The following is a 54162-nucleotide window of genomic DNA, read 5'->3' as shown; positions in this document are numbered from 1 at the left end:
CGCCGGCCAGGGGCGTGACGGCACCGACGCGCATGTTGAAGCCGCTCACCCCACCGGCCGGGCCGGTCTGCCCGCTGATTCCGACCTTCCAGCCGGCTGGAGTTCCGGAGCCGGCTGCGCTGCCCGCCGGCACGGTGATGACCAGCGCGCCCGTGGCGGCGTCATAGCTGGTGATGGGGCCGGTGATGCTATTGGCGGCGTTGGCGGCGTCGGTGGCAACCACCCACTGGCCAGGGGTAAAGCCCTTGCCCGGCTGGATCACCAGCGTCTTGGCACCGGTGCCGATGCTGACGTCGCTGGTGGCGGAGGTGGCGACCAGCGAGGCGCCGACCGCCGTCGCGCGCAACCCCATCTCGGCCAAGACATCGTCCCAGAATTGGTCCCAAATCTTGACGTACTCGAAGGGCTTGAAGTTGGCGAGCGTCCAGGACCGGCCGTTGAAGATGGCCATCAGATCAGCTCCTCGGCGTTGATCGCCCAGCCATAGCGGCGGGGCATGGTGGCGGTGGTGGTGGTGATGCCCACGGTCTCGGTCAGGGCGGCGTAGATCGTGCGCCGGAAGCGAACAGACGGGTCGTCGTCGGGGTCGTAGACCAGCAAGAAGTCGCCGCTCTTGCCGAGCTGGCGGTCGATCTCGAAGCCGGTCGCCATGGCGGCGGCCTCGGTCAGATGCTCGAAGGTCATCGACATCTCGCGGTAGCCCGGCAGCTTCCGGACGATTCGCCGGCCGCCGCGCGTGCGGCGCGCCGTGCTGGGATCGACCGGGCGGACCTTCACGCCGAATGCCATCGACAGCGTTGCCGCCTCGCCGGCCAGAAAGCGGCCAGCCTGGAAGTAGCCGGCCGGGTTCGTGGTGTCCGAGATGTACGTGAAGAGGTATTGGCCGTAGACGGTGGAGGGCGCGACGTGCAGGTCGACCGTCCCCGCCGGATACGCCGCGGTGTCGATGCCGTCGAAGGGGAAGGCGCCGAACGGCTGGGTGCCCCACACCTCGGTCGGCGTCCACATCGATTCCAGCCCCGTGTCATAGACCGGAGTGCCGGCGTTGTCCGGGTCGTTGGTGACGACGTGCCGGCGCTGGGCGATGGTGCTGCCGCTGTGATTGAGGATCGCGAACATGGAGAGCGGCACCAACCGGCCGAAGTCGAACCGCCACCACGTCGCCGCCTCGGCCGTGCTGGTCGAGCGGGCCAGCTCCATGACGTCCTGCGTCTGGAGGTTGGACAGAGCCAGACCGCCCGTGCCGACCCAGGACCCGCCGGAGACGGTTCCTACGTCGCTGGGCTTCTTCCAGAGGATATGCAGCGGCTTCATGCGGGTCCCATCACCGTCAGCTTGTGGGTTTCGTCATCGGCGTTGCGCTCGGCCTCCAGGACGAGGCCGCGCCAGCCGGCAGCCAGGCCGTAGCGGGCATCGGTCAGGCGCACGGTATGGCCGACTTCCAGGCCGGGCGTGAGGGGGACGAGCGCGTCGAACGCCTTGACCTTGGCGCCGTAAAGGGCCTGCCGGCGGTCGCGCTCGGTGACGGCGTCGGCCTCGCTGTCGAAGAGCGTCTTGGCCTCGTCCTCTGTCGCCAGGAGCGAAGCGGCAGCAGCCGCCGCATTGGTGCCGACGGTGGTCCAGCGGTATTCGGCCTGGAACGCCTCCCGGTCGGCCGCCGTGGTGGCGTTGTCCAACTCCTGTTCGGAGAAGGTGACGCTGAACGGCCGATAGCCGAGCTTGAGCGTCTTCTGGCGGCGCTCGACCGACCTGGGTGTCAAGTCGATGAGGTCGCGCTCCGGAAACTCGAAATCGGCGGTCGCGGCCGGGCCGTCGTAGCGCCCGAGCCCGAGCAGCCGATCCTCGCCGAATCCCCAGTAGGCGCCGACGCTTTCGGCCAACTCGTCGACGACGTCGCGCACCTGGGGGACGTTGGAGCCATCACACCAGTAGCCGAGGACGGCCGGTTGCAGGGTGTTCATCGCCGCGAAGGAGGAGCCGTCCAGGTCCGCATCCTCCAGCGTCGTCATGCTGGTGACGAGGTGTCGCACGAGGTCCGCGAAGCGATAGACCCAGGCGCCGGCAACCTTGATGCCCTCGGCATCGATGGTGAAGCGGCCGTTGGGCTTCGCGCCGAGCCGGATCAGCCCGACGGCCTTGGCCGTCGCCACCTGGGAGCCGGTCAGCGACACGGCGGCCAAGGCCGCGTAGGAGGCGTAATCCCCGACCGGAGCGCCGAAGGCGACGCCCTGGTCCCGCGCGGCGAGGAGGGCGCTGTAGCCCAGCGGATCGATCATGTAGATGTTGAGCACGGCGTTGATCAGAACCGGTTCGAACTGGCGGCGCCGGCCGATCAGCCAGGGCTTTTCCCGACCCTTCAGCGCGGCGGTGCCATCGATCCCGCCGGTCCCGCCGAACTGGCCACGCGACGCAGGGACGTCGAGCAGCACCAGCAGGTCGCGCAGCTCGATCTCCAGCACGTCGCCCGGCACCAGTTGCTCGGCCGCGCCGCTGAACAGCAGCACGAAGTCGGCCAGGGTTGGCCGCTCGACGGTGGTGTACAGGATCTCGATCCGCCGCCCGTCCCACTCCAGATCGGACAGCCAGTCGAGCCCACCGTCGTCGTTGGCCAGCGTCGCGTGACCGAAGCTGGTCTCGCTGTACCCGCCGATGGCCGCGCCCGAGAACAGGCTGCGCTTGACCGTCAACGGGGTCTCGATCCGCCGGACCCAATAGGTGTTCGATGGGCTGTCCGTCGGCTCGGTCGTGAAGCCGACGTCGGAGAAGTAGAGGGGCCGCACGGCGCCGAGGCTGGCGTCATACGGCTCCGCGCGGAGCAGGTAGGGCACGGCGTCACCCGTTGACGGTGCGGCGGCGGGAGCCGACCGGGTCGGCGGCGCGGCCGGTCTGGCGGGCCAAGGTGGTGATGGCGGCGGCAACCTCGCCGGTCGCGGCGACGTTGTCAGCGTCGCCGCTCTCGATGGCGGAGGCGATGCGCTCCAGGATCGCGACGGCCCGGTCGAAGCGCTGCTCCAGGCTGGCCGTGCTGCCGCCCCCGCTGGCGCGCAAGGCGGTGACGTTGCCGCTCCACCGGTCATTGGCAGGCCAGCGGCCGGCATTGAGCGCGGCCAGCCCGTCGGCGCCGAGCACGCCCATGCCGCGCAGGTTGACGACGCCCTCGCCGGGCATGCCGATCAGCGGCACGGAGTCGACTCCGGGGATTGAGACGCCGGGGATGTGCGGGATGATGCCGCCCAGCGCGAAGGTGGGCACCCCCTTGTCGTGCGCCACCTGACGCAGCCACGCCGCCGTCTTGCCCTGGTCGGAGCCCGCAGACGCCGCACCGATGACGGCGTTCCAGAGAGCCGGGTCGAGCGATAGGGCGTTGGCGTAATCCACCTTGGATTGGAGCAACGCCGAGCCGCGCGCGTTGAGTTCCGCCGCCGACAACTGGCCAGCGTTGTTCTGCGCCACCAAGACGTCATACTGCGCAAACCACTGGCGCATCCACTCGGCCGCCTGTTGCGTGGCCGTCGTGCCGCCCTTGTCCGGGGCGACCGGCTGTGTCGGCGCGATGATCGACGACAGGCCCGTCAAGGCCTTCAGGTTGTTGTCGTTCGCCTCGATCATCGTGGCGTGGAGCTGGTCCAGACTGAAAAGCTGCTTCTGCCCGAGGTTCTGGGCGGCGGTGCGTGCAGCCTGCAACTCCTTGAGTTGGGCATCGGCGATCTTCACGGTCTGCTCGGCACTGTCCAGTTGCTCGCCGGCCGTCAGCCCCAGAGCTTCGAGTTTCCGCTGGCTGTCCCAGAAATCGGTGTTGTCCGTGCTCTCGAAGAAACCACGAGCGATCTCGTCGCGGCTGTTGAGCAGCCCGATGATCCGCGACCGTGCGTCCTCGTCGCCGCCTACGGCCTTCGCATAGACGTCCTCGACCTGCCGCCGGGCCTCCTCCAGCCGCTCCCGAGCCGACAACGGGCTGATGCTGTCGTTCAGCAGGCGATCCTGGAGGGCGTCCCGAACCGACTTGACGAACTGACCGGTGGCGCTGACGACGTCGCGCGCCGATTGCGTGTTGTCGTTGATCGCCTGGATCTGACGATCCACCTCGGCCGTGTACGCCTGCTTGGCGGTGTCGAGGATGGTCTGGGCGCGCTCGGCGGCGAGCACCGTGTCCAGGTTGGTCAAGTCCTGGCCGCGCAGCCCATTGTTCCACGCGTCCTGGCGCTGCCGGGCGGCGTCTTGGTCAAAGCGCAGGGTGGCGGCCCAGACCGAATTGCCCGACGCCGAGACGGCGCGGGTGAAGATGTCGGCACGGGCATTGTCGGCCTGCGCCGCCCGCTCGGTCGCCCTCGTGACCGCCTCGATCCCCTGAACCCACTGTAGCCCGGCAATGTAGGCGTCGCTCATGCCGTCGGTGACGGCCTGGGCGACGTCCCGCTGGTCGGCGAGCGCCTGGGCGTAGCTGTCGGCCGCACCGCCCTCACCCAGCGCCCGCAGCGCGCGCACAGTGAGGTCGGCGGTAGCGGCAGCCTGACCGGCCTGCCGCATGTTCTCGGCCAGCGTACCGATTTCCCCGCCGAGCGTCCGGGTGACGTCGGCGAGCTGCCCGAGGTTGAGCCCCGACAGTGCGCTGGTGAGCTGGGCCGTCACCAGCGTGTCAGCCTTGCCGGCGGCGTCGCCCACGCCGACAGCGGCGAGGTTGCGCCGGACCGTGTCGCGGCTGCTGTTGATGGTGCTCAGGTTGGTCAGGTAGGAGCGGCCCTGCGCGTCGTAGAGGCTGGCCGTGTACTCGGCCACGGCCTGCGCCCGCAGCTTTTCGGCCTTCGCCGCAGCGTCCGCCCTGATCTCGGCTTCACTGATGCCGACGTTCCAGCGGGCAACCGCCTCGATCCAGGCATCGGTTTGCCCATTGAGCTGCGCCATGGCCGTTTCGAGCGGCGTCCAGCTCTGCGCCGCGCCCTCGAAGGTGCTGCGGATCGAATCCTCCAGGCTGTCGCGATACCCCGCCCCAAGGCCGATGGTGTCGGCGGTCTTGATCTCATCATCGACAGCCTTGAAGCCGTCCGCCGCCGCCGCCTTGGCGCTCGCCCGCACCTGATCGAGCGTGGTGGACAGGCTGGCAAAGGCGGCGGTGGCGTTGTCGATCTTGGCGGCGACGTCGAGATACTTCTGGATCTCCTCCAGGTCGCCGGACGCGCGCACGGTCGAGTTGGCGAGCGCCTTGGCGACGGCGCTGTTCGGGTCGCTAGCCGTCGCGTCGGCGAGGATTTGCCGCACCAGCTCCTTCGGGTCGTTGTGGACGCCGTTGCCGGTTGCCTTGTCGGTGCCGCCCTCCCAATACCCATAGTTCTGCGCCTTCAGCGTCAGGCCGTAGGTATCGGCCAAGGCGTTGAAGCCCTGCGCGACGGCACCGGTTACCGTCTTGACGTTGCTGGGGTCGCCCCCGTTGTCCGCCGCGCTCGGGCCTTGGACGTAACGCCCGTCCTGATAGACGACGTTGCCCTGTGCATTCGGGCCGACCGATGGCTTCTGGCTGCCCAGCGCCGCCATCACCGCAGCGATCACGGCGGCGGCGGCGATGCCCCACGGACCGCCCGCCGCCCCGGCGCCGAGAATGGCCTCGGCCGCAAACGCTGACCCCGCGCCGAGCGCCGCGCCAGACGCAGCCCCGGCGATCTTGCTGCCGCCGAAGAACTGGTTGGAAATGAGCGACCCACCGAAGCCGCCGATCATGCCGTAGGGCGCCGCCGCGCCGATGGTGCCGGCGGCGCCGACAAAGCTGTTGCCGGCACCCGTCAGCATCATGTCGCCGGCCACGACGGCTTCGGGGATGACGCCGACAGCCGATTGCGACAGGCCGAGCGCCGAGCCGAAGCCCGAAGTCGCGAAGCTACCCGCCGTCTGCGTCGCCGCCAGCCCCGCCCCGCCATTGAAGATCGACCAGCCGTTCCTGGCCAGACTGGCCGCGTTCGTGGCGGTGCCGAGGAGGCCACCGCCGCTGGCCTGCGCCCCTGAACCCACCGAACCGCCAGATGGCGTCGAGAGCCCGAACAAGCCGGGGGCCGCCCCAACCACTTGGGTGACGATGGGCAGAACGACCTGGGTTTCCAGAGCGGCGACCGCGATACGCTTGAAGATGGACCTGAAGACGTCCACCACGCTTGTCGCCTTGGACGGGTCCATCAGCCGGTCGTACAGCGCCTCCGAAATGTCGCCGGAAATCTCCTTGGCCGTGGCCTGAACCGACTTCAGGTAATCGATCATCGCCCGCTTGTCGGCGATCTGCTCCTGCCATTCGAGCCACTGGCGGGCTCCGTCCTCGCCCAGTTCTGCGACCTTGCGGGCCGCCTCCTGCTGGTTGCGCAGGGTGGTCAGCGCGCGCTCGCGCACCGGCTCGGCCTGCCCCATAAGCTCAAGCTCGCGCTCGGCGAGCGCCAGATTGTCGTTGGCGCTCTGCCGGGCCTGCTCCAGCCGGTTGTTGTCGTTGGCCGCCCGATTCTTCCGGTAGGCGTCCAGCGCATCGTTGAGGGCCTGCTGCGCCTTGGTCCCGGCGACCGTCGCGTCGGCGCCCAGCTTGCGGGTGAGGGTGAGCTTGTACTCCTCCTCCTGCGCGATGCGGACCGCCTCGCCCCCGGCCGCCATGGCGAGCGTCAGCGCGTTGGTGTTGGCCGTCTCCAGCTCCAGCCCGCGCACCGTCTCGTTGCGGATGGCGACGAGCGCCGCCGCCTCTTCCCGCAGGTTCGCGGCCTGCACCGCCGCGACGTTGCCGCCGGCCTTCGCCGCCTCCTGCGCCAGCTTGGTCGCCTGGGTCGCCGCCCTGGTCGCGGCCTCGCCCAGGCCGGCGGCCTGCGCCATCACCATCTGCGCGTCGGCCGCCAACAGGATCTCCTTGGCCGCCTGCCCGGCGGCGGCCCCGGCCCCGGCGATGGCGACGGCGTAATCCTGCGCGGCGTTCTTCTCCGCGACCTTCCGGTCGACGCCGCGCGCGACCAGCTCCTCCACCGCCTTTTGACGGGTCAGCTCGGCGGCCAGCGTGGCGTTGCCGGCGGCCTGGGCCCTGGTGATCCGCGTGTCGAGGTCGAGCACCTTGGCGCGGGCATCGGTCGCCGCCTGGACGCGGGCGGTTTCCAGTTCCCGCGCCTTGTCGAGCATCTGGAGGTATTCGGGACTGACGGTGGTGAGCAGGGGTTCGCCCTTCTCCGCGCGCGCCTTGTTGACGCTTTGCAGCATGGTGAGCGCCGTCCGCGCGGCCCCCTCCGCCGAGCCAAGCTGCGCAATCTCACGGTTCATGTCGGCCACCGCCGACGCAACCGGGTCGATCTTCAGCTTCAGCGCCGCCATGATGCCGGCAACTTGATCGGCGTTCGTGCCATAGGTCCGCAGGAACCCGGCCCCGGCCTGGAGCGCCTGCCCAAGGGCCGTCACCGACTTCTCGGTCTGGGCCTGCTCGTTGGTCATCAGCCGGCCCGACTGCACCAGCAACCCGGCCTGCTTCATGGCGTCGCCGACCGCGATGTTCAGCGTGTTGAACGCGCTCGACCCGCGCGACAGCTTGTTGGCCAGCTCCAGCCCGACCGCGTCGCCGGTCTTCTGCCCGACGGATTGGAGCCCATCGAGCGCGGCGGCGGTTGCGGCCACCTCCTTGCGCGCGGCGGCGAGCTGCGCTTCGAGGCGCGCGACGCCACCGTCGCCGCCGGTGCCGAACAGGGACGCGAACAGACCGGCGGTGCCGCCGGAGTTGCTGTCCTCCCGCGCCTCCGCGACCAAGCTCTGTAGGGTGGCGACCCGCGCGGCGGCGGCGTCCGCGGCGGCCTGGGCGGCGGCCACCTCGTTGCGCTGCTTCTCCAACAGGGCGTTGGCCTGCTCCCGCGTCGCCGACGTCATTTCCTGCACGCGCTGCCGTCCCTCCGAGACGACGCGGTTGTAGCGCTCCTGCGCCTTCTCCGCCTCGCTGGTGCGGGTGGCAAGGTAATAGACCGCCGCTCCACCGATCAGCATGGCAGCGTTCCAAGGGCCACCGACCAGAGCCAGCAGCCCGGCCCCGACCGACTTCGCCGCGCCCCAGGCGACCGACAGCAGGGAGGCGCGCTGCGCCAGGGCGACGGACGCCGCCTGCGCGCCGGCCGATGCGGCGGTCAGATGCGCATCGGCCACGGCGACCGCCTCCCCCGAAGCGGCAGCGGCGAGCTGGGCTGCGCGCAGCCGGGCGAGCGAGGCGATCTTTTCCGTGTCGGCGACGATCGAGGCTTCGCGCGCCATGATGACGGCGGCCTCGGCATCGCGCTCCGCCGCCAGGGCGCGGTTGAGCACATAGATGTTGGTGGTGAGCTGCGTCTTGGCCTTGGCCTGGAGCAGCGACGCCTCGGCCACCGCGATGTTGCTGGCCGTTGTGCCGGCCATCGCCGCCTTGGCCGCATACTCCGCCTCGGCCGCGCGCAGGGTGGCGGCGGTGGTCGCCTGGGCGCGCTGGGTCGAGATCAACGTCTGCGCAGCGGCCAGCTGCTCGGCGTTGGCGGCCTCCGCCGTGGCGACGGCCTTGGCGTAGAGCGCTACCTTCTGGTCGTCGATGGCGCGGGTGAGTGCGGCCATGCCGGACGGCACCATGCGCACGACGGCGATGCCGCCCAGCGCCAGGGCGACCTGCGTCGCGACGGAGACGACGGAGTCGAGGTTGTTGCCCAGCGTGGTCAGGCCGCGCGCCAGGGCGGTCGTGGCTCCGGCCGCCTCGTTGGCTTCGCCGATCAGCTTGCCCATCGCGTTGTCGAGCGTGGTCAGCGCCCGGCCGATGGTTGGGACGGCGGTTTCGAACTCGGCCTGGATTTTCGGGATCTGCCCGAGGAAGGCGTCAAAGAACTGTTTGTTGGAGACCTTGCCGTCGTTGATCAGCTGCTTCAGGCGCGAGACTGAGCCACCGGCCTCGGTCAGCCCGTCGGCGACGGCCTTGGCGATGCGCGGGGCGCCGTCCAGCACCGAGTTGTATTCTTCGGCCTGGACGCGCGCCGAGCCGAGCAACTGCCCAAGTTGCTGCATGGCCCCGGCCGCCGCGTCGGCGCTGGTGCCGGAGACGGCGAGCGCCTGGGCCACACCGCCGGCAAAGCGGGTGAGCTGCTGCTGACTGGCCCCCAGCTCGCCCGCCGACTGCGCCGCGCGGCTGTAGACGTCCACCACCGACACCATGGCAACGCCAGCCTTCTGGGACGCCTGGAACAGCTGCCCCTGCGTTTCCTTCAGCTCGGCGGCGTCGCCGGCCACCAGCCGCAGCCGGTTGCCGACCTGCGTCCACGCCTCGGCGTAGTCGACGGTCTTGGCGGCCAGGGCGCCGACCCCAGCGATGCCGGCGACCGCGGCGAACTGACCGAGCCGCTGGGCGACGACGGCGACCGACCGGTCGAGCCGGCTCATCGCCTGATCCATGCGCCCGAGCGAGGTCGAGACGGCGCGCTCGGCCCGGTTCACCGACTGCTCGGCCGAGCGCATGCCCCGGTCGAGCCCGCTGGCATCGGCACCGAGCGTGACGTAAAGACCTTCGAGTTCCGCCATGGATCAGGCTCCGGGCAGGATCACGACTCAGGCTTCCGATAGCGCGGACTGCTGCGCAGGATGGCCAAGAGCCGATCGGCCGCTTCTTCCTCGGACTCGGCGGAAGGGGTCTCCTCCTTCTCCGCGCCCCAGGGATTGGTCTTCTCCAGGAAATCGATCTTGGCGTCCAGCGCCGCCTCGATGTGGAAGATGGACGCCCGGAGTGCGACTCCAGGCGTCCATCCAAGCCAACCGGTGGCGTAGCCGAACAGCAGATCCCCGTACTCAGCCAGCGTCAGGCGCCGGCCAGCAGAGGGTTTTCCTCGCCTTCGTCACCCTCCTGATCGGCAGACAGGTCGGCCGCCACATCTTCCGCGGATTGCTCGGCCAACACCTCTTCGGCCGACTTGCCGCCGTTGAAGAGGCGGAACACGTAGTTGCTGACCGGCTCGATCAGCGACGGCACCCCGCTGGCGAACATCATCTGCGGCAGCTTCTTGGCCTGCTGGTCGTTGAAGCCCAACCCCTGGCGCAGCACCGTGGTGAGTGTGGGGACGTCCCCCGCGAAGATTTTGCCCAACAGGGCACTGTGGTTGCCGTAGCGGCTGCCCAGCACACTGAACGCCTGGAGCGTCGGCTTCAGGGTGTAATCGGTGCCGGCGAGGGTGATGGTGACTTCGCCCTTGGTGAGCTTGGACATGGTCGGGGATCCTTGAGATTTGGAGGGGATTGCCGGGGTGTCGGGAAAAAGGGTGGGCGCCGCCCCGACAGCAGCGCCCGCCCACTCTCGGCCGAGAGAGCCGGTCAGCTGCCCGTGACGCGGGCGCCTTCGATGATGAAGCCGTCGATGCCGATGTTGATGTTCGCCTTCACGACTTGGTTGGCGTCGCCGAACTGGTTCTTGTAGCTGAAGATTTTCGCCGGAAAGTAGAAGCGGGTCGGCTTGGCGCCGACACCGGTCGGCTTGTCGTTCAGCTCGACCTTGATGTTCACGTTCTCGTAGCTGTCCAGCCCTTCGAGCATATCGGCCTGCCCAACATCTTCCGGGACGCGAGCCGTGGAGAGCGAGAACGTGCCGTTGTCGAGCGCGCCCTTCAGGCGGCGGACGACGCCTTCGTCGATAGTGGTGTAGGTGACTTCCTGGTACTGCGCGCCGAACTCGCCGACGTCCAGCAGCATGCCGACGCGCACGTAGGTCAGCGCATCGTATTCGGACAGCGTGTCGCACTCGGTGCCCGCCTCGACGTACACCTTCATCTTGGCGGTGGAAATGGCCTTGGCCATGGGGACGCTCCTTTCAGGCATGAAAAAAGCCGCCCCATGGGGCGGCTGAACTCCGGCAGCGGGGGCCGAAGAGGGTCAGGCGCTCGGCAGCAGCAGAGCGCGGAAGCGGAGGACGCCGTGACGGGTCAGGCCGTCCGGCTCCAGGAAGAGGGTTTCGAAGGCGAAGCGCAGCAGCACGAGATCATGGCCGACGACCGGAAGTGGCTGGTCGTGCAGGGCAGCCTTGATGGCGCCCATCAGCTTCTTGGCCTCCTTGCGGCCGGCGTAACGGCTCCAGACATGGAGCGTCGCGTCGATCTCCTCGGCGTCGGCGTCGACCAGCGGGCCGGGGGTCGTCACGTCCTCGCCGATGACGACGTAGGGGAAGGCCCGCCCCTGCGGCACGTCGTCAAGCACAGCGACCGGGGCGAGCGCCGGCCGCAGCGCCGCCAGGATCGCGACTTGCAGGGGCCAGGAGGCGCCGGTCATTTCCCACCCCGCTGGGCGGCACGGGCCAGGGCGTCGCGCACGGCCGCGCGAATCCGCTTGAGGCTGGCGGCGCGATGCCGGCGGTAGGCCGGGAAGAGGAAGGGCTGGGCCGGCGCGCCGGGGTGATGGATCACCCCGCCCTCGGGCATGACGATGTCGTGCGGCGCCGCGCCGAACTCGACCAGATGGACGTGACGGATCCGGCGCTTGCCCCAGGAGCCGACGCGGGCCTGGAGGCCGTCCCGGCTGATCAGGAGGCGCAGCTTCCGCTTGAGCTTGCCGGTGGCGTAGGGATGCTCGGCGCCGGGGGCGGCGGCCACGGCCTCGGCGTGGATCGCCGCACCGGCCGTCGCGACGGCCTGGGCGACGTCGGCCTTGATGTCGATCGGCAGCTTGCGCAGCGCGGCGCGCAGCGAGCGGGCGCCCGAGACGGTGCTCTTGGCCATCAGAGGGCGACTCCCGCTTCGGCATCGATGGTGAGGAAGGGGACGCGCGGGCCGGCATCAGCGACGAACCGGATGTTGTGGGCCCGGCCCTGCCAGACGATGCGCATGCCGGCGTCGAGACCGGCCCGGCGGCGGACCTTGAAGCGCATCATGGTGGTGGCCTCGACCTGCTGCGCCTCGGCGCGCTCGCGGCCGGAGACCGGCCAGACCTGCGCCCAGACGGTGGCGACCAGCGCCCAGCCTTCCGCCGCGCCGCCGCCCTCGTCTTCAACGCGGGTCTTGGCCTCGATGCGGATCCGCTGATCCAGGTCGCCCGCGCCGGCGGTCTTCATGCGAAGGTGATCCGGCGGTACGGGTCGAGCAACCACGCGACGGTGGAGTTCTTGACGTGGGTGGCGCCGATGATGGCGGCCTCGCGGTTGGCGTAGAGGTCGCCGAGCACCAGCAGGATCGCCAGCTTCACCGGGTCGGGCACCGGCACCTCGGCGCCCTCGCCGTCCTGCCAGGGCAGCGGCCGGTCGAGGTGCTGCGCGACGGCGCCCTCCGCCGCCGACAGCTTCAGCGTGATGTCGGCGTCATCGGCGTCGCCATCGACGCGGAGGTGCGCCTTGGCCTCGTCCAGGGTCACGACGGTCATGCGGGACGCTCCGGAGCGAGGGGGCGCCACAGCGGGCGCCCCGTCAGGGTCAGGCCGGCGGGTTGCTGGTCGGGAACATCGCCGGGTGGCCGAGCAACGCCACCGCCGAGACGAAGCTGTTCCCGGTGTTGTTGGCCGGCGTCACGGTCAGCCGGACATACCGCTTGATGCCGACGTAGCCGATCTTGAACACCTTGTCGTCGTCCGCGAAGGTGAAGCTCGCCAGGGCCTCGGTGCCGAGCAAATCCACATCCGGCACCGCGGCGGCGTCGGACAGGTTGGCGGCGTTGCCGTGCTCGACCAGCACGGTGAAGGTGGCGTCGGCATCGGCCAGGGCGCCGGTGAGGATCAGGAACGTCAGGCTGCCATAGCCCAGCATGTCGATGATCTGGGAGACGATGGGCGTGTTGTCGGTGACGGCAGCCGCCGGGGAGATCGCCCGCTTCGGGGCGATGCTGTTCATCAGGTCGCGCATGGAAGGCCCTCCTTCAGGCCTGGAAAAGGGGATGCGGCGGCCCGAAGGCCGCCGAGGATCAGGCGGCGATCTTCAGCAGCTTGAACGCCTCGAAGTTCTGCACCCCGCCGCCGGTGCGCTTGGTGGTGTAGAAGAGGATGTTCGGCTTGCTGGTGAACGGGTCGCGCAGCACCCGCACGCCGACCCGGTCCAGGATCAGGTAGCCGCGCTTGAAGTCGCCGAAGGCGATCGGGAAGGCGCCAGCCGCGACGTCGGGCATGTTGTCGTCGTCCACCAGCGGGTAGCCCATGAAGGAGGCGGGCTCGCCGGCCAGCACCGACGGTTGCCACAGGTAGTTGCCCTGACCGTCCTTGAACTTGCGGATCTTGCCCACCGTGGCGTCGTTCATCAGCCAGGAGGCGTTCTGACGGTAGCCCCGCTTCAGGGCGTAGATCAGATCGAGGAAGGCATCCGACGGGCTGGAGGCGGCGAAGCCCGCCGCGCCGCCGGAGACGACGAAGCCCAGCTTGCCCCAGGCGTGATCGGCGTTCGCCACCTTGTCGTAGGACAGCAGGCCGCGCGGCTCGTCCACGCCGTTGCCGCTGATGTGGGCGGCGCCCTCCTGCTCGGCGAACTCGATCGACACCTCGTCGGCGAGCCACTGCTCGATGTTCATGGAGGCGTCGTCGAGCATGGTCTGGGTCGCGGCCGGCTGGGCGTACAGCTCCTTCATGCCGAACTCCAGGCCGATCAGCCGGGGCGTGGCGGTTTCGGGCCGGCCGCTGTTCTCGCCCACCCAGCCGCTGGTGGCGCCGCCGACGTTCACCAGCTTCTTGTAGGCGGCGGCGCCGATCGAGCGCACGGTGGCGACGGAGCGCATCGACGACATGGTGCCGAGCACGCGGTCGATTCCGGACTCCATCTCCACCGGCACGACATAGCCGCCGTCCGGATCGCTCTGGGTGTTGAGCTTCGCCTTCACCTCCAGGTCGCGCAGGTTGGCGTCGACGCCCTTGCGGAAGAACTGGCCGAACGCCTTGGCGTGCTCGGCGCGCGCCGGGTCGTTGTCGCCGCCGCCGGTGCCGTTCAGCTTCAGGGCGGCCAGCTGGGCGTTCGTCTGGTCGAGAGCCTTCTGCATGTCGGTGACGGCGGCGTTGATGCGGTCGACCTTCTCCACCTTCACGACGTCGTCGAAGCCCTTCTTCATCTCCTTGATCTGTTCGCCGTGCTCCGTCCTGAACTCGGAGAATGCCTTCTGTAGGTTGGCCAGGATGGTGTTGGCATCGGTGGTCGCGTCCGCGCGCACCGATGCGATCCCGCGCTTGCGGGTGGTCAGCATCTTCATGTCGTCCTTTCAGGATCGAATGGTTTCGAGAAGCCGCAGGGCTGCGGCGGGATCGAAGCCAGCGCGGAGCGTGGCGGGGGGCTCGGCAGCGCTGGACGTGCCGAGGGCTTCGCGCATCAGGCGGCGCCGCTCGGAGCGCGGCAGGCCGTCCTTGGCGAGAAGGGCGTCGAGACGGCGCCGGGCGGACAGCTCGGCCCGCGCGGTGGCGCCGTCGGAAGAGGGGGCGGGGTCGTTGAAGGTGGCGTCGGCGAAGCCCTTGTCGACGGCCTCCGACGCCCGCATGAAGGTCTCGGCGTCCATCAGCTGGGCGACGGCCTTGACCGTCTGGCCGGTGCGCGCGGCGTAGATGTCGGCCATCGCCGCGTCGTACTGCTCGAAGGTGTCGGCGGCGGCCCGCCAGTCATGGCGGTTGCCGACGACGGAGCCCCATGCGTTGTGGATCATCAGGAAGGAGCCGAGCCCCACCTCGATGCGGTCGCCGGCCATGGCGATGATGGAGGCCGCCGATGCGGCCAGCCCCATCACCTTGACGGTCACCTCGGCCGGGTGCTCGCGCAGCAGATTGTAGATGGCCAGCCCTTCGAACATGTCGCCGCCGGGGCTGTTGACGCTGACCGTCACCGGCTTGGCGCCGATCGCGCGCAGCGCGCCGGAAATGCGCTTGGCGGTGACACCCTCGCCGGTCCACCAATCGACGCCGATGACGTCCATGATGCTGATCGTGCCGGGCTCGTCGGCCGCCGCCGAGGCCGTGGCGGACCAGCGCTCCAGCGCGTCGGATGGCGGATCCCAGTGCAGCCCCTCGGGGCGCTCGAACGCCTGGGCGACCGGGAGATTACGGAGCGACATTGCGGTTTTCTCCTGCACTGACGAGGCCGCCGCCGTCGGCGTGCCGGCCCAGGCCGACCGATTCACGGACCTCGTTGACTTCCATCCATGGCCGTTGGCCGCCGGCACCCAGCGCCTTGGCGAAGAACTCGGCCTGATCCTTCAGTGTGCCGCGCAGCAGCTCGGTCTCGTCGAAGTCGGGGAAGACGGTCCCGCGATCCGGGAGGGGGATGCAGGATCGGGTGATCGCCTGCTCCCAGGCCTGGAACCATGGCGCCAGGCCGTAGCGGACGAAAAGGATGCTCAACTGCTCGATGCCCGAGCCCCAGGACGTGTCGTCGACTCCCATCAGCGGGCGCGGCACGCCGAAGACGCGGGCGATCTCCTCGACCAGCGAGGCGCGGGCCTCGACCAACTGGGAATCCTTGGCGGTGTTGGCGAAGGGCTTGGCCTCCATGCCCTCCTCGGTGATGATCCACTTGCCGGCGTTCTCCGGGCCGGCGTGGATCTCGGTCAACGAGTCGCGGAGGAACTGCTTCCCCTCCGGCCCCAGCTTGCCGGGGTGCTTCAGGTTGCCGCCGACCATCATGCCGTTGCGGAAGATGCGCTCCGCGGCGCGGCCGGACTGGAGCGCGAGCGAGATGGTCTCGGCGGCCTTCTGGACGCGGGACATTCCCGTCAGGCCGTTCAGCGACAAGCCGCGCAGATGCAGGACATCACGCGCCTCGTAGGTGCCCTGCGTCCCGTCGGCGCGGGTGATCTCGTAGCGCACCGACAGGTCGGGCATCTGCCGCACCCGGACCCGACAGGGGTCGACCGGAATGAACTGCGTGATCCTGGCGCCGGTCCGCACGATGATGGCATAGGCGTTCCCGTGGACCAGCACCCAGGCCTGCATGAGCTGCTTGAACTCGAAGGCCGTCTGCCAGCCGTTCGGCTGGTAGGCGAGCAAATCGAACAGCGGGTGGTCCTCGTCCTTCACGACGGAGCCGGCTTCCCGGCGCATGAGGACGATCGGCAGCATGCCGATGCTGCTCGACACCAGATCGACGCAGCGGAAGACGGCCGAGTTCCGCAACGCCTCCTCCACCGACACCGTGGTGCCGGCGACGCCGCCCGTGCGCAGGAACTCCAGCAAGCTCGGATCGTCCAGGCCGGTGAAAGCTTGCCCGCCGCTCGCCTGGGGCCGCTGGCCGCCCTGCGCCCGGCCGGCGCGGAAGAAGTCGAACAAGCCCATCAGCGCCTCACAGGATCAGCAGGCCGCGGGTCGCGTAGACCGAGGGGCCGCGCGCCGCCGGGTTGGTCGCCATGAGCGCCACAGCGTTGAACGTGCTCATCAGCGGGTCGATCTTGGCCGTTCCGCTGGCCTGCTTGGTGATCGAGACGGCGTTGCCGGCCTGGACGATGCGGGCGTTGCCGACGCACCACGCCATCATCGCCCGCCCGCCGTGCGCCGCGGTGCCCGACGCCAGCCGGCGCTCGGCCGTCTTGATGGCGCCATTCAGCTTCCAGCCCTGCGAAATCCCGATGATCCGGTCCAGCGCGATGCCGCGCCCGGTCAGCTCGTCGACAATCTCGCCGATGCCGGCGGCGTCGACGCCGATTCCCTGCTCGGCCAGCAGTTCGGCCTGCTCGACCCGCATGACGACGTCGGCCAGCTCGGTGACGGCCTGGGCCGGGTCGGTGACGATGGTCAGGTTGCCGTCCTTCTCGAAGTCGAGGAGGCGGGGCGCGATCTCCTTCCGGCGGTCCAGCACGATCTTGTGCGCCCAGGCGTGGCACCAGATCAGCCAACGCCGCGTCTCCCGGCAACGCCCCAGCACGGTCAGGCCGAGCAGATCGTCGAGCCCGCCGCCGTCGATCCCGACGACAACCACCTCGCACCGCGCCAGGATCGCATCCAGGGTGATCGCCGCGTCTCCGCAGGCCTCCCAGAAGTCGGCGCCGGCCCAGCGGTCGGAGCCCATGTTCATGCCGACTTCGACGTTCAGGTGCTTCGACAGGAAGCCGCGGACGGACCCCTCGCCCTCGATCTGGGCCTTGCCATACTCGTCGAGCAGGAACTCCTCATCGACCGACGCCCCCATGTTGGGGTTGGTGACGTAGAAATTCTCCGGCCGGAGGTGCGCCTTGGCCTCCAGCATGGCCTTGGGGAACTCGTAGAGCATGCCCAGCGACTTCGGAGCGGTCAGCTTCCCGTCGCGGATGTTGCGGAAGCGATCCAGCCACTTCTTGAAGACGCCGGCCGGCGGCTCCTCGCCCTGCGTCGACAGGGCAATGACGAAGCCTTCCGGCCGGCTGGTCAGCCCGCCGCGCGCCTCGCGCAGCATCGCCTCGGCGTTCGCCCGCGTGCCGAAGACGTGCAACTCGTCGATCAGGACGCCGGTGGCCTTGTTGCCGGTGACGACGTCGCTGTCGGCCGCCAGGATCTTCAGCGTCGCCCCGGTCGTCCGATGCTCGATCGTCTTCAGGTGCGGAATCGGCCGAAGGATTTCGAGCAATTCCGGGTCGGCGCCGATCATCGCCATCGCCGGATCGGCGGAGTTCTGGGCGACCTTGATCGTCGGTGCGATGATGATGAATTCGGCGTTTTCCCGCCAGTTGCGGAGCAGCGCCGTGACCATGATCCCGGCGGCGATGGTCGACTTGCTGTTCTTCTTGCTGATCAGCAGCAGGAACTCATTGATCAGCCGCCGGCCGGTCTCCGCGTCGTAGGCGCCGAAGATGGCGGCCACGAGGTCGAACACCCACTCCCGGCACGCCTCTTCCATCGTCGGACTGCCGGGGACGTCAACGAGCTTCAGCGCGCGGAAGATCCGCAGCGCCGCCTCGGCCTCCGTCGAGAACAGCGGCGGGCACGGGACCAGCGACTCGCCGGCCACGATGCGCCGTTCCCAGTCAGGGCAGGCGGTGGTCCACTGCATGCGTCAGCCCTTCGTGTTGTCGACGGCGAGGCGCGGCGGCGCCGGGGGAGCGAACTTGTTGCCGGGCTTGGCGGCTTCCTCGGCCTTGGCCTGGGCCTCCGCCTTCTTGCCGCCGCCGGTGCCGACGCCGGCAACCTCTTTGGCGACCGCCAAAGCCTGCACGATGGTCTTCAGCGTCATAGATCGAGCCGGCAAACTGATCGCCTTCATCATCGCGGCGCGGCGCCGGCCGTTCTCGTCGTCGGCCGTCTCGATCTCGATCAGCTGCTCCAGCTCGCCAACATGCGACGTGACCGTGTCCAGCTCATCGAGCATCCGGCCGGCGATCTCGCGGGCATGCTCGACGCTGTCACGACGCTCAGCCAGGGGTATCGACCGGGCCGTCCGGTCGATCGGCGGGAGGATTTCCACGACCGGCAGGTGCGCACTCTGGTGCGCACTTTCGCGCGCAGTGCGCACCCATTTTTCCTTGTTCGCGCGGCTCCGGATGGCGCTTTCCGACACGCCAAAACGGTCCCCAATCTGGCGATTTGACAGCTTTCCGACCCGATATTCAGCCTCGATTGCCGTCCAATCGATGTCTTGGCGCTTCGCCATCGGCCGTCATGCGCACCGCAAAGTGCGCACCTCAAATTCGTCCAGCGGGAAAAAAACTCTGAATGAGAAGGGCTGCGGTCCTCCGGCAGACCGCCTCCCAGACTTTCGACCACCCCCTACCCCTGGTTGCAATGCGCGTGCCAGTCGGGTGGGCAGGGTCAGCCCCGCGCGAACCCCTGATCGCGGGCGGTACGGGCCGAGTGGCAGGGGCGGCAGAGGACGCGGAGGTTGGAGCGCTCCAGGCGCAGTTCGGGGGCTTCCTGGATCGAGGTGATGTGGTCCACCTCGGCGACGGGCGTCAGGGCCGTGGCCTCGCGCTTGCGCAGCACGACGACGGTGCCGCAGAGGGCGCAGCGGCAGCCGCGCTCAATCACGATGGCGTCGCGCAGCTTCTCCCAGTCACGGTCATAGCCCCGCTGACGGGCCGACCCTCGGGTCTCGTCGAAACGACGCTTCCGGTCCTGTTCCGACACCGTGGGCGCCAGGGCGGTGCCGGTGCGGGTGTCGAGGATGGCCAGGGGCGAGCGGAGGGAGCGGAGGCGCGGCGCCATGGGTCAGGCCTCCACGGGCTGCGGGATGACCGCGACGAAGCCGTCCATGGCGCCGACGGCGATGTGACCGTCCGGGACGTCGCCCATCAGCGGCCGGACGATGTCGGAGGCGCGGGCATAGGCGGCGGTCAGGGCGTCGATCTGGGCAGCGGCCAGGGCGATGCGGTCGGCGGGGGAGTTGAGCATCAGGCGGGCTCCATCGTCTTGACCGGCAGGCGGGCGATGATGTCGGCGTTCTGCTCGACGATGCGCTCGACCTGCTCGGCCAGGGCGTTCGTCGCCTTGGCCTGTTCGGTCAGCGCGGCGATGACGAGTTGGAACGTCTCGTTGCTGGGACCGGGCTGGGGTCGACGGGTGATGACCCAGGCCAGCCCGATCAGGCCGAGCATGATGACGGCGGCGACCTGGGCGGCCGGCGACAGACCGGCGAGGCGAACGATGGTGTCCCCAACGTCGGGGATCGGCAGGTTGTCCATGGTGATCCCCGAAAATGACGAAACCCCGCAACGGATCTCTCCGGCGGGGTTCGGCTCAGTCACACCTCAAGCGGTGTTGCGAGTCAATTATTGATAGGAAATCATTGCTAAATTGTTAACAATGTCAGGAAGAAGCTTTCCATGCTGGGTGACGGAGGTCACGTTGACACGGAAGCAGCACCATTCCATAGTTCTAACGGATGTACGAACATGGGAACGGTGAACATCATGCTTGCGCTCAAGGTCACGACCATCGGGAACTCCGTCGGTGTCGTGCTGCCAAAAGAGGTGACCGCCAAGCTGAAAGTCGAGAAGGGTGACACCCTGTACCTGACCGAGACCCCGGACGGGTACAAGGTCACGCCCTACGATCCCGAGTTCGAGCGGCAGATGCAACTCGCGGAGGGTCTGATGCGCGAACGCCGGAACGTCCTGCACGAACTGGCGAAATGACCTCCTGGCGACTCGTCGGGCTGCGCGTGACGCTGGCCGTGCATGATCGTCAACTGGCCGAGCATGGCGGTGGTGAAGGCGTCCGCGACCTCGGCCTTCTGGAATCGGCGCTTGCCCGTGCCGAGAACCTGATCGCCTACGGGCAGCCCGATGCGGCCGACCTCGCCGCCGCCTATGGGTTCGGGATCGCCCGCAACCACCCGTTCGTGGACGGCAACAAGCGGACGGCCTTCGTCATCGTCCTGCTGTTCCTCCTGGACAACGGCTACAGGCTGACGGCCTCCGACGCCGACGCCTACCAGACGATGATGGGCGTCGCCGACGGCACCGCCTCCGAGGAGGAGTTCGCGACTTGGATCAGGACGAACATCCAGCCGGTATGATCCCCTCTGTCTTGGTTGACGAGAGCCACAGGCGCTTCCTGGAAATGCTCGGCGAGCCGGTTGGGGACATCGAGCGGCTTCGCGCCCTGCTGAACAGGGAAGCCCCGTGGGAGGCATGACGCTGCTTCTCCGTCCGCCCCCGTTGCTAGGACCAAAGCGGCTCACCCCCACGGGTCGGCCGGAGCGGTGAAGCCGGTGCAGCGATGATCCCGCAGCGCCACCCGGCGCAGGGTCGCCTCCAGCGCCGCCATGCCGGCGTGCCACGCCGCGTAGAGTGCGTTGGTGTTCGCGATCCAGGCGTCGCTGGGATAGGGCTCCACCGGGCACCAGCGCACCGCCACCTGGCGCCGGCCATCATCGAGCGTCCGGTAGCTGAACCCGTTCTCGGTCGCCGGAAAGCGGTGCCGGCCGTACGGGTCAAGGATGCGGTGTCCACGGGCGTGCAGGTCGCGCAGCAGCTCCGACCGGAGCGGCTGCGTCTCCCACTCCGAGGCGATCACATGCCGCACGGCGCCGCGTTGGGTCTCCGGCACGGGCACCGGGACGAGCATCTGCGAGCCGTTCGACCAGTCGGGCCGGTCGCCCATCTGCGCGAACTCGAACACCAGCCCCCGCTGGCGCCGGTCCCGGATCGAACGGATCGCTTCGACCACCGCCTCGGCATCGGGGTGGATGCGGGGCTGGACGCCGCGCATGGCCCCTCCCCCATCGATGCGGCCGCAGCCGGTTTCCCGGCGGCGCAGCATCTCGGCCACCCCGTCGCGGCTGGAGCCGCGCGGCTCCCAATCCGGCCGGTCGACCGCCGCCTCGATGTCGAACAGCACGCCGCCGGTGCGGTCGGCCTTCTGGTCGCGGACAGCCCAGATCGCCAGCGCCTCCGCATCCATCGGCCGGCGGGCGTCGGCCGCGCCGCCAGCAGCGGGAACGTCGTTGGCGGGCCGCAGCACGGCGCCGGCCGGAGCGGTCGCAGCGGTCATGCAGCCGGGCTCCCGGCATCTCGCCAAGTCTGCCCCGACGACGCCAAGGCGGGAGGCCCGGCAATCGCCAGCACCGGACGCTCACGGGAGTTCGTCATGGCAATCGCTCCTCTCGTCGGTTGGTACGGGCAGGGCGCGCCAATAGCGCCCTACGCCCGTATATCTCCCGCAGGGAGATAGGGGGGTGCGAACAGGGGGGTGCGAACCCCTGTGAAGGGGGTACGAAGGGGGGTACGAAGCCCCTGCGAACCCCCCGTGCGAAGGGGGTGCGAAGGGGGTGAACAAGCAGCAATACTGACCTATTGTCGGCACGAAGCGCACACGCCCGGACGGCCAAGGACACGTCGCGGTCGGCATATGCGTGGGGTGACCCGGCAGCGGGAATCACTGTGGATCGGTCGGTCCTGCCGGAAGCGGGGATGCTCATTCTCCGGTTTCCCCCGCTTGTTCCCCCGAATACTTGGTATCCGGGGTACGAAGGTAGACGAAGCGGCGGGAGGGAGGCCCCATCTCCACCGCGACGATCTTCCCTGCGTCGATGAGGCGAACCTGCGCGTCGGCGATGAACTGCCATTTCAGGTCCTTGCAGGATGGCAGGTCGCGCGCGCGGTTCGCGAAACTGGTGCGGCTGTTCGGATCCATGGCGATCCGGTTGCCCTGCTTGACGAGGTAGCGCAGGGCCTCGACCAGCCGGTTGTCGGCGTCGATGCGGTCGATCAGGCTGCGGGTCGGCTGCGGGGCGTCCATCGGCGTGAACACGCCCTCCACCCAGCGCAGCTTCACCCCGGCCCCGGCCTTGCCGTAGTTCGACTTCATCGTCTTGAGCACGCGGTCGTCCGCCTGCTCCTCGTCCTCCTCGTCCCAGCCCTTGGGGCGCTTCAGGTACATGTGGCAGCGCACGGTGGCCTTCCAGGCGGTCGAGCCCGACGTGCCGGAGCCGCTCTGCATGCCCTGGGTGCTGGGGTGCGAGGTGAGGATGACGGTGCCGTTGATCTCCATGGCGATGCGGGCCAGCGCGTTGACGAAGTTCGTCACCTGACCCCGGTTGATCTCGATCCCGTCGAAGACCTGGGCGGCCGTGTCGACCACGACGATCTGCGCCCCCTGGTCCAGCACGTGGGTGCGGAGCTGGTCGTACAGCGGCGTCGTGCTGCCCATGTTGCGGCGATGATCGAACGTCATCAGCCGGTTGTCCTTGCCGACCCGCGAGGTCATCGCCATCCGCAGTTCCAGGTCGCCGGCATCGACGCCCAGGTAGCGGTTGATGTCCTCCTGCCGCCGCTGAAGCTCGTCGATGGAGTCCTCGCAGAACATGCCGTAGGTCTTGCAGGGATCGACGGTCATGCCGAGCCAGGGCAGGCCCATCGCCGCGCAGGTCAGCAACTGCTGCATCAGCAGCGACTTGCCCAGCCCGCTGTCGCCGGAAAACAGGCACACGGTTCCGCGCAGGGCGGCCCCGTCGATCACCCAGTCGCGCGGCGGCGCCTTCTGCCCGGCCCATTGCGACGGATAGACGATCTCGAACGGCTCGATGCGCTTGGGCTTCGGCAGGGGCGTGACGTTGGTCATGCCGCCACCGCCATGCGCGCCATCAGCACATCGTTCCAGTCGCCCTCCAGCGGCGCCTCGATGTCCACCAGCAGCCCGCGCCCCGCGAAGGCGTCGGCGGCCCGCCGGGCGGCGGCGAGTCCGGTTTCTCCGGCATCGGCGAACAGCACGACATGCTCCACCCCCTCGGGCAGGGCGACGCTGTGCATCCGCCCGGCGCCGTTGGCCGACCAGACCGGCAGGCTGTAGATCTGGCGCGCCGACAGCGCCGTCTCGATCCCCTCGGCCAGCCCCAGCACCCGGCCCGGCCGCGCCAGACGCACCGCGCCGTCGCGCATCGGTCCCTTGCCCTTCTTGCGCGGCGCCACGTCCAGCTTCCCGCGCCCGTCCGGCGTCAGGTAGACGCGCTGCACCGCCGTGATGGTGCCGATGGAGTCCTGCATCGCGGCGACCAGCGCCGGAAATTCGCGCCGCGCGCCGCTGTGCCACATCGCCGGGGCGAAGCGCAGGGTCGGCGGCAGCGGCAGACGGACGCCGCGCCAGCGCAGATAGGCCTCGCCCGCCGTGCCGGCGACCGGGCGGGCGTTGAACCAGATCGAGCGGGCGTGCTCCATGCGGGCACGCTCCTCCTCGTCCGGTTCCCATGCCCGGCCCTCGCCGGCCGTGTATTCCTGCGACGCCTCCACCAGCCGCCGCTCGAAGTCGAGCGCGCCGTTGCGCCGGAGCGCCGGGCGCTCGCCCGCCAGCGTCTCGACGGCGGCGGCGAAGTCCAGCCCGTCCAGGCGGCGCAGCAGGTCGATCACGTCGCCATAGGCGCCGCAACCGAAGCATTTGAAGAAGCCCTTGCGGTCGTTGATGAAGAAGCTCGGCGACTTCTCGCCGTGGAACGGGCAGCACGCCTTGAACTCGCGCCCGGCCTTGGCCAGCCGCAGGCGTTTCGCCGCCACCTGGGACAGCGGGACCGAGCGCGCCCGGTCGAGAAGGCCGGTGTCCCGCATCATGCCTCCGCCAGCCCGAGCCGGGCGAACAGCGCCGCCGTCTCGTCCATCGACAGGATCCCGTCCTCGTACAGCGTGGTGACGAGCCGCTTGCGCTGCTCCGGCGTGTCGGCGCGGCAGGCGTCGATGACGACGCGCAGGCGCTTCTCGTTCAGCGTCGCGGAGCCGGGCGCCGGCTCGACCGGCAGGTCGGCGACGGGATGGATGTGCATCAGGGGCGCGCTCCCCGGCCGGTCATTTCCGGTTCTCCTGCTTCAGCAGGCGCCGCCGCAGCCGGTTGATCCGCCACCGCACCCAGGCTTGATACAGCCGCAGCATCCAGGCGGGCGGTGATAGCGGCATCCACGGTCTCCAGTCGGGCAATTTCGGCTTTCAGTCGGACGATCCTCCGGGCCTTAGCGGCTTCGGCTCGGGCCTTCATCGACAGGTACTCGGCGGCCCACAGCCGCTCGACGCGGCCGTAGTAGATGGCCCAGGCGCGGTTGAAGCTGATCCCCAGCTCCTTCGCCGCGCGGGTCAGCGACGCCTTGGTGGTCGGCGCGCCGTCCCCGGCGTCGCGCAGCCACTCCCGCGCCTCGTCGATCAGTGCCTGATCCGTCACAGACATTGGCGGATTGACCTGCTGGTTGTGATGCATCCGGCACAACTCCCCATGCCATGGTTCGGACACGGGGAGGCGGACGCCTCGTCGTTGACGTTGAGGACTTGGCCCGTCTTCGGACGGGCGTTTTTTCCGAAGCCATCGGCCGCACCGGCCCAACCGGGATGGAGACCCCGACGATGACCGACAGCCTGGGAACCGACTTCACCCGGCACACCGAGGAGGTGCTGGCCCGCATGACGCTGATGGCCGAGCTGCTGCCGGCTGGCGAGCGCCGGGACCTGCTGGCGCTGAAGGGGCGCGTGAGGGTGCTGGCGGAGCGGGCGACCCGCAGGCCGGCAGCCCATTGACCATGCCTGTGTAAAGGCATGTGACCGCCAAGGATGTCGGCAGTACCGACCCCCTTCGCGTACTGACCACGCTCGCGCGAGGACATGCACCGATTGCACCGGCCGCACCACCATCGCGCGCGTTGCCCCGGATCGGGCGATGCGGCAAATCTGCTCTGGGAAGGCACTCAACCCGATCCTCCTTCCTCATGTGCCGGGACGGTTCGCACCCGCCGCCGGCACGGTTTCAGCCGGCGGCGCCTTGGGCTTCACTCCCCCGAGGCGCCGCGGCCCTGCGGGACCGGCGAGCCGGCGGCCTGCGGGCACCACGGCGCCCCGAGCGGCCGCGACGGGTCCAGTTCGGCCGGTCCTCGGCGGCGATTGCCAGAGCCTCCAGCGTCACCGGCAGATCGCGCAGCACCGCGCCGCGCACGAGCTTCCGCCAGCGGTTGGCCGGAACGCTGTTTCGACAGCGCCAGACCGCCACCAGCGACGCGGTCACACCGGCGTCCTCGGCAAAGGCTTGGTCGCTTGGCCACTCGGCAATGATGTCGATGAAGGTTTTCATGCAGCCTAGAGTGACTGAACGCAATTCTTCTGTCAAGCCCACCCCATGCGTATCGCAATTTATCGCTGCTTGCGTAAGCTCCGCTTACCTTTAGGCTCACCTGCATGAAGCGTGACATTGCACAGCGTCTGCGCCTCGCGCGCACCGCGGCCGGCTACCGGACCGCCAAGGAGTTCGCCGCCAGCCACGGCGTGCCGCAGCCGACCTACGCCCTGCACGAGAGCGGCGAGCGCGGCCTGCGCGCCGACGTCGCCGACCGCTACGCCTCGCTCCTGGGGGTGTCGGCGGCTTGGCTGCTGACCGGCGACGGGCAGGGACCGACGGCCATCGCCTCCGCTCCGCCGGCCCCCCCGTCCGCACCCGCCGAGCGCCAGCCAGGCGCCGAAACCGCCGACACCGTTCCCATTCCGGAGATCGACGTGCGGGCCGGCATGGGCGCCGGCGGCGAGGCCCTGCTCGGCTACCGCCCCAGCGACGACGGGACCGGCTACAGCGAGACGGAGCGGATCACCGGCCTGTGGGAGTTCCCGCCGGACTACCTGCGGCAGGAGCTGCGCATCGGCAACGGGGCCGCCCGGATCATCCCGGTCCAGGGCGACAGCATGGAGCCGACGCTGTTCACCGGCGACCGGGTGATGGTCCATCTGGAGGACCGCTTCCCGTCGCCGCCGGGCGTCTTCGCTCTGTGGGACGGCTTCGGCGTGGTGGTGAAGCGCCTGGAGTTCGTGCCGAACAGCGATCCGCCGCGGATCACCATCTCCTCCGACAATCCTCGCCACGGGCGCTACGAGCGCACCGCCGAGGAGGTGAACATCATCGGCCGCGTCGTCTGGTTCGCCCGGCGGATGTGACCCGGCCGGCCGGAACCAACCCCGCCCGGTGGCGTTGCGAAGACCACCATGCTACCGTGGACAGGGTTGCGGACGCCCGCGACCGCCCGTGCCGAGGAGAGGATGATGGCCGTTCGGAAGCCCAAGGATGACGGTTTCCAGTCCGGGGTTGCTGCGGACTCCCATGGCCGCTCCGGCTCCGCCCCTTCCCCCGCGCCGTCGTTCGAGCCGAAGCCGGCCGCCGGCAAGGCCGATTTCGACGAGCGGCTGGCGAAGGTGATGGGCAGGATCGCCAAGACCCGCGCCTACCTTGCCAAGTGAACCGCTCTGGCTGACGCCGGACGATCTCGAAGCCATCAACCGGCGCGAGGTGGAGGAAACCGGCGAGCACCACTTCGTCCGTGACCGCGGTTTCCTGGAAAGCGCCTCGGCGAAGCCGATGAACCGCTGGTCCTATGGCGAAACCAACGTCGTCAGGCTCGCCGTCGCCCTTCTGTGCGGCATCGCGCAGAACCATTGCTTCGAGCAGGGCAACAAGCGGACGGCGGCCACCGCCGCGCTGCTGTTCCTGGATTTCAACGGCTACGAATGGGTTGCCGAGGACAACGAGGACCTCGGCCACTGGATCGTCGCCGTGATCGAAGGGCGGATCGGCGAGGACGCTCTGGCGGACCTGATGGCCGATCACCTCCAGCCCCGCTGAATCACCCAGCCGGCGGTGACCACAGGGCCGTCCTTCGCCGGGCGGCCCTTCGGTGTTTGAGCCACCCGCGAATATGCAGGGCCGCATTGACTCACGCTGTTTATGTATCATATTCGTACATAGACAGCGACCAGAGTGTGGGCAATGCCTGATCCCGTACCGTTTCAGCGCCCCATAAACTGGACACGCCTCCGCTCCAACGAGGCGGAGCGTGTCATCAAGGACAGGGCGAAGAACACGGAGAACGTCGAGATCTCGCTTCATGCGTATGACCGCATCGGGGAACGGTCGATCCTGGCGGGCGACGTCTACCGGATACTCCAGGAGGGAACCGTCGAAGGAGCTCCCGTTCTGGAAGACGGGGAATGGAAAGTCATCATGGTCAAGCGCATGCCTGGGACGCGAACCGCAGGCGTGGTCACGCTCATCATCGCTGACAACAACGAAGTGTTCGTCAAGACCGTCGAATGGATGGATTGGATACGATGACTGAAGGATACCACTACACGGCCTGCGGGTTGGACTATGTGTACCTTCAGGACGGCTACAGGGTCCGTGAAGGGAAGCATGGGCCATCGCTCTCGATCACGGACGCGACCGGCCTGCACGAGGCGATTGCCCGCGCCGTCATCGCGTCGCCGGCCCGGCTGCGTGGGCAGGAGGTCCGTTTCCTGCGGTCGCAGCTCAACCTGTCCCAGGACGGCTTGGCCCGTGCGCTGCGCACCCGGCGCGGCTCCGTGGCCCGTTGGGAGGCCGAGCCGAACAAGGCCATCCCCGGACCGGCGGATGCAGCCCTGCGCATGTTCTACGCCTTGAAGGCCGAAAAGCACGAGGTTGCCGAGAAGATCGCCGATCTTCTGGGAGAGATCGACGAGCTGGAGCACAAGATCGCCGTGATGGAGCATGCGAAATTCTCCAAGGACGGCAGCGGCGAGTGGACCAAGGAGGCGGCGTAAGCCCCTCTTCCTTCTCGCATGAGGGCGCCACCGAACACCCAGGGCCGTCCCTGACAGGGCGGTCTTCTTTGTTGTGAAGCATGGGCAGACATGACCTTCCGCACGCAGGATAGGCCGATCAAGACGACATAGCCCCGGCAGCGCTGCCCGCCGTTGGGCAGGGCGCACCGGGGCGTTGTGCTTGAGAGGCAGAATGTCCAAGGAGATGAAACGCGCCCGGCGTCGCCAGGATCGGGCGCGCATGCTCGCGCGGGCGAAGCGGTACTATCCCGGCCAACGCCATCAGCGGCTCGCCGACAACCTCGCCTCCTGTAGCTGCTGGATGTGCGGAAATCCGCGGCGGTGGCACGGGGAGGTGACCATGCAGGAGCGCCGTCAGGACGTGCGCGACCGCGACAGCGAATGAAGCAGCAAGGGCCGTCCCTCACGGGGCGGCCCTTCCTCATTCCGTTGGGTTGTTGAGCAGCCACGTTGAAGCCGGGTATCGACTTCTCAGCGTTGCTCTGGCATGCTCAAGGTTGCGATTAGCAATAAGAAACTATGTTTTCACAGGGAGCTATGGAATGTTTTCCGCTCTAAAATACTGCTTAGCAATGCCGCAAATAAATGAGGTCATCCATGTCAAATTTCAATGTATTATTAATATTTAACTAAATCATGTTGCCTCCTGAAGTCTCTATATGAGTAATTTGCTTCCCCTGAGGTGAGTGGCGTGCCGAAACCGCAACGGATCCGTGACCCCCTGCATAATCTGATTGAGTTTGAATTCAGAGCAGACGATCAACTTGAACACGCTGTTTGGGAGGCATTAAAAACCCGCCCTTTCCAACGTCTTCGTCGTATTCGGCAACTTGGGTTTTCTGATCTAGTCTATCCAGGGGCCACTCATACACGTTTTGCCCACAGCTTGGGCGTTTTCCATACAGCACGGCGGCTAATGGGAATCATCCACCGCCATATCATGGTGAGTGGCCGTCAATTCCTGCCTCATCAGGCAAACGTCGCCTTGGCCGCAGCTCTCGTTCACGACCTCGGTCACGGTATGTTCAGCCACGCCTTTGAGGACGTTGGCAAGACACTCGACCTGAAGATGGCCCATCACGAGCACGTCAGTGATGCCCTGATACGAGACAGTGAAGTGAGGCGCGCCTTTGAGCCGATGGGCCGCAGCTTTGCAGATGAGGTTGCCGATGTCATTAAGCGTGGTCGGCCCGGAAATCTTTACGATGCTGTAGTCTCCAGCCAGTTCGATGCTGACCGTTTAGACTATATGCGTCGAGATCGATTGATGACCGGGGTACAAAATAGCGCAATCGATTTTGACTGGCTGATGGCCAATCTAGAAATCGCAACGGTCGAATATGGTGTAGATGAACAGCAGCTCGACCCGATCGAAACTTTTGTTCTTGGCCCTAAAGCTTTCCATGCAGCCGAAACATATGTCCTTGCTCTATTTCAACTTTATCCAAATGTGTATCTACACAAAACAACGCGCGCGGCCGAAAAAATGTTTTCGGCTCTTATGTTGCGACTAATTTCGTTGGTCCGCGGAAGGCTTGAGAAGAAGACTGGGCTGCCCAAAAATCACTCGATCGTTCGCTTCGCTAAGGACGCTGATAAACTTGAACATGCTCTGGCGTTAGATGACACAGTGTTCTGGGGTGCGCTTCCTATGCTGGTGGAGGCTGATGATCCCGTAATTAGAGATTGCGCAACGCGCTTGCGCGACCGTAAATTACCAAAATGCATTGATATCCGGTCTCGGCTCGTCGCCGCCGTCGCTTCAGACACTCCTCATGCGATTGATCGCGACACCTCGAAAAAACGGATCGATCGCTTAACCGAACTCATTAAGCTTCGCTTGCAGGCATGGTCTGAGGCTAACTCCTCAGCTAGCCCTCGCATCCTTATGGACTACGCCACACGTTCGCCGTACAAGCCTTTCCGACAGACGACAGGGCCATTAAATCAGATTCTCATCCGCACTGCCGATGATAAAATCCGCGATATGGCTGAGTGCTCGTCCATCGTATCTGGCATTGAAACATTTGAGTTGTTCCGAGCGTATGTCGATGAACCGGACAAGGAAGCGTGGGGTGCTGTTAATGCCGTCATCTCTGACGAACTCGGGAAGAAAGATCATGACTGATAAGCCGAATCGCCAGAAGGCTGCGGAGATCGTACGTGACGCAGGTGGCGAGATCATTGGCCGCACCCGACTTCAAAAGGTGGCTTATCTCCTTGATCTCGCCGGTTTTGGAGAGGGCTTCCGTTTCGAGTACCATCATTACGGTCCGTACAGCGATGAACTGGCTGACGCTGTACGTATGGCAGAAGCATTTGACCTTGTTCACGAAGAAGAGCGGCGCGCCAACTGGGGCGGCGCCTACTCTGTGTTCACCAGCACAACAAAAATTGGCCAGCCTGCTATAAATGATCGCACTCGTTTTGCTGCGACTGCGGCCAGGATTGACTCAATCGAATTGGAGCTTGCTGCAACCGCAGCTTATTTAGCTGCCGCAGAAAAATGCCCTGATCCTTGGGGTGAAACCGAGCGACGTAAACCGGAAAAAGCCACGGGCGGCCGCATTGAGCGAGCAAAAGACGCTTATCGCCGACTTCGCGCTCTGCCGACCAACACACCTTTGCCCCCAATTGCCTGACGGACTTGCATGATCGAGAAGCAGCCCGTCTGCTGCTCAGCCAGTGGGCTTTCTTGTATCTGATGCGTGAGGGGCCGCTCCACTGGAGCGTGGATTGAAACGAAACCTGTTCTGAGGCTGGCGGGCTTCTTCCCCCGCCGCCCTTTCATGAGGGCGTGGATTGAAATGCCATGGTGGGTGTCTCATCCTTAACAATGCCTGTACGCTCTCTCACACGAGTGCGGATTGAAACAACGATTGGGCAGACGGCGTGCAGTTCATCGTTGCCCGACTTCACACGGAAGCATGGCTTGTGAAGCAGAGGCCGCTCCACCGGAGCGGCCCTTATACGTTACCCGTCTTCACGTTCTGCCGCGAGTTCAAGTTCGCCCATGCCGATCTGGCCCCCATACGGCGCCTTGATGTGGCGGATCTCTTCATCGCTGGCAATCAGTGCCCGAGCGGTCTTCAAAGCCTCACGCGCGGTCGCTTTCGATGTCGTGCGCACGTGCCGATCTCCCCTCGGTGCATAGCCGATTTCGTAGGACATTCTGTCTGTCTCCGTGCTTTGAGCGGATGCACAGTACCAGGTCCGGCGTCAACTCAGATGCTTGATGATAGAGCCAACGACGAACCCGAACGCCAACATCAAAAGCCAGTCGAGCTTGCGGTTTATCCGCCGCAATAGCTCTCGGTCGTCGTCGTTCATGTCCTCTCCCTCAACCGGAGGACGCTACCACAGCCGGAAGGGGGAGGGGAGTCAGTTGCCGGAGTTCCCATGATCCGTTCGCCCTACTCGTTAGGTGGTTTCTCGCTTTTCTCAGAAGGCAATTGGGAACGCTTAGAGATTATTTCCTCCGCCGTCGATTGAAGTTCTTTGATGTAATTCTTATCAATGTATCCAATTTCATCTTGCGTATGATAGTATCTTGCGCTCCTCGTCAGGTCATCCACTACAAAAGCTGCGATCTCTTTCTTTGTTTTTTCATCGAAATCCCAAAGCCCATGTGACAGGTACCAGATACCTTTTTTCACACGAGTTTTCCAGATGCCGTAGTCCATAGAGCCTTTTTTCTTAAGAACTCCATTATCATCTATAAAAGTTATTCCAAATTCTTCAAGAGTTCTTGTTACTGATTTTAATGTTGAACTATTTACGCCTTGTCCTTTTTCGATGCGAAGGATCGTGTTTGGGGCTACTTCGGCATAGTGCGCCAGTTCAGCAATTGTGATCTGGAGCATCGCACGAGCGGCGCGGATTTGCGTATCTGTTGTCATTTTGCGTTTTTATCGCAATTCTGCCGTTGACGGTCGCAACCAAGTTGCGTAATTATCGCAACTGTAAACGACAGCTTAGGAGAATGCCATGGCGACCTCTATGGTTCGCAAGCTGGCGACATTCCCCGATGAAATGTGGAAGCGTGTGGACGACTACCGGTATCGGAACCGGATCGCGTCGGAAACCGAGGCGGTGCGCCGTCTTGTGCTGAAAGGGCTGGAGAGTGATGCCCCGCAGGTCCCGGCTCATGCGGGGGCCTGAAATGAAAAATCCGGCGTCGGTGAGCTTTTGCAGGGCCACCATCGACGCCGGATTTTTCGCACTCGAACCCATAGGAAAGGACGAGCAATGAACGGCAATATGACCCCGAGCGGGGGAGATGGCAATGGTGCTGGTACGCCCATCGCCTACAAGGGCGTCCGGGTGATGACCACGGAACGGCTGGCGGCCGAATTCAGCGCCACTCCCAAGCAGCTTCAGGACAACCATGCCAACAACCGGTCCCGGTTCGTTGAGGGCGTCCACTTCTTCAAGATCGTCGGGGACGAATTGAGGGCGCTCCGCGAGCAACCCGATTTCGTCGGGTTGCAAATTTCGCCTATGGTCAGGCACCTGATCCTGTGGACCGAGCGGGGGACTTTGAACCACGCCAAGATCCTCGGGACGGACGAGACGTGGAGCATCCATGAGCGGCTGGTGGACACCTACTTCGCCGTGAAGGAAGGCAGGGTGGCCGATCCGATGGCGGTCCTCAACGACCCGGCGGCGATGCGCGGCCTGCTGCTGAACTACACCGAGAAGGTGCTGGAGCTGGAGGCGAAGGTACAGGAGCAGGCGCCAACCGTCGCGGCGTTCGACCGCATCGCCAACGCCGACGGCTCGATGTGCATCACCGACGCGGCGAAGGCGTTGCAGGTCCGGCCCTCGGACCTGTTCAAGTTCCTGCGTCAGAACAGCTGGGTCTACAGCCGTCCCGGCAAGGCGGGCGACATCGCCCACCAGGACAAGCTCCGGATCGGCTACCTGGAGCACAAGGTGACGACCGTCAGCCGGTCGGACGGATCGGAGAAGACGGTCGAACAGGTCCGCGTCACCCCGAAGGGCCTCGCCAAGCTGGCGAAGCTGCTGGGCGGCTCCGGCGGTCCCGGCGGCGCGCCGGCCTCCCTGCCGCTTCTCCGCCCCAACGGCCTGGGCGGCTCCGCCGTCCCCCACGCTCCCGCGATGGAGTGACCGCCGATGCATCCTGACTTATCAACCCGCCGGGGCATCCTGGCGGGAACTGTGGCGGCTTGCGTGGTGCCGGCCGCCCTCCTGCCGTCTCCGCCCGCCGTTCCGGCTCTTCACCCCGACGCCGAGCTGCTGGCGCTCGGGGCCGAGATGGACGCGCTGCTTGCCGCCTTCGACAAGGCGGAAACCGATCCGGCCTGCGACCGGCTGGCCGCTCGTCTCGCGGCCGTGCAGAACCGGATCGCGGTTCTCGTTCCCCGCACCCCCGCCGGCCTCGCCGTGCGACTCCGGCTGGCCTGGGGCCTCTCGGATGTGGATGGGACCGAACACCGCCACGGGCCGCAGCCCTACAGCAACGACCACACCCGCCTGCTGTGGGCGCTGATCCGCGACGCCGAGCGGATGGCGTTCCCGTCCGCAGCCTGACCTTTTCCGGGCGGGCGGCTCAACCGCCCCCCGTCTTCGCCCGCGCCGAATCAGGCGGGCGGTCCACACGCACAACGGCGAACGCAATTTATCGCTTCGCAACGCGATTTGCGTGTTGACGCTTTAAATCACTTATTGCAATATAATCTCACCCTCCATACGGAGGCGGGTTTGATCCTTTCCCCGCCTCCCCGAACCGGGAGCACGATCTCCATGGGGTTCCAAGACGGTCATGAGCCGACCCTGAATGGCTCCGACGACAGCAACGTCACCCAGCTCACCTTTCCCGACGAGGCCGCAACCGACGACGAGATCGTCGCCGTCGACGGCGAGGCCCGCATCCGGGATCTCACCCTCGGGCGCGATCTGGAGTTTGACCGACCGCGCAAGATCAGGGAACTGATCGAGCGCCACATCGAGACGCTTCGGCTGCTCGGGACGTGCCCCACGGTGGGGCGGGTGGTGCGCGGGAACGCCGTCACCGAATATCTGCTGAACCGCAACCAAGCCATCTTCATCGCGGCGAAGTCTGAGACGCCGAAGGCCACCGAGCTGGTGATCGGCGTCATCAAGAAGCTGGACGCCTACGAGAAGGGGCTGATCGCCCCGCCGGTTCCCGCCCCGAGCCTCGCCGAGCGCCGCGTGCGGGTGCATGAGCTGAATGCCGCCACCAAGGCGCTCGACCGGGTCGGCAAGGTCGGCGGCTCCCGCGCCATGCTGTCGAACATCCAGGAAGTCTACGGCAAGGTCGGCCTGCGCATCGACCTCTCCACCGCCCAGGTCCAGCACGAGATGGGCTTTGCCGGCACCGCCGAGCGGAGTGCCTGAGCGATGGCAGCCACCGACACCGTCACCCTCTCGCCGGAACTCCGCCTCTTCGCGCGGATGCTGTCCGCCAAGTTCGACAGGCTCGACGCCGATAGCTGGTTGGCTGATGAGTACACGGATATCGCCGAGCTGCACCTGTCGCAGACGCTGGGCAAGCCTCTCAAGGATCCCGAATTCGTCCGCATCTGGAACGCCGTGTTCGACGAGGTGTGCGCCCTGGCGCATGAGGACGAACCCACCGATCCGCTGCCGCCCGGCACGATCCCCACGGAGGCGGAACTGGCTGGCCTTCCCTTCCGGGAATGGTATGTCAGCGTCAACGATGTGTTCGGCAAGCCCATTCAAGGCGTTCTGGTGAACGCCCGCACGATGGGCGAGGCGGGCCGGCTGGTGGAGGCAATGAACCTCCCGGGCACCTACTCCTTCGGCTACACCCCGGCCGACAACGTTCCGGGCTGCATCGTCCGCGACCTCGCGAAGCGTTGGGACGACAAGGTGGTGCGGGAGATCGCCGCCAAGCTGGGCGTGGGTTACGACGTCCTGTTCGCACCGGCCGGTAGCACGGCGTACTGACCGCCCGTCCGGCGCTTCACCGCTTTTCGCAACGACCGACACCGTTCCGCCGCGCAGCCCGCTCGCGGCAACGCCCTCCCTTTGCCCGAAAGGAGCCCGCCCATGATCGCCGGCCCCCCGTCCTCCAGCCCGCCGCCGGGCAGCATCCCGCCCCGGCCCGTCACGATCCACAAGAGCGAGCGCTGCTCCGTCGCGTTCGAGGGGTACGGCGTCGCCGAAATCTCCGGCCCGCGCCGGGGCGAACTCGCCGGCATGGTGTCGGCCCTGCCGCTGGTGCTGAAGGCGCTGGGGTCGGTCACCGCGGCGCTGCGCTCCGGCGGGCCGCTGCCCGATCTGGACGAGCTGGGGGCCGCCCTGGCGGAGGCCGGCGTTTCACCGGGCGGGTCGGCGGCGGGCAGCGGCGGGGCCGCCGCTCCGGCCGCGCGGCCGGATTGGTCGGATCGGCTGGCCGGCCTGCTCGCCGACCTCGCCGTCCGGCTCGACGCCCTGTCGAGGGACCGCGCCAACTTCCGCGCGCCGCGCGTCCTGAAGGACGCCCTGGTCGAGATGGCGCGCACCACCCGCGAGACGCTGGCGGACACCGGCTATGGCGCCCTGCTGCCGCCGGACCTGACGCCGCCGGCCGATGCCGGCCCCGACACGCTGGGGGCGGCCGCGTGAACCGGCCGCCCGTCACCCTCAGACCTGGAGGCTGATGCCCATGAAGATGCTGACCGCCCCGCCCTTGGCGGACGATGCCCTGTCCACGCCGGTGACGGGTTCGCTGGAACAGGGCGCAGGCTCGCTCACCGCGCGGATGTGCGCGCTGTGGAACCACTGCACGCCGGACCGCCAGCGCACCCTGTTCGAGGCGTGCGAATGGATGATCGCGGAGGGGGAAACCATCGGTTCCCTCCTCGCCGGATCGTCCGCGCGCAACCCCACCGGCCTGCACGCCGACCGCCGGGCGCTCGCCAGGGCGTTCCCGGCCTGCTTCAACCGGCCGAAGTCCAAGGCTCCCAAGCGTCCGCTGAAGGTTGGCATCGTTGCCGACGCGGTGGCGCGCGGCGTCACGGGCGAAGACGGCCGGCCGCTGACCGCCAAGCGCATCGAGCGGGCCGTCGCCGACTACTGCACCGGGACGAAGTACGAGGCCGCCCTGATCGCCGGGGCCGTCCGCATCGACCTGGACGGCGACCCGGCGGGCACGGTCCTGCCGGCGCATGCGGCCCACGCGCCCGGCCGGGCGAAGACCGACGCACCGGAGGCCGCCGCATGAGCTACATCGCTCCCATGCCGGTCACCGCCGATCCCGCCGACGCCCTGCTGGCGACGCCGATCGAACCGGGTCCCCGCTGGCCGGGCGACGACGCCCCCGCCCTGATCCAGCGCATCAACCACCCCTTCGGCCCGCGCCTCGGCGCCGACGCCGTGACCGCCATTCCCACCGGGAGGACCAACGCATGAGCCTGCTGCCGATTTCCAAGCCCGTCGCCGAAGAGGCACCCGCTTCCTTCACTGGCTCCCTGGTCTCCCCGACGCTGCGCACCGCCTATCTTGACTGGCGCCGGGTGAAGGCGGTGTCTGACCGGCTCTGGCGCCTCGCTTCGGACCTGCCTTGCGGGGAGGAGGAGGATGCGGTGGCCGACTTCAGCTGCGTCATCGACCGGCGTGAGAGGCTTCACCGGAACCGGGTGATGAAGCATCCGGCCGCCACCCCCAGCGATCGGCTGCTGAAACTGCGCTGCTTGCTGGAAAGCGATGAGGATGCTTTCCAAGGGTTCGACCATGGCCTGTTGCCCGATCTGGTCGCCCTGACCGGCTTGGTGACGGTGCGAGAGCCGGTGACGGTGGAACCCCCCGAGACGGATTCCGAGCGGCGCGACAGCCTGACCGCCGCCCCCTCCATCATCCCCGACCAATCTCCCACCGACCTGCTGCGCCTGTTCACACACGAGGAGGGAAGCGAGCTGTTCGCCCTCGCCGCCGCCTATCGCATCGCCAAGATCACGGCCCCGGATCGGCTGGACACCGTCATTGCATCGCTGAACGCTTACACCGGCTATGCTTTTACCTTTGATTGCGATGAAAACGGCGTCTGCCATTCCGTGCCCGACACTCTCCTGACCAAGGAAGAGCGCGTCGACCTTGCCCGGCTGGAGCATCTGTCCCCTATGGCGGTCAAGCGTCTGAACGACGCGTTTCAGACCCACCGCGCCGAGGTGGCGGAAAGCGTTTGCCGGAAGGAAGAGGAACAGAAGGCGCAACAAGCCGCCGCCGAACGTGCCAAGCACGGCCCGCCGACCGCCGAACGGCTGATCCCGCTGCTCCCGTCCTTTTCGGAGGAGGCGCGTAAGGCGGCATCCAGCATCCTGATCAACGCCGATATGATGACCACCATCCACGGGATCATCGCCCAGCACGCCGCCGCCCTCCAGACACACGAGCTGGAGGAACTCCGCAAGTTCGATCTCGCGGCCTTGGAGGAGCGGTTCCAGGCGGAAACCCAGAACATCTTCCGGCAGGAGATCGACCGCGTGCTCCGCATCCGGCAGGCGACGCCGGCCAATCCGCAGCCCGTCGGTGCCCGATGAACGCCATCAGCCCTCGCGACCGTGGCCGGCCGGGAGCTTCTCCCGGCGCGGTCTGGCCCTTCGGCGATCTCCGGCCCGGCGGCTATGGGGTGATCCTGTCCGATCCGCCCTGGAAGTTCCGGACATGGTCGGCGAAGGGCGACGGCAAGGCCTGCCCGTACGACACCCTGTCGATCGACCAGATCGCCGCCCTGCCGGTCAGTGCCCTGGCGGCCCGGAACTGCATGCTGGTCATGTGGACCACGGCGCCGTTCCTGCCGGACTCGCTGGACGTCCTGCGGGCCTGGGGGTTCCGCTACAGTACCTGCGGGTCCTGGTCGAAGCTCACCGCCGCCGGGGAGCCGGCGGTGGGCACCGGCTACTATTGGCGGTCCTCGTCCGAACTCTGGCTGGTCGGGGCGAAGGGGAGCCCCGGCCGCTGGCGCGGCCTCGCCATCCCGAACGCTATCCTCGACCAGCGCCGGGAGCACAGCCGCAAGCCGTCCCGCCTGCATGACGACCTCGACCGCGCCTATCCCGGCGTCGCGAAGGCGGAGCTGTTCGCCCGCAGCCCCCGGCCCGGCTGGTCCGTGTGGGGGAACGAGACGGACCGTTTCCAGCCGGACCTGCCGATGACCGCGGTGGAGCCCGCCGGCACACCGGCCTTGCCGCCCACAAACGGAGGAGCACCGTGACCGCCACCATCATCGCGTTTCCCCGCCGGCCCGTCAGCGACACCGACCGGGCGGAGGCCGCCAAGGCGAAGTGCGACGCCGCCTTGGCCTACGACCGGCACCCGAGTCCAGAGAACCGGACGCGGCTGCTCGACGCCCACCGCCGTCTGGCCGAGATCCGTCACGCCGGAGCGACGGGCCTCGTGGAGCGCGACATGGTCGCCTTCCTGCGGATCATGACGCTGAACGAACAGGAGCCGGCGTGATCTCTCTCGAAACGGTCCTACGCAACGGGCTCGTGCCGCCCCCGCTGGTGAGGTGAAGGGAATGGGCCATCGGGAATTGACCCTTAAAGAGATTGCGGAGAGCCTTCACAAGAGCCCCCGCTGGCTGCAATCCCAGCTTTCCGAAGACATGAGGAACGCCAGGCCGCAGCTCCAGTTTCACCACTATGTCGGAAGGACCCCGCTTTGGACCGCAGAAGAGGCCAAGGCCTTGAAAAGGGCGATCGTGGAAAGGGACACCGCAAGAAGGCGGCCCCCGGTCTCCGCGTCGTCGAGCGGGACGGACACTGGCACATTGCCGGCACCCTGCGCGTCGCGGGACGCTCTCGCCGCATTCGAAAGAGTACTGAACTTCCGGCAGACGAGCGCAACCGCGACTTCGCCGAAGCCCTCAAGCTCCAGATCGAGCAGGACGCGCGGAACGAAGCCGTCCACGGCATCAAGCCCTCCGTCCCCTTCGCCGTTGCGGCTGATTCCTTCCTGAACCAACGGCGCGCCCGGCCGCTCAACCCGGTCGACATCGCGCGCATCCAGGAACTGACGGTGGAGTTCGGGATCCGCACGATCAACACCCTCACCGACGAGGACTGGAACGCCTTCATCGACCGCCGACACGCCAGCAACACCGCGCAGACGCGCGAGCGTTACCTGAACATCGTCGTCGGCTTCCTGTCCTGGTGCCGGAAGCGGCCGCGCCAGTGGATCGCCGCCCTTCCCCACTTCGAGCGGGACAAGGCGGCACGGCGGCGACGGGCCGTCTCCCGCCGGCGGGTGATTGAGTTGACGCCCGACCTCGTCGCCCTGATGATCGAGTGCGCCAGCCCGCACATGGCCGCCCAGCTTGCGGTCGAGTGGTCCACGGGCGCCAGGGTTTCCTCGATCCTGTCCGGGTGCCGGTTCTGCGACCTGCAACTTGCGCCGGGCCGGGAGCAGATCACCTTTCACGAGACCAAGACCGGAGAGCCCGTCACCTCGTCGCTGCACCCGTGGGCCGTCCAGGTGCTGCGCGGCTACATCGAATGGCGGGGCGTGCCCAAGGACCGCGAGGGCGCCCTGTTCCTGACACACCGCATGAAGCCCTACAAGGACAACGGCAAGGGCTACGGCACCCAGAACAAGACGGGATTCAACGGCATGAAACGGCGCGCCGCCCAGGCGCTGCGCGACGCCGCGGCGAAGGAGGCGATCAAGCTGCGCGCGGCCGGCCTGCGGGATGAGGCTCGCGCCTGGATCGACCAAGAGAAGGGGCGAGCCGACCTGATCGGGCAGGTCACGCAGCATTGGTTCCGCCACCTGCTGGCGACGCAGATGCTCTCCAAGGGCGCCGACATCCGGTCGGTGATGGAGCAAGGCGGTTGGCTCGACGCGAGTTCCGTCCTAATCTATGGCCACGATGTTCCGGAGCGGCGGCGCGAACTGGTCAACCTGCTCGACACCGAGGGCCCCTCTGCGGCACGTCCGGACAGCGCATCGATTGCCACGCGGCGCGGATGACACGCCATTGACACGCGGACCGGCGAGCATGCTGTAACCTACGGGTGGATAATGGAAATTCTCACATACCCTCGCCCCTCCGAAGGCAGAGGTCATGAGTTCGAATCTCGTCGGGTCCGCCATTTTCCCGCTTGCGCATCGGCAACTCAGCCACAGCCCCCGCACTCCATTCCGCGCAAACTGTCGCAGAATGTCATGGATGCCAAAGCGCTCATGATCCAGGGCATGTTGAAATTCCTCGTTCTTTCCGCCTGCCTTCTTGCAGCCGGATGCGCCGACCTTCCCGGTTTCACCTCCGCGGGGCCGATCCCAAGCACGTCCTACGAGAGCGGCTATGGCCTCCGCCCTTACGGTCCGCAGTCCGCGGCGGATAGCCAGCTTGATTGGGGCTGGTAGCTCTCCGATCGACAACCGGGCATCGCGCGGCTCGACCGGATCCAACCGGCCGGCTTTCCTTCACGCCGCCTTCCCCTCCCTGCCCTTCCTTCGCGCCAAACGCTTGCCGAACCGGTAAGGCCCCGTTCCGTGCAAGGAAAAGGGCTTGGGGACAGGCCCGCTACGCCATCCAATGGAACAGGGCGAAACCCGACAGCGTTGCGACGAAGGCCCCCGCCGCACCGCTGAGCATCGCCAGGGCCGATGGCCGGTTCCTCTTCGTGCCGTTGTCGGCGATGGCGCTGTCGAAGCCGCGCAACGTGGAATCCATGCGCACCAGGAACACCTCCAGCCCGCCGACCCGCTCGGTCAGTTCGCGGACCGCCTCGGCGAGCGCGTCCTGGCGGTCGGCCTGGGCGTGACCGGTCTGGGCGGTGGCGGCGCGGTCAGCGGCAATCCCCTTGTTCAGGTCGCGCAGCAGACGCCCCACTCCCTGCTGGGCGGCGGCGAGCTGGCGCTGGTCGCGCCGCACCGAATCGATGCGTTCGGCGATCCGTTGGAGATGCGGGGCCAGCAGCCGGTCGAGCCGCTGTTCCTCGGCGTCGGGCTGGCGGAAGGTCTCGACCGCGCCGGTGCTGGGGGATCGGATGACGGCGACGACCCGGCGCAGATCGCCGTCCTCCGGCAGGGCGGTCTCCGCCTCGAAGGCATGGCCGCCGTCGCCGATGCCGTTGGCGGCGAGGTCGGCGCGCGGACGGTCGGCGAGCACGCGGCCCAGCACCAGCGGCGCCCCGCCGTCGCGCTCCAGACGAAGCTCCACCTCCAACCGATCGTCGGGATGGGCGCGGTCCCAGGCCCAACCGAAGACGCGGCCCTCCTGGACGGCGTCGATGTGCCCCTCGATCGCGGCGGCAACGGTGACAGGGGCACCGCTGCCCTCTGTGGCCGGGGCTTCGGCGGGCTGCGGGGCGACCTCGCGCAGTTCGACGATGGTGGCGGTGGCGGGCATGGTCGCGGTCTCCGGATGGCGTGTGCGGAAAATGAGGAGGCCCCCTCCCTGCTCGGAGAAGGGGGCCGCCGGGGCCGTCTTTACGCGGCCTTGCGCTCCACCGCCTTGCGGGCGGTCGGGCTCGGCATGCGGTGCGGGATGTAGTTCTCGTCGAGGAACTCCCGCATGTCGCGGTAGCGCGCGTAGTAGGTGCGGTTGAACGCCTCGAAGCGCGACTGGTCCCAGTATTCCTCAAGCACGAAGGGCTTGCCGGAATAGACGTTGTAGCAGGGGATGGCGAAGGTCTCGGCGAACTCGGCGGTGCGGCTGTCGTAGCTGAAATAGACCGACGGCGTGCCGTTCGACAGCGCCATCAGGTTGCCGTGCAGCCGGTAGCCGAGCACCAGATCCTTCGAGCGCACCAGATTCTCGTAGTCGGCGACGACGTCCGAGTACCACAGGCGCGAGCGGTACAGCTCGTCCATCTCCGCGTCGAAGTACCAGTTCTTCAGCCAGTCGCTGTCATGCAGTTGCCGCCACGCCTCGGCCTTCTGCTCCTCGGTGCCCCACATCAGCTTCTTCTCCTCGACCTCGCCCTGCATCATCAGCACGGTGTCGAAGCGGCGGGACATGTCCTTCACGAAGTCGCGGTGGCGCTCCAGATAGGTGCGGACGTCGGGCGAATAGTGGCGCGACACCTCGCGCCGCATGGTGATGCCGACCTTGCGCACGCTGTCGAGCGCCGGCAGATCGATGCGCAGCTCCGGGTCGCGGTTGCGGAAGGCGGTCGGGCAGCCGACGATGCGGGTGTTCTTGATCCCGAGATCCCACAGCACCTCGGCGGTGTAGGTGCCGCGCACGCCGAGCGTGGTCGATTTGTCGGCGAACATGCGCCAGATGCGCTTGCTCTCCTCCGACAGCTCCAGCTTGCCGGTGGCCGGCGCCTGGGCGCCGACGCCGAAGGCGATCACCGGGATGCGCAGCTTGGACAGCACCTTCTCGGTGTTGGCCGGCCAGTTGATCGAATCGTGGATGTAGTTGGAGCCGCGCAGGAACACATAGTCGTATTCGGCGTTGGCGCGGTCCACCAGATCCTGCTTGAACTCGCGGATCTCGACCACGTCGAGGCGATCGTAGGTCAGCAGCTTCAGCGACGAGTCGTAGACGAAGGCGTCGCCGATGTTGTGGTAGTGGTCGATGCTGCCTTGAACGTCACTGTGATTGTACCAGCGCACACAGTCGTGATCGTAGACTTCGCCGGAAGGAATCATAACGAGGATGTTGGCCACGGCTGTTCTCCTGGAAGATGGAGCGGCTGGAAAGGGATCAGCGGTCGGCGACCGCATCGATGTGGATCGGCACACGGACCAGATCGCGCTCGCGGGTCGGCTTGCAGCCGGACATCCGCAGACGCGTCAGGTAAAGGAAAGCGTCGCCGTCGGTGTCCTCGAAATTCCGTGACAAACTGTCGGGGTCGAGGATCGACGGGTAATAGAGGGTCTCGGCCGTCCCGCAGCGGTCCCTGTCGGTCATCAGCGGGGCCGCCCAGGCGAGGCGGGGCACCGACCAGGAGCGCAGGTCGGCGGAACTCGACACCCAGACGCCGGACACCGGCTCCGCCCCCGGCCGCTCGGCGCGGCGGCCGGCCATGACGGCGAGGGTGAGGCCGCTCGGCGCGTGGCGGACGAGGCCGGTGACGGTGAAGGGCAGCCGGCCGGCCGGCATCGGCTGGCAGACATGGCCGGCGGGGGGCTCGGACGACGCGGAGGCGGCGTAGGGGTCGAGGAAGCGCACGGTGAAGTCACGCCCGTCCCAGCCGCGCCAGGAGTCCGGCGCCGACAGCTCGTGCGTCCGCATCAGGCAGACCCCGCGCTTCTGCGCGCCCGTCTCCTCGGCGAAGGCGGTGGCGTAGTACCAGCCGTCCTGCGCGATGATGTTGCTGGGGCCGAACAGCCCGGCGCGGCGGCCGAGATCGCCGCGGAAGCGGTAGGGGATGCCGGCGACGTAGCCGGCGCCACGGAAGCGGCGGCCGCCATCCTCCGACACCGCCAGCGTCACGCTGTTCCACCAGCAGGCGGCGTAGTCGCCGGCCGGGCAGAGGGCGCGGCGCTCGTGCCCGTGGAACTCGTTGTGGACCAGCGCGTAGACGGTGCGGCCGTCGGTCGTGTAGGGGGCGGCGAGCCAGCCCCGGTCGTCGTAACGGGCCGGGTCGTCCTGGCGTCCGGAGTCGAAGACGACGCGGCAGTCCGGCGCCACGCGGTCGAGCGTGGGGCCGGTCAGCGCGCGGGCGGTGGTGTGGGCGGCCAGCAGATGCACGGTGCCGTCGGCGCTCCGCCACGCACGGGCCGGCGCGTCCGGCACGTCCCAGCCCTCGCAGGCCTGGGTGCGCCAGTCGAACACCGTCTCCGGTCGGGCGTCCGGCGGCACGATGGCGCGCAGTTCGGGGGCGCGCAACTCGGCCGCGTGGCTGGGCACCGCCGCCGTCATGAGGAAAGCCGCCAGAAGAGCGCCGTGCATCGCCGACACCATCCGTCCTCAGAACCGCTGCGCCACGGCGCGCTCGGGCAGCGCCGGGGCAGCGGCGGCTCCGCCAGCCACACCACCACCGGCGGCGGCGATCAGCGCCTCGTAGATTCCGGCGTGCTGGCGGGCGCATTCGGTGCGGTCGATCGGGCGGCGGATGCGCAGGCGCAGGCGGTCCCACAGCTCCGGGCTGGTCAGCGCCTCGGTCATGCGGTCCACCAGATCCTCGACGCTGCCGCTGCGGAAGTTCAGGCCGTCGACGCCGTGCGTCACCTTCTCGGCCATGCCGCCGATGTTGCTGGCGATGATCGGGCGGCCGTGCAGGAAGGCCTCCTGGATGACGACCGGCGAGTTCTCCCACCAGATCGACGGGATGACCATCCAGTCGACGTCCTTCATCAGCCCCGGCAACTCGGCCGAGCGGTAGCTGCCGTAGAAGCGCACGCGGTCGCCCGCCCGCTCCACCGCGTCGTTGAAGCGTTTCTGGTAGGCTTCGGGCTGGCGTTCCAGGTTGCCGCCGAAGATCATCAGCGCGCCGTCCTCGCCCCACGCCTTCTCGGAGATGCGGGAGACCGCCTCGACCAGCACATGGGCGCCCTTGAACTCGGTGAGCTGGCCGAAGAAGGCGAAGCGGTTGCGCCGGCCGCCGCGCGCCAGCGGCCGGGGCGGGGCGATGCCCTCGACGGTCAGGCCGTTCTCGATCATGCGGAACTTCTCGCGCGGCAGCCCCCACTCGACGTAGCGGTCGATCAGGAAGTTCGACGGGCTGACGTAGAAGTCGGCCTGCTCCAGGAAGGTCTTGAGGAACAGCTCGCGCTTGAAGAACTCGGCCTCGCCGATGTGCGGGAAGCAGCCGGCGCAGTCGGCCGGGCTGGAGCGGTAGCACAGCGCGTTGCGGCTGGTCTTCACCATCTGGCCGTGGTGGTGGCAGATCGACAGATACTCGTGGAAGGTCACGACGATCGGCACGCGCGGCAGCGCCTGGCGCACCGCCTGGATCGTCTCGATGCCGAGGCCGAGGAAATGGTGGAAATTCACCACGTCCGGCTGGAGGTCGCGGACGTAGCGGACGAAATCCTTGTCCAGACCCGGCAGGTTGCGGTTCGACAGGCGGAAATGGTCGTAGTCGTTGGCGTAGTAGAGGACCTCCCGCTCCTTCTGGCGCAGCGCCATCAGGGCCGAGCCCCGGTGCTGGGCGATGGGCGGGGCGACGCGCGCCAGATAGTGGCTCTCCCAGCCCGGCAGGTCGTGCAGGCCGAGATGCAGGTTGTAGGAGGCGACCTCCCCCCCGCCCAGCGAGAAGGAGGGGTGGCCATGGCTGATGATCAGGGCGCGCTTGGTCTGGCTCATGTCGTGGCCGCTCGTCTGTCGGGAGGGTTCTGGGTGATTTCGGTCAGGCGGCAATGGCCGCCGACCAGCTTTCGGCGAAGCTCCATTGGTCGACCAGCGCGCTCATCCGGCGCCAGCACGGGTCGTGGGCGTCGCGCGGCTGCTCGTCGAGCGCCACCAGACGCACGCGCGGTAGCCACAGGCAGGAGCCGCCGGCCGCGCGCACCCGCAGGCACAGGTCGAGCCCCTTGTGGTCGGCGCCGAGATAGCGGCCACCCGCCGCCAGCGCGCGGGCCAGCAGATCGCGCGGCAGCAGGGCGCAGTCCGCCGCCGCCGCGTCGACCGGCGAGGCGTCCTTCTCCTTCAGCCAGTCGCGCGGGTAGCCGGCGAAGCGGCGCTCGTAGGTGACGGCGCCGTCCGGCCCCTCCACCGCGACGATGCCGGCGAAGCGGATCGAGTGGTCCTCGTAGAGCAGGGTCGGGCTGACCATCACCGGCGCCAAGCCGGCGTTGATGCCGGCACCGGCGGCGACCGGCTTGCGCATCGCCCGCTCCAGCGCCGACAGCCAGCCGGGTTCGGTCGGCAGCACCGAGGGCGACAGCAGCAGCACCCGGTCGGCCCGCGCGTGCGGCAGGGCGGCGGCGACCGCCTCGAACGGGTCGGTGGCGGACGGTGCCGCGACGAAGCCGACGGCCAAGCGGTAGAAGGCGGCGGCCTGCCGCACCATGCCGGCCAGCCGCTCGTGCGTGGCGGTGCCGGCGGCGACCAGGATCTCGGTGGCGGCGAAGTCGGGATCGTTCGACAGCCGGGCGAGGTTGAGGTCGATGTCCTCGCGTCCGTCGGTGACCGGCAGGATGACCGAGACGCGCGGCGCCGTCACCGTCCGCCCCATCGGGTGGAGGATGGCGGCCGGCGCCGGCACGCCGCTGCCGGCGGCGCGCAGCATCGGGCCGAGATGGGCGGCGACGATGCGGTCGATCGACGGGCTGTCCGGGTTGACCGCCCCCAGCATCCGGCGCAGCGCGTCGGACGACGGCGGCTGGCAGGGCAGCGGCAGGAAGGCGACGCCGTCGTCGAACGCCAGTTCCAGATGGAACTCGGCACCGGCCGGCAATTCCGCCGGTTCGCTGGCGAAGGCGGTGAAGCCGTGGGAGTCGCTGCCAGGAACCAGACGGCCGGCGATCAGCGGGTCGGCGGCGAAGGCCTCGGACACGTCGCGCCGCGCGCTGCGCATCCAGTCGCCGTCGAGACGGGCGGCAAGGCCGGGGCCCTTCAGCGTGACCGCCCGCACCAGCCGCGCCGGGTCGAGCAGCCAGCCGCAGACGAACAGCCCGGCGCCGGGAACCCGCAGCGCCATGTCGAGCCCGATGCGCACCGGCGCGTCGAGCTGCGACACCGTCTCCACCCCGTTGTAGCGGGCGGCGGTGGCGGCGGTGACGGCGCGGCGGGCCCCGTCGTCGCGCAGGTTGCCCAGCATGTCGCGGGCGTGGGCGGGCGCCACGCCGTCGGCCAGGATCTTGCGGTGCTCGAAGATCGCCAGATGCCGCCAGCCGTCGGCGGCGCGGTAATGGATGCGGCGGATGCCGTCCGGCGGCGCCACCGGCCCGGTCAGCACGGCGAGCAGCCCGGCGGCCTCGGGCGGCAGGTCGGGGCGATGGAAGGACGCGGCGGCGGCGTTGTGCAGGCGGAGCTCGTCGGTCTCGACCAGCATCGCCTGTTCACCGCCCGCCACGCCATGCGACCAGCCCTGCACCATCAGCCCGCCGTCGTGGAAGCGGCCGAGCACCTCCGCGAAGCCGTCCGGTGCCGAGGCTTCCTGGACGAGGCCGGCGAGCAGCCGCCGCCGGCGGTCCGACGCGCCCTCCCCTCCCCGGCCGCCGGTGGCGGGCAGCAGGGTGCAGGCGAAGTCGAGCGCCGCCGTCAGGGCGCCCGGCTGCTCCTCCTTGAGCGCGGCGACCAGATGCGCCGGGTTGGTGCGGACGTTGGACAGGCGCGGCAGCACCAGCCGCTTGGCCGTGGCGTCGACGATCTCGATGCGCGACGGGCGCATCTGGGCCAGCCCGCCGACCCGGATGGCGCCGAGGAACCAGCGCTCGCCCTGCCCGTCGGTCCAGCAGCCGCCGACGAAACGCCCCTCGGTGGTCCCGTCGAGCAGGACGAGGCTGTCGGCCGGCAGGGACTCGTCGGTCGCGCCGAACAGCAGCAGCGTGTCCTCGTCCAGCAGGACGGCGGCGGTGATGTCGGCCTTGGTGGCGCGGTCCTTCATCGGTTGCGGCTCCCGGTGTTGAGGGCGGGGGTGTCGGTGGGCCTGGCGGCGGTCATCAGTTCGTCGTAGAGGGCGATGTGCATGGCTGCGGCCTCCTCGGTGCTGCGGACGGCCGGGATGTTGGCGGACAGACGCTCCCACAGGCCGGGCTCGGTCATGGCGCGGGCCATCACGCGGGCGAGGTCGGCGGCGTCGCCGGGGCGGACGTGCAGCCCGTCGATTCCGTCGCGCACCGCCTCGGCCATGCCGCCGATGCCCGAGCAGATGACCGGGCGGCCGTGCTGGAACGCCTCCTGGATCACCAGCGGCGCGTTCTCCCACCAGACCGACGGCATCACCACCCAGTCGGCGGCGGCCATCAGGGCCGGCATCTCCTCGCGCCGGTAGGGGCCGTGGGCGACGGCGACGCCGCGCGCCGCCTCGAAGCCGTCGGCGACCTTCTGACGGAAGGCGTCGGTCTGGTAATGGCTGCCGCCGTGCACGGCGAGCGTGGGGCCGAGCCCCTGGCGGGCCAGCCGCGCCGCCGCGTCGAGCGCCACGGTGACGCCCTTGAACGGGTTCAGGTTGCCGAAATAGGCGAAGGCGTCGCGCCGCCCGCCGGGAGCGAGCGGACGCGGCGGGACCGGGGCCACCGCCGGGCGGCTGTTCGCCATCACCGCGATGCGCTCGGGCGCCAGCCCCCAGGCGACGTAGCGGTCGCGCAGGAAGCGGCTCGGCGCCAGGAAGCGGTCGACGAGGCCGAACATCGCCTTGATGTGCTTCTCGCGCAGCAGGAACTGGTCGGCCGGCCGGTCGGGGAAGCAGCGGTTGCAGGCGTCGGGCGAGGCGCCGGTGCAGAGACCCTGTCCGCTCGTCGTCACCATCTGCCCGTCATTGGCGCAGATCAGGTAGTAGTCGTGCAGTGTGTAGACGATCTTCGCGTCCGGGCAGACGCGGCGGATCAGGAACAGCATCTCCACGCCCAGCAGCAGCGTGTGGTGGATGTGCACAATGTCGGGCCGGAAGGCGCGCAGCAGCCCCGACAGGTCGGGAACCAGCCCGTGCAGGTCGATCTGGCTCTGGTGGAACTGGTCGAAATGGCCGGCCCACAGCAGCACCTCGTCGGCGCTGCGGCCCAGCGTCTGGAAGCCGGTGCCGGGGCGCGGCCGGCGGTGGGTGTCGTTGGTGCAGGCGAGGAACAGGGCCTCGGCCCCCGCCGCCTTCAGACCGCCGAACAGCTCGTGCGCGAAGATCTCGGTGCCGCCCGGATGCAGGCTCGGGTGGTTGTGCGCGATCACCAGGACGCGCGTCGCCCGCGCCGACGCCGGGGTGGCGTTGGACGCGGCGGCGGGCGCGGTCACGCCGGGAGGAACCAGCGGCGGCAGGCGGCGGCGGGCGGCGCGGCTCATGCGGCGTCCCCTTTCTGAAGGACCAGCAGATCCTGGAAATTCTCGGCGTCGGCCCGGCCGCTCCAATGGCCGTGCAGCACCGGCCGGGCGAGGTGCAGGCCGTGGGCCGCGAACAGGTCGAGCAGGAACGCCTCGTCGTAGGCGACGGCGGCGTTCGGGTTGGCCGGGTCGGCCAGCAGCTCCGGGCCGGGGGCGTCGGGGAAGGGCGGGCGCGCGGCGCCCTTGGCCATGCCGGCGCGCGCCGTGGCGTCGACCAGGAACAGGCTGAGGAAGCAGCGCCCGCCCGGCTTCAGCACGCGGGCGATCTCCGCCGCGTAGCGCGCCGTCTCGGCCGTGCGCAGGTGGGTGACCACCGAGGTCAGGAGGACGAAGTCGTAGCCGCCCGCCGCGAAAGGCAGGGCCGCCGCGCCGCCGTCGAGCCGGCCGTCGGGGTTGTACAGTCCGTTGGCGACGTCGAGATGGTGGAAGCGGAAGGACGGGTAGGCCGGCGTGATCGTCTCGGCGCACCAGCGGATGCCGTCCAGCACGATGTCGATGCCGTCATAGGCGGAGTCGAGATACTGGGTCAGCGGCAGCGCCATGCGGCCGATGCCGCAGCCGATCTCCAGCACCCGGTGGTCGGGGCGCAGGCCGCCCAGCCGGACGAAATGGCGCAGGAACTCGGCGCCGATGGCGCGGAAGTCGCCGTCGCCGATGAACTGGCGCTCCTGCGGCGGCACCGGCAGGAAGCGGTTGCGGGCGATCTGGGCGCACAGCCATTCCAGATGCGGGTCGGTCCGGCGGCGCAGGACGGCGAGCTGAGGATTCGGCAGAATTGCGTTCATCGGATCACCTGTTTCTTCGCGGCGCGCGACGCCTTGGCGCGCGCCGCCGGCCGGCCTTTGGCGGCGGGCCTGTCGTCGTCGGCCTCCCAGGGGCGAGCCATCAGATCGGCCATCTGGTTGGCCCAGCGGCGGCCATGGAGCCAGCGGTTGTGTTCGGAGGCGACGCCCCGCGTGTAGCCCTGGTGCCGGCCGATCGAGCGGCGCTCCAGATGGTACAGCTCGACCGCGGGGACGTAGCGGATGTCGAGCCCGGCCTCGCGGATGCGCAGGCAGAGGTCCGAATCCTCGAAGTCGCCAATGACGTAATCCTCGCAGAAGCCGCCGACCGCCTCGTAGACGGCCCGCGTCGTCAGCAGGCAGGCGCCGGTCACGCCGGGGACGGAGCGCGCCCGGCAGGCCGGGGCGAAGTCGCGCGGCAGGCCCTTGAAGTAATGGTGGTTGTACCAGTGGCCCTGGAGGTCGCGCTCGAAATAGAGGCCGGCGTGCTGGAGGCTGTCGTCGTCGAACAGCAGCTTCGGCCCGATGGCGCCGATACCGGGGGCGCCGATGCCGGGCCGTGCCTCCAGCGCCGCCACCAGCGGCTCCAGCCAGCCGGCGCGGTCGGGGATGACGTCGGAGTTGAGGAACAGCAGGCGCGGCGCGCGGGCGTCGGCGACCCCGGCGTTGTTGGCGGCCGAATAGCCGAAATTGGCCGACTGCACCAGCAGGACCATGGGCAGCCCGTAGAGCCCGTGGAAGCCGTGCAGCAGATGCACCACCTCGTCGCGCTGCTCCGGGCTGTCGAGCACGAAGATCAGCTCGGCCCCGGCCATGCCCGGATCGGTGGCGAAGCTGGCGATCTGGAAGCGCAGGAACTCCAGCGTCCGGTAGAGCGGGATGATGACCGACACCGCCGGCTTGGCCGGCCGTTCGCCGAAGACCACCAGCTCGGGGGCGCCGCGCGTCGCCAGATGGGCGGCGTGCAGCGGGGCCACCGCCGGGGCGATCACGCTCTCCAGCAGCTCCGGCGTCGCGAAGCGCGGCGGCAGGCTGCCCAGCACGGCGGCGCGGGCGTCGGCGTGGGCGCGCGGGCGCGGCGGCGGCACCAGCCGGATGCTTCCGCCGGAGGCGAGCCGCAGCTCGGCGCTGACCTGGAGGGCGGCGGCCGGTTCGGGCGCGCCGGGCAGATGGGCGATGAAGCCGCTGCGGTCGATGCCGGCGTCGCCGTAGAGCTTGGCGACGTCGGCGCGCGGGAAGCGGTGAACGAGGCGGTCGAGGTGCCGTTCACCGCCGAAAGGCGTGTGCAGCGTCAGCCCGGCGGCCAGCCCGTGCGGGTCGTGGATCCAGCCGGCGATGAACAGCCCGCCATCCTCGGTCGGGACGGCGAGGTCGAGCGAGGCGCCGATCGGGCGCTTGGCGTCGGCCGCCTGCCGGCGGGGCAGCGGCGCCAGGGCCTGCAACTCGCCGACGGCCGAGGCGGCGGCCGGGTCGCTGAGGCCGCGCCGGGCAAGGCCGCGCAGCAGGTAGGGGCGCAGGGCGGCGTCGGCGTCGCGCCGGGCCGCCAGATGGTCCGTCAGGGTCGGCAGCGGCACCGGCGGCGCCGGGAAGCGGCGGCAGGCGACGCCGTTGGCGCCCAGCACCACCAGCAGATTGCCCGGCGCGCAGAGCGCGCGGTCGATCAGCAGATCGAAGATGGCGCGGTCGCGCCGGGGATCGGCGTCGCCGACGCAGACGCCGAAGGGCGCCGGCCCGACCGCGCCGGGGCCGACCACCACGGCGCCGGTCACCGCGCCGAAGCGGGCCGACAGCGCGCCGGAGCACAGCGTCAGGTCGCCGCCGGCCGTCGCCCGCACGGTCATCGGGGCCGGCGTCGGCGACAGCCCGAGCACCAGGGTCCGGCACAGGGCGGCGAAGCCGGCGTCGGCGCGCAGCACCGGGGTCGAGCAGGCGAAATCGAAGAGGAAGCGCAGCACGCGCAGCCGGGCCGCCGAATCGAGGCTGCCCAGCAGCCCCGCCGGGTCGAGGGCGTCGGTCCCGCTTTCCGCGCGCAGTTCGGCGATGACGCGGTCCCGCGCGATGAAGTGGATCGGCGTCGCCGGATCCTGCGGCGCCCGCAGGATCGCCAGCACCCGCCGGCCGCCCCATTCGGTGCGCAGGGTCAGTGTGGTGAAGGGCGGGCGGATCGCCCCGGAATCGATGCCGGGCTTGATCGGACCCTCATGGTCGTCAACCCCCGCGTCCGACGTCCAGGACGCGAGCAGGAAACGCCGGCCCAGCGCAAGGCTCTGCGCGGGGGCGATCGAGGCCGAGGTCGGCAGGACGGCGAGCACGGTCATGAAGGACGATCCCGGCGTTTCGTTGAAGTCTTCGAGGTCGGACCGGCGGCGGCTCGGCGCCGCCGGTCCTGTCCTCAGGCGAGGTCGGCGGATGGGAACCGCTTAGTGGATGACGAAGTAATCGTTGGGGTGGGTGTGGATGTCGTCGGCCGACACCCCCTTCAGCGTGATGCTGTCGCCGTTGCCCAGGTCGATCACCGCGTCGCCGTGCTGGTCGGTGACGCGGCTGGCCAGATCGGCGGCGTCGGTCACCTTCAGGCCGTTGATGTTGCGGGCGATCTGCAACACGTCCTCGCCGGCCTTGAAGTCCAGGACCACGTCCTGGCCGCCGCCGCCGGAGAAGATGAAGACGTCGTGGCCCTCGCCGCCCGACAGGATGTCGTCGCCCTTGCCGCCTTCCAGGCGGTCGTTGCCGGCGTCGCCCATCAGGATGTCGTCACCGTCGCCACCGCGCAGGATGTCGTCGCCGGTGCCGCCGCGCAGGTAATCGTTGCCTTTGCCGCCGTCGAGGATGTCGTTGTGGCCGCCGCCCATCAGGGTGTCGTCGCCGGCCCCGCCGGTCAGGATGTCGTCGCCGTCGCCGCCGGACAGGACGTCGTCGCCCTTGCCGCCGTCGAGCATGTCGCGGCCTCGGCCACCGATCAGGACGTCGTCACCATTCCCCCCCAGGATGATGTCGTCGCCGTCGCCGCCGTCGAGCGTGTCGCCGCCGTTGCCGCCGAGCAGCACGTCGGCCCCGCTGCCGCCATGGACGTAGTCCGCACCGTTGCCGCCCAACAGGGCGTCGCGACCATCGCCGCCGAGCAGCGTGTCGGCGCCGTTGCCGCCGAACAGCGTGTCATCACCCACGCCGCCGTCGAGCAGGTCGCCCTTGTTGGTCCCGAAATGAAGATCGTCGTAAGTGCCCCCAGGAACCGTAGCCATTTTTGCTGTCTCCTTTGGCGAAGTGTTTGGACGTGGCCGCGGGAGCGACCTAACTCGAAATCGCGAGCCGTCTCTTTCGGTGTAACCAAAATCCTGCGGATGATCCTGTGATAAAACACGGTCACTCGAAAGAGAAAAAAGAGTCAAAACGCAGAATCTCTCAGACAACCGCATTCTCAATATTTTCAAAAAGACAGTAATATTGAACTCTTTCGAATTTCATTCCATTTTACGTTTTAAAATTGGCTGGCATGACGGACGATCCATAGGTTGAGAGAGGGGCTTCGAGGTTGCCGGACTCGCGAAATCTTCAAAAGAAAAGGGGCCGGCACGCAAGGCGCCGGCCCTTTTTGAAAACACCTGTTCTGCTCGTCGTGCCCGGGACAAGGCCGGGCATGACGATGCTTGGGAAATACGAAGCGGTACTGCCCCGCCCGCCCCGCTCAATTCTCGCGGAAGGCGCGGTGCATGCCGTCGGTCAGCGGCGTCAGGAAATAGTCGATCGCCTTGCGGGCGTGGCCGTGGATCATAACCTCGGCCGGCATGCCGGGGTGCAGCTCGACGTTCGGGATGCTCTTCAGCGTCGCGGCGTCGAGGCTGACCCGCGCCGCGAAATAGGGCGCGCCGGTCCGCTCGTCCTGGAGCTGGTCGGCCGACAGCGCGATCACCGTGCCCGGCACCGGCGGCACCTGACGCTGGCGGTAGCCGGTCAGCTTCACCATCGCGCGACCCCCGGTCTCGACATTCTGCACGTCGGAGGGCGACACGCGGGCCTCGACGATCATGCTGTCGTCCTGCGGCACGATGTCGAGGATGCCGACCCCCGCCGGGATGACGCCGCCCGGCGTGTAGTAGCGCAGGCCCGTCACGCGCCCGGCCTGCGGCGCGGTGACGGCCTGGCGCAGCAGCACGTCGTCGGCCCCGCGCAGCCGCTCCGACAGGTCGGAGACGGCGGCCTGCACGCTCTGCAAATCGGTCGAGACCTCCGAGCGGCGGGTGTTGCCGAGGTTGATCATCTCCAGCTCGGCGGCGGCGATGCCCTGCTCCGCCTTGGACTTGTTGGCCATCAGCTCGCCCAGCCGGCCGCGCGAATCGGCGACGTTGCGCTGGAGTTCGAGCAGGCGCGGCTTGCGCTCGTAGCCCTTGGCGAGCAGCCCCTCGACGACGCGCTGCTCGTCCTCGGTGTAGCGCAGCCGGTCGAAGGTCGCCGCCCGCTGGGCCTCCAGCGCGACGATCTCGTCACGCAGCTGGGAGATGCGCTTGCGCTGGATGGCGAGCTGCCCCTCGTAACTGTCGCGGCGCGACGCGAACAGCCGCTCCTCCACCGTCAGCGCCTCGGCGGCGACCGGGTTGTCGCGTGCCGCCGCCACCAGTTCGGCGGCGAAGGCCGGCCGGTC

Annotated in this window: 60 protein-coding genes and 1 tRNA gene (2 of these 61 cut by a window edge); 24 read left to right on the top strand and 37 right to left on the bottom strand. The window is 68.3% G+C overall.

The features are described from left to right. From JN22_RS01130 to JN22_RS01040, 19 genes are all read right to left on the bottom strand, one after another. On the bottom strand, positions 1 to 451 hold the beginning of the coding sequence (locus JN22_RS01130; protein WP_085552154.1) for a hypothetical protein. Its footprint begins 548 nt before the window's first position; 451 of the gene's 999 nt are visible here — the first part of the coding sequence; it begins with the start codon at positions 449 to 451; its stop codon lies off the left edge, out of view. After that, positions 451 to 1314, bottom strand: a complete 864-nt coding sequence (locus JN22_RS01125) for a hypothetical protein (protein WP_085552153.1) — start codon at positions 1312 to 1314, stop codon at positions 451 to 453. The genes JN22_RS01130 and JN22_RS01125 overlap by 1 nt, the downstream gene beginning before the upstream one ends. Further along, positions 1311 to 2828 carry a hypothetical protein gene (locus JN22_RS01120; protein ID WP_085552152.1) on the bottom strand — a complete coding sequence of 506 codons (1518 nt, stop codon included), beginning with the start codon at positions 2826 to 2828 and terminating at the stop codon, positions 1311 to 1313. Before JN22_RS01120 ends, JN22_RS01125 begins: the two co-directional genes overlap by 4 nt. A gap of 4 nt (positions 2829 to 2832) precedes the next feature. After that, on the bottom strand, positions 2833 to 9519 hold the full coding sequence (locus tag JN22_RS01115) for a tape measure protein (protein WP_085552151.1): 6687 nt from the start codon (positions 9517 to 9519) through the stop codon (positions 2833 to 2835). A gap of 274 nt (positions 9520 to 9793) precedes the next feature. Further along, positions 9794 to 10198: a hypothetical protein gene (locus tag JN22_RS01110; RefSeq protein ID WP_085552150.1), complete on the bottom strand. Its 405-nt coding sequence runs from the start codon at positions 10196 to 10198 to the stop codon at positions 9794 to 9796. A gap of 104 nt (positions 10199 to 10302) precedes the next feature. Further along, complete coding sequence (locus JN22_RS01105) at positions 10303 to 10782, bottom strand: hypothetical protein (RefSeq protein WP_085552149.1); 480 nt, start codon at positions 10780 to 10782, stop codon at positions 10303 to 10305. Positions 10783 to 10857: 75 nt separating this feature from the next. Beyond that, a complete protein-coding gene (locus tag JN22_RS01100) occupies positions 10858 to 11250 on the bottom strand; it encodes a DUF3168 domain-containing protein (RefSeq protein WP_143268086.1) in 393 nt (130 codons plus the stop codon). Continuing rightward, positions 11247 to 11696 (bottom strand): HK97 gp10 family phage protein, encoded by a 450-nt coding sequence (locus JN22_RS01095; protein WP_143268085.1) that lies wholly within the window; start codon positions 11694 to 11696, stop codon positions 11247 to 11249. The genes JN22_RS01100 and JN22_RS01095 overlap by 4 nt, the downstream gene beginning before the upstream one ends. After that, positions 11696 to 12028 (bottom strand): phage head closure protein, encoded by a 333-nt coding sequence (locus JN22_RS01090; RefSeq protein WP_085552147.1) that lies wholly within the window; start codon positions 12026 to 12028, stop codon positions 11696 to 11698. The genes JN22_RS01095 and JN22_RS01090 overlap by 1 nt, the downstream gene beginning before the upstream one ends. Further along, a complete protein-coding gene (locus JN22_RS01085; RefSeq protein ID WP_085552146.1) occupies positions 12025 to 12333 on the bottom strand; it encodes a head-tail connector protein in 309 nt (102 codons plus the stop codon). Before JN22_RS01085 ends, JN22_RS01090 begins: the two co-directional genes overlap by 4 nt. Positions 12334 to 12382: 49 nt before the next feature. Then, positions 12383 to 12808: a hypothetical protein gene (locus tag JN22_RS01080; RefSeq protein ID WP_085552145.1), complete on the bottom strand. Its 426-nt coding sequence runs from the start codon at positions 12806 to 12808 to the stop codon at positions 12383 to 12385. Between the two features lie 58 nt (positions 12809 to 12866). Continuing rightward, complete coding sequence (locus JN22_RS01075; RefSeq protein ID WP_085552144.1) at positions 12867 to 14132, bottom strand: phage major capsid protein; 1266 nt, start codon at positions 14130 to 14132, stop codon at positions 12867 to 12869. A 9-nt stretch (positions 14133 to 14141) separates the two neighbouring features. Next, positions 14142 to 14981: a head maturation protease, ClpP-related gene (locus JN22_RS01070; RefSeq protein WP_085552143.1), complete on the bottom strand. Its 840-nt coding sequence runs from the start codon at positions 14979 to 14981 to the stop codon at positions 14142 to 14144. Further along, positions 14968 to 16197, bottom strand: a complete 1230-nt coding sequence (locus tag JN22_RS01065; RefSeq protein ID WP_085552142.1) for a phage portal protein — start codon at positions 16195 to 16197, stop codon at positions 14968 to 14970. The genes JN22_RS01070 and JN22_RS01065 overlap by 14 nt, the downstream gene beginning before the upstream one ends. Before the next feature lie 7 nt (positions 16198 to 16204). Beyond that, entirely contained in the window at positions 16205 to 17884 is a 1680-nt protein-coding gene (locus JN22_RS01060; RefSeq protein WP_085552141.1) for a terminase large subunit, read from the bottom strand. 3 nt (positions 17885 to 17887) lie between these two features. Beyond that, positions 17888 to 18481, bottom strand: coding sequence for a terminase (locus JN22_RS01055; RefSeq protein ID WP_223677506.1), 594 nt, complete (start codon positions 18479 to 18481; stop codon positions 17888 to 17890). Between the two features lie 158 nt (positions 18482 to 18639). Further along, complete coding sequence (locus JN22_RS01050) at positions 18640 to 19032, bottom strand: HNH endonuclease (protein WP_085552140.1); 393 nt, start codon at positions 19030 to 19032, stop codon at positions 18640 to 18642. A 3-nt stretch (positions 19033 to 19035) separates the two neighbouring features. Continuing rightward, entirely contained in the window at positions 19036 to 19218 is a 183-nt protein-coding gene (locus JN22_RS01045; RefSeq protein WP_085552139.1) for a hypothetical protein, read from the bottom strand. Further along, the gene (locus JN22_RS01040) at positions 19218 to 19508 is read right to left on the bottom strand and encodes a hypothetical protein (protein ID WP_085552138.1); all 291 of its coding nucleotides are present in this window, start codon (positions 19506 to 19508) and stop codon (positions 19218 to 19220) included. Before JN22_RS01040 ends, JN22_RS01045 begins: the two co-directional genes overlap by 1 nt. A 210-nt stretch (positions 19509 to 19718) precedes the next feature. Here JN22_RS01040 and JN22_RS01035 point away from each other — a divergent pair, with 210 nt between their 5' ends. Together JN22_RS01035 and JN22_RS01030 are read left to right on the top strand one after the other, a co-directional pair. Further along, positions 19719 to 19961 carry an AbrB/MazE/SpoVT family DNA-binding domain-containing protein gene (locus JN22_RS01035; protein ID WP_223677505.1) on the top strand — a complete coding sequence of 81 codons (243 nt, stop codon included), beginning with the start codon at positions 19719 to 19721 and terminating at the stop codon, positions 19959 to 19961. Beyond that, positions 19958 to 20344: a type II toxin-antitoxin system death-on-curing family toxin gene (locus JN22_RS01030; RefSeq protein ID WP_085552137.1), complete on the top strand. Its 387-nt coding sequence runs from the start codon at positions 19958 to 19960 to the stop codon at positions 20342 to 20344. The genes JN22_RS01035 and JN22_RS01030 overlap by 4 nt, the downstream gene beginning before the upstream one ends. A 161-nt stretch (positions 20345 to 20505) precedes the next feature. Here JN22_RS01030 and JN22_RS01025 read toward each other — a convergent pair whose 3' ends face one another. From JN22_RS01025 to JN22_RS01005, 5 genes are all read right to left on the bottom strand, one after another. Further along, entirely contained in the window at positions 20506 to 21321 is an 816-nt protein-coding gene (locus JN22_RS01025) for a hypothetical protein (protein WP_223677504.1), read from the bottom strand. Between the two features lie 423 nt (positions 21322 to 21744). Further along, complete coding sequence (locus JN22_RS01020) at positions 21745 to 22890, bottom strand: AAA family ATPase (protein WP_085552136.1); 1146 nt, start codon at positions 22888 to 22890, stop codon at positions 21745 to 21747. Beyond that, on the bottom strand, positions 22887 to 23870 hold the full coding sequence (locus tag JN22_RS01015) for a DUF7146 domain-containing protein (protein WP_085552135.1): 984 nt from the start codon (positions 23868 to 23870) through the stop codon (positions 22887 to 22889). The genes JN22_RS01020 and JN22_RS01015 overlap by 4 nt, the downstream gene beginning before the upstream one ends. Next, a complete protein-coding gene (locus tag JN22_RS01010) occupies positions 23867 to 24079 on the bottom strand; it encodes a hypothetical protein (RefSeq protein WP_085552134.1) in 213 nt (70 codons plus the stop codon). Before JN22_RS01010 ends, JN22_RS01015 begins: the two co-directional genes overlap by 4 nt. Beyond that, positions 24079 to 24504 carry a hypothetical protein gene (locus JN22_RS01005; RefSeq protein ID WP_143268084.1) on the bottom strand — a complete coding sequence of 142 codons (426 nt, stop codon included), beginning with the start codon at positions 24502 to 24504 and terminating at the stop codon, positions 24079 to 24081. Before JN22_RS01005 ends, JN22_RS01010 begins: the two co-directional genes overlap by 1 nt. A gap of 143 nt (positions 24505 to 24647) precedes the next feature. On the opposite strand from JN22_RS01005, the gene JN22_RS01000 reads away from it, so the two are divergent. Further along, positions 24648 to 24818 carry a hypothetical protein gene (locus tag JN22_RS01000; RefSeq protein ID WP_179166007.1) on the top strand — a complete coding sequence of 57 codons (171 nt, stop codon included), beginning with the start codon at positions 24648 to 24650 and terminating at the stop codon, positions 24816 to 24818. Between the two features lie 226 nt (positions 24819 to 25044). Here JN22_RS01000 and JN22_RS00995 read toward each other — a convergent pair whose 3' ends face one another. After that, positions 25045 to 25365 carry a hypothetical protein gene (locus JN22_RS00995; protein WP_085552131.1) on the bottom strand — a complete coding sequence of 107 codons (321 nt, stop codon included), beginning with the start codon at positions 25363 to 25365 and terminating at the stop codon, positions 25045 to 25047. A gap of 104 nt (positions 25366 to 25469) precedes the next feature. Between JN22_RS00995 and JN22_RS00990 the strand changes: the two genes are divergently transcribed. The 8 genes from JN22_RS00990 (at position 25470) to JN22_RS00955 (ending at position 30517) form a co-directional block, all read left to right on the top strand. Further along, on the top strand, positions 25470 to 26216 hold the full coding sequence (locus JN22_RS00990; RefSeq protein WP_085552130.1) for an XRE family transcriptional regulator: 747 nt from the start codon (positions 25470 to 25472) through the stop codon (positions 26214 to 26216). 102 nt (positions 26217 to 26318) lie between these two features. Beyond that, the gene (locus JN22_RS00985) at positions 26319 to 26516 is read left to right on the top strand and encodes a hypothetical protein (RefSeq protein ID WP_085552129.1); all 198 of its coding nucleotides are present in this window, start codon (positions 26319 to 26321) and stop codon (positions 26514 to 26516) included. After that, complete coding sequence (locus JN22_RS00980; RefSeq protein ID WP_085552128.1) at positions 26506 to 26898, top strand: type II toxin-antitoxin system death-on-curing family toxin; 393 nt, start codon at positions 26506 to 26508, stop codon at positions 26896 to 26898. Before JN22_RS00985 ends, JN22_RS00980 begins: the two co-directional genes overlap by 11 nt. 144 nt (positions 26899 to 27042) lie before the next feature. Then, entirely contained in the window at positions 27043 to 27387 is a 345-nt protein-coding gene (locus tag JN22_RS00975; protein WP_085552127.1) for a DUF4258 domain-containing protein, read from the top strand. After that, positions 27384 to 27854, top strand: coding sequence for a helix-turn-helix domain-containing protein (locus tag JN22_RS00970; protein WP_143268083.1), 471 nt, complete (start codon positions 27384 to 27386; stop codon positions 27852 to 27854). Before JN22_RS00975 ends, JN22_RS00970 begins: the two co-directional genes overlap by 4 nt. A gap of 193 nt (positions 27855 to 28047) precedes the next feature. Then, positions 28048 to 28260 carry a hypothetical protein gene (locus tag JN22_RS00965; protein WP_085552125.1) on the top strand — a complete coding sequence of 71 codons (213 nt, stop codon included), beginning with the start codon at positions 28048 to 28050 and terminating at the stop codon, positions 28258 to 28260. A 306-nt stretch (positions 28261 to 28566) separates the two neighbouring features. Next, complete coding sequence (locus JN22_RS00960; protein ID WP_143268082.1) at positions 28567 to 30003, top strand: HD domain-containing protein; 1437 nt, start codon at positions 28567 to 28569, stop codon at positions 30001 to 30003. Beyond that, complete coding sequence (locus JN22_RS00955; RefSeq protein ID WP_143268081.1) at positions 29996 to 30517, top strand: hypothetical protein; 522 nt, start codon at positions 29996 to 29998, stop codon at positions 30515 to 30517. Before JN22_RS00960 ends, JN22_RS00955 begins: the two co-directional genes overlap by 8 nt. A 331-nt stretch (positions 30518 to 30848) precedes the next feature. Here JN22_RS00955 and JN22_RS00950 read toward each other — a convergent pair whose 3' ends face one another. Both JN22_RS00950 and JN22_RS00945 read right to left on the bottom strand, forming a co-directional pair. Next, positions 30849 to 31046, bottom strand: coding sequence for a hypothetical protein (locus tag JN22_RS00950; RefSeq protein ID WP_143268080.1), 198 nt, complete (start codon positions 31044 to 31046; stop codon positions 30849 to 30851). A gap of 242 nt (positions 31047 to 31288) precedes the next feature. Continuing rightward, positions 31289 to 31774 carry a helix-turn-helix domain-containing protein gene (locus tag JN22_RS00945; protein WP_143268079.1) on the bottom strand — a complete coding sequence of 162 codons (486 nt, stop codon included), beginning with the start codon at positions 31772 to 31774 and terminating at the stop codon, positions 31289 to 31291. A gap of 88 nt (positions 31775 to 31862) precedes the next feature. On the opposite strand from JN22_RS00945, the gene JN22_RS00940 reads away from it, so the two are divergent. The 13 genes from JN22_RS00940 (at position 31863) to JN22_RS00880 (ending at position 39955) form a co-directional block, all read left to right on the top strand. After that, positions 31863 to 32036: a hypothetical protein gene (locus tag JN22_RS00940; RefSeq protein ID WP_179166006.1), complete on the top strand. Its 174-nt coding sequence runs from the start codon at positions 31863 to 31865 to the stop codon at positions 32034 to 32036. 87 nt (positions 32037 to 32123) lie between these two features. Continuing rightward, complete coding sequence (locus JN22_RS00935) at positions 32124 to 33005, top strand: phage antirepressor KilAC domain-containing protein (RefSeq protein ID WP_223677503.1); 882 nt, start codon at positions 32124 to 32126, stop codon at positions 33003 to 33005. Positions 33006 to 33071: 66 nt separating this feature from the next. Then, positions 33072 to 33428, top strand: coding sequence for a hypothetical protein (locus JN22_RS00930; protein WP_143268078.1), 357 nt, complete (start codon positions 33072 to 33074; stop codon positions 33426 to 33428). Between the two features lie 213 nt (positions 33429 to 33641). Beyond that, positions 33642 to 34256 carry a hypothetical protein gene (locus JN22_RS00925; RefSeq protein ID WP_085552122.1) on the top strand — a complete coding sequence of 205 codons (615 nt, stop codon included), beginning with the start codon at positions 33642 to 33644 and terminating at the stop codon, positions 34254 to 34256. Between the two features lie 3 nt (positions 34257 to 34259). Beyond that, positions 34260 to 34829 carry a hypothetical protein gene (locus tag JN22_RS00920; protein ID WP_085552121.1) on the top strand — a complete coding sequence of 190 codons (570 nt, stop codon included), beginning with the start codon at positions 34260 to 34262 and terminating at the stop codon, positions 34827 to 34829. A gap of 102 nt (positions 34830 to 34931) precedes the next feature. After that, positions 34932 to 35489: a hypothetical protein gene (locus tag JN22_RS00915; protein WP_085552120.1), complete on the top strand. Its 558-nt coding sequence runs from the start codon at positions 34932 to 34934 to the stop codon at positions 35487 to 35489. A gap of 40 nt (positions 35490 to 35529) precedes the next feature. Further along, on the top strand, positions 35530 to 36087 hold the full coding sequence (locus JN22_RS00910; RefSeq protein ID WP_179166005.1) for a ProQ/FINO family protein: 558 nt from the start codon (positions 35530 to 35532) through the stop codon (positions 36085 to 36087). Next, entirely contained in the window at positions 36084 to 36275 is a 192-nt protein-coding gene (locus JN22_RS00905) for a hypothetical protein (protein ID WP_085552118.1), read from the top strand. Before JN22_RS00910 ends, JN22_RS00905 begins: the two co-directional genes overlap by 4 nt. After that, the gene (locus JN22_RS00900) at positions 36272 to 37402 is read left to right on the top strand and encodes a hypothetical protein (RefSeq protein WP_085552117.1); all 1131 of its coding nucleotides are present in this window, start codon (positions 36272 to 36274) and stop codon (positions 37400 to 37402) included. Before JN22_RS00905 ends, JN22_RS00900 begins: the two co-directional genes overlap by 4 nt. Next, complete coding sequence (locus tag JN22_RS00895; protein WP_085552116.1) at positions 37399 to 38076, top strand: MT-A70 family methyltransferase; 678 nt, start codon at positions 37399 to 37401, stop codon at positions 38074 to 38076. Before JN22_RS00900 ends, JN22_RS00895 begins: the two co-directional genes overlap by 4 nt. Next, the gene (locus tag JN22_RS00890; RefSeq protein ID WP_085552115.1) at positions 38073 to 38321 is read left to right on the top strand and encodes a hypothetical protein; all 249 of its coding nucleotides are present in this window, start codon (positions 38073 to 38075) and stop codon (positions 38319 to 38321) included. The genes JN22_RS00895 and JN22_RS00890 overlap by 4 nt, the downstream gene beginning before the upstream one ends. A 204-nt stretch (positions 38322 to 38525) precedes the next feature. Continuing rightward, complete coding sequence (locus JN22_RS00885; protein ID WP_085552114.1) at positions 38526 to 39833, top strand: tyrosine-type recombinase/integrase; 1308 nt, start codon at positions 38526 to 38528, stop codon at positions 39831 to 39833. 46 nt (positions 39834 to 39879) lie between these two features. Further along, positions 39880 to 39955, top strand: a tRNA-Ser gene (locus tag JN22_RS00880). 434 nt (positions 39956 to 40389) lie between these two features. Here the strand turns inward: JN22_RS00880 and JN22_RS00875 are convergent. The 10 genes from JN22_RS00875 to JN22_RS00830 all read right to left on the bottom strand — a co-directional run. Next, positions 40390 to 41217 (bottom strand): hypothetical protein, encoded by an 828-nt coding sequence (locus JN22_RS00875; protein WP_085552112.1) that lies wholly within the window; start codon positions 41215 to 41217, stop codon positions 40390 to 40392. Between the two features lie 80 nt (positions 41218 to 41297). After that, a complete protein-coding gene (locus tag JN22_RS00870; RefSeq protein WP_085552111.1) occupies positions 41298 to 42485 on the bottom strand; it encodes a polysaccharide pyruvyl transferase family protein in 1188 nt (395 codons plus the stop codon). Positions 42486 to 42522: 37 nt separating this feature from the next. Next, entirely contained in the window at positions 42523 to 43713 is a 1191-nt protein-coding gene (locus JN22_RS00865) for a hypothetical protein (RefSeq protein WP_085552458.1), read from the bottom strand. An 18-nt stretch (positions 43714 to 43731) separates the two neighbouring features. Then, positions 43732 to 45069, bottom strand: coding sequence for a glycosyltransferase family 4 protein (locus JN22_RS00860; RefSeq protein WP_085552110.1), 1338 nt, complete (start codon positions 45067 to 45069; stop codon positions 43732 to 43734). Between the two features lie 43 nt (positions 45070 to 45112). Continuing rightward, on the bottom strand, positions 45113 to 47314 hold the full coding sequence (locus JN22_RS00855) for a glycosyltransferase family 2 protein (protein WP_085552109.1): 2202 nt from the start codon (positions 47312 to 47314) through the stop codon (positions 45113 to 45115). Then, entirely contained in the window at positions 47311 to 48702 is a 1392-nt protein-coding gene (locus tag JN22_RS00850) for a glycosyltransferase family 4 protein (protein WP_085552108.1), read from the bottom strand. The genes JN22_RS00855 and JN22_RS00850 overlap by 4 nt, the downstream gene beginning before the upstream one ends. After that, positions 48699 to 49526: a class I SAM-dependent methyltransferase gene (locus JN22_RS00845; protein ID WP_085552107.1), complete on the bottom strand. Its 828-nt coding sequence runs from the start codon at positions 49524 to 49526 to the stop codon at positions 48699 to 48701. The genes JN22_RS00850 and JN22_RS00845 overlap by 4 nt, the downstream gene beginning before the upstream one ends. After that, entirely contained in the window at positions 49523 to 51841 is a 2319-nt protein-coding gene (locus JN22_RS00840; RefSeq protein WP_085552106.1) for a glycosyltransferase, read from the bottom strand. Before JN22_RS00840 ends, JN22_RS00845 begins: the two co-directional genes overlap by 4 nt. Before the next feature lie 102 nt (positions 51842 to 51943). Beyond that, the gene (locus JN22_RS00835) at positions 51944 to 52765 is read right to left on the bottom strand and encodes a calcium-binding protein (protein ID WP_085552105.1); all 822 of its coding nucleotides are present in this window, start codon (positions 52763 to 52765) and stop codon (positions 51944 to 51946) included. A 443-nt stretch (positions 52766 to 53208) separates the two neighbouring features. Further along, positions 53209 to 54162: the 3' portion of an HlyD family type I secretion periplasmic adaptor subunit gene (locus JN22_RS00830; protein ID WP_223677502.1), read on the bottom strand. The gene runs 408 nt beyond the window's last position; 954 of the gene's 1362 nt are visible here — the last part of the coding sequence; the start codon falls outside the window, past its right edge — the gene reads right to left on this strand; its stop codon occupies positions 53209 to 53211.

It is taken from the genome of Azospirillum agricola (genome assembly GCF_020005195.1).
Classification (GTDB): domain Bacteria; phylum Pseudomonadota; class Alphaproteobacteria; order Azospirillales; family Azospirillaceae; genus Azospirillum; species Azospirillum agricola.
The sequence above is the reverse complement of the archived record's forward strand: the minus strand, read 5'-3'. Positions and strand labels throughout refer to the sequence as shown.

Bases quoted from the DNA above. Each gene is read 5' to 3' on its own strand.
- JN22_RS00895 (WP_085552116.1), top strand. From the start codon at position 37,399: ATGAACGCCATCAGCCCTCGCGACCGTGGCCGGCCGGGAGCTTCTCCC.
- JN22_RS01085 (WP_085552146.1), bottom strand. From the start codon at position 12,333: ATGACCGTCGTGACCCTGGACGAGGCCAAGGCGCACCTCCGCGTCGAT.
- JN22_RS00860 (WP_085552110.1), bottom strand. From the start codon at position 45,069: ATGAGCCAGACCAAGCGCGCCCTGATCATCAGCCATGGCCACCCCTCC.
- JN22_RS01045 (WP_085552139.1), bottom strand. From the start codon at position 19,218: ATGCTCAACTCCCCCGCCGACCGCATCGCCCTGGCCGCTGCCCAGATC.
- JN22_RS00875 (WP_085552112.1), bottom strand. From the start codon at position 41,217: ATGCCCGCCACCGCCACCATCGTCGAACTGCGCGAGGTCGCCCCGCAG.
- JN22_RS01125 (WP_085552153.1), bottom strand. From the start codon at position 1,314: ATGAAGCCGCTGCATATCCTCTGGAAGAAGCCCAGCGACGTAGGAACC.
- JN22_RS00965 (WP_085552125.1), top strand. From the start codon at position 28,048: ATGTCCAAGGAGATGAAACGCGCCCGGCGTCGCCAGGATCGGGCGCGC.
- JN22_RS00900 (WP_085552117.1), top strand. From the start codon at position 36,272: ATGAGCCTGCTGCCGATTTCCAAGCCCGTCGCCGAAGAGGCACCCGCT.
- JN22_RS00985 (WP_085552129.1), top strand. From the start codon at position 26,319: ATGATGGCCGTTCGGAAGCCCAAGGATGACGGTTTCCAGTCCGGGGTT.
- JN22_RS01065 (WP_085552142.1), bottom strand. From the start codon at position 16,197: ATGGGCTTGTTCGACTTCTTCCGCGCCGGCCGGGCGCAGGGCGGCCAG.
- JN22_RS01115 (WP_085552151.1), bottom strand. From the start codon at position 9,519: ATGGCGGAACTCGAAGGTCTTTACGTCACGCTCGGTGCCGATGCCAGC.
- JN22_RS01015 (WP_085552135.1), bottom strand. From the start codon at position 23,870: ATGATGCGGGACACCGGCCTTCTCGACCGGGCGCGCTCGGTCCCGCTG.
- JN22_RS01095 (WP_143268085.1), bottom strand. From the start codon at position 11,696: ATGGCCAAGAGCACCGTCTCGGGCGCCCGCTCGCTGCGCGCCGCGCTG.
- JN22_RS00970 (WP_143268083.1), top strand. From the start codon at position 27,384: ATGACTGAAGGATACCACTACACGGCCTGCGGGTTGGACTATGTGTAC.
- JN22_RS01035 (WP_223677505.1), top strand. From the start codon at position 19,719: ATGGGAACGGTGAACATCATGCTTGCGCTCAAGGTCACGACCATCGGG.
- JN22_RS00975 (WP_085552127.1), top strand. From the start codon at position 27,043: ATGCCTGATCCCGTACCGTTTCAGCGCCCCATAAACTGGACACGCCTC.
- JN22_RS01100 (WP_143268086.1), bottom strand. From the start codon at position 11,250: ATGACCGGCGCCTCCTGGCCCCTGCAAGTCGCGATCCTGGCGGCGCTG.
- JN22_RS01000 (WP_179166007.1), top strand. From the start codon at position 24,648: ATGACCGACAGCCTGGGAACCGACTTCACCCGGCACACCGAGGAGGTG.
- JN22_RS00950 (WP_143268080.1), bottom strand. From the start codon at position 31,046: ATGTCCTACGAAATCGGCTATGCACCGAGGGGAGATCGGCACGTGCGC.
- JN22_RS01055 (WP_223677506.1), bottom strand. From the start codon at position 18,481: ATGGCGAAGCGCCAAGACATCGATTGGACGGCAATCGAGGCTGAATAT.
- JN22_RS00835 (WP_085552105.1), bottom strand. From the start codon at position 52,765: ATGGCTACGGTTCCTGGGGGCACTTACGACGATCTTCATTTCGGGACC.
- JN22_RS01040 (WP_085552138.1), bottom strand. From the start codon at position 19,508: ATGGACAACCTGCCGATCCCCGACGTTGGGGACACCATCGTTCGCCTC.
- JN22_RS00840 (WP_085552106.1), bottom strand. From the start codon at position 51,841: ATGACCGTGCTCGCCGTCCTGCCGACCTCGGCCTCGATCGCCCCCGCG.
- JN22_RS00855 (WP_085552109.1), bottom strand. From the start codon at position 47,314: ATGAAGGACCGCGCCACCAAGGCCGACATCACCGCCGCCGTCCTGCTG.
- JN22_RS00910 (WP_179166005.1), top strand. From the start codon at position 35,530: ATGAAGATGCTGACCGCCCCGCCCTTGGCGGACGATGCCCTGTCCACG.
- JN22_RS00865 (WP_085552458.1), bottom strand. From the start codon at position 43,713: ATGCACGGCGCTCTTCTGGCGGCTTTCCTCATGACGGCGGCGGTGCCC.
- JN22_RS01020 (WP_085552136.1), bottom strand. From the start codon at position 22,890: ATGACCAACGTCACGCCCCTGCCGAAGCCCAAGCGCATCGAGCCGTTC.
- JN22_RS01025 (WP_223677504.1), bottom strand. From the start codon at position 21,321: ATGACCGCTGCGACCGCTCCGGCCGGCGCCGTGCTGCGGCCCGCCAAC.
- JN22_RS00945 (WP_143268079.1), bottom strand. From the start codon at position 31,774: ATGACAACAGATACGCAAATCCGCGCCGCTCGTGCGATGCTCCAGATC.
- JN22_RS00850 (WP_085552108.1), bottom strand. From the start codon at position 48,702: ATGAGCCGCGCCGCCCGCCGCCGCCTGCCGCCGCTGGTTCCTCCCGGC.
- JN22_RS01080 (WP_085552145.1), bottom strand. From the start codon at position 12,808: ATGCGCGACCTGATGAACAGCATCGCCCCGAAGCGGGCGATCTCCCCG.
- JN22_RS00995 (WP_085552131.1), bottom strand. From the start codon at position 25,365: ATGAAAACCTTCATCGACATCATTGCCGAGTGGCCAAGCGACCAAGCC.
- JN22_RS01075 (WP_085552144.1), bottom strand. From the start codon at position 14,132: ATGAAGATGCTGACCACCCGCAAGCGCGGGATCGCATCGGTGCGCGCG.
- JN22_RS00990 (WP_085552130.1), top strand. From the start codon at position 25,470: ATGAAGCGTGACATTGCACAGCGTCTGCGCCTCGCGCGCACCGCGGCC.
- JN22_RS00925 (WP_085552122.1), top strand. From the start codon at position 33,642: ATGGGGTTCCAAGACGGTCATGAGCCGACCCTGAATGGCTCCGACGAC.
- JN22_RS00935 (WP_223677503.1), top strand. From the start codon at position 32,124: ATGAACGGCAATATGACCCCGAGCGGGGGAGATGGCAATGGTGCTGGT.
- JN22_RS00905 (WP_085552118.1), top strand. From the start codon at position 36,084: ATGAGCTACATCGCTCCCATGCCGGTCACCGCCGATCCCGCCGACGCC.
- JN22_RS00915 (WP_085552120.1), top strand. From the start codon at position 34,932: ATGATCGCCGGCCCCCCGTCCTCCAGCCCGCCGCCGGGCAGCATCCCG.
- JN22_RS01110 (WP_085552150.1), bottom strand. From the start codon at position 10,198: ATGTCCAAGCTCACCAAGGGCGAAGTCACCATCACCCTCGCCGGCACC.
- JN22_RS01090 (WP_085552147.1), bottom strand. From the start codon at position 12,028: ATGAAGACCGCCGGCGCGGGCGACCTGGATCAGCGGATCCGCATCGAG.
- JN22_RS01050 (WP_085552140.1), bottom strand. From the start codon at position 19,032: ATGGCGCCGCGCCTCCGCTCCCTCCGCTCGCCCCTGGCCATCCTCGAC.
- JN22_RS01060 (WP_085552141.1), bottom strand. From the start codon at position 17,884: ATGCAGTGGACCACCGCCTGCCCTGACTGGGAACGGCGCATCGTGGCC.
- JN22_RS00845 (WP_085552107.1), bottom strand. From the start codon at position 49,526: ATGAACGCAATTCTGCCGAATCCTCAGCTCGCCGTCCTGCGCCGCCGG.
- JN22_RS01010 (WP_085552134.1), bottom strand. From the start codon at position 24,079: ATGCACATCCATCCCGTCGCCGACCTGCCGGTCGAGCCGGCGCCCGGC.
- JN22_RS00940 (WP_179166006.1), top strand. From the start codon at position 31,863: ATGGCGACCTCTATGGTTCGCAAGCTGGCGACATTCCCCGATGAAATG.
- JN22_RS01105 (WP_085552149.1), bottom strand. From the start codon at position 10,782: ATGGCCAAGGCCATTTCCACCGCCAAGATGAAGGTGTACGTCGAGGCG.
- JN22_RS00955 (WP_143268081.1), top strand. From the start codon at position 29,996: ATGACTGATAAGCCGAATCGCCAGAAGGCTGCGGAGATCGTACGTGAC.
- JN22_RS01030 (WP_085552137.1), top strand. From the start codon at position 19,958: ATGACCTCCTGGCGACTCGTCGGGCTGCGCGTGACGCTGGCCGTGCAT.
- JN22_RS01070 (WP_085552143.1), bottom strand. From the start codon at position 14,981: ATGTCGCTCCGTAATCTCCCGGTCGCCCAGGCGTTCGAGCGCCCCGAG.
- JN22_RS00920 (WP_085552121.1), top strand. From the start codon at position 34,260: ATGGCAGCCACCGACACCGTCACCCTCTCGCCGGAACTCCGCCTCTTC.
- JN22_RS01005 (WP_143268084.1), bottom strand. From the start codon at position 24,504: ATGCATCACAACCAGCAGGTCAATCCGCCAATGTCTGTGACGGATCAG.